The organism is Micromonospora sp. LOL_021, assembly GCF_048060215.1.
Classification (GTDB): Bacteria; Actinomycetota; Actinomycetes; order Mycobacteriales; family Micromonosporaceae; genus Micromonospora_E.
On the sequence record NZ_JBHMIN010000005.1, the window covers coordinates 57,147 to 113,694 of the forward strand.

53 protein-coding genes (2 of these 53 only partly in view) are annotated in these 56,548 nt (G+C 71.5%); 30 read left to right on the plus strand and 23 right to left on the minus strand.

Annotated elements, in window-relative coordinates; genetic code table 11:
• The 3 genes from ACFHWT_RS06030 to ACFHWT_RS06040 all read left to right on the plus strand — a co-directional run.
• On the plus strand, positions 1–349 hold the 3' portion of the coding sequence (locus ACFHWT_RS06030) for a hypothetical protein (RefSeq protein WP_416593567.1). The gene continues 110 nt to the left of window position 1, outside the view; the window shows 349 of its 459 coding nt (coding positions 111–459); its start codon lies beyond the left edge, outside the window; it ends in the stop codon at positions 347–349.
• 285 nt (positions 350–634) lie between these two features.
• Positions 635–1,108 carry a hypothetical protein gene (locus tag ACFHWT_RS06035; protein WP_416593568.1) on the plus strand — a complete coding sequence of 158 codons (474 nt, stop codon included), beginning with the start codon at positions 635–637 and terminating at the stop codon, positions 1,106–1,108.
• Between the two features lie 4 nt (positions 1,109–1,112).
• Entirely contained in the window at positions 1,113–1,406 is a 294-nt protein-coding gene (locus ACFHWT_RS06040) for a DUF1905 domain-containing protein (protein ID WP_416593569.1), read from the plus strand.
• Positions 1,407–1,468: 62 nt separating this feature from the next.
• On the opposite strand, the gene ACFHWT_RS06045 is transcribed toward ACFHWT_RS06040, so the two are convergent.
• Positions 1,469–1,828: a type II toxin-antitoxin system PemK/MazF family toxin gene (locus tag ACFHWT_RS06045; protein ID WP_416593570.1), complete on the minus strand. Its 360-nt coding sequence runs from the start codon at positions 1,826–1,828 to the stop codon at positions 1,469–1,471.
• Positions 1,825–2,094: a hypothetical protein gene (locus tag ACFHWT_RS06050; RefSeq protein ID WP_416593571.1), complete on the minus strand. Its 270-nt coding sequence runs from the start codon at positions 2,092–2,094 to the stop codon at positions 1,825–1,827. The genes ACFHWT_RS06045 and ACFHWT_RS06050 overlap by 4 nt, the downstream gene beginning before the upstream one ends.
• A 269-nt stretch (positions 2,095–2,363) precedes the next feature.
• Here ACFHWT_RS06050 and ACFHWT_RS06055 point away from each other — a divergent pair, with 269 nt between their 5' ends.
• The gene (locus tag ACFHWT_RS06055; RefSeq protein WP_416593572.1) at positions 2,364–2,978 is read left to right on the plus strand and encodes an NUDIX hydrolase; all 615 of its coding nucleotides are present in this window, start codon (positions 2,364–2,366) and stop codon (positions 2,976–2,978) included.
• On the opposite strand, the gene ACFHWT_RS06060 is transcribed toward ACFHWT_RS06055, so the two are convergent.
• Positions 2,975–4,114, minus strand: coding sequence for an XRE family transcriptional regulator (locus ACFHWT_RS06060; RefSeq protein WP_416593573.1), 1,140 nt, complete (start codon positions 4,112–4,114; stop codon positions 2,975–2,977). The genes ACFHWT_RS06055 and ACFHWT_RS06060 overlap by 4 nt on opposite strands.
• A 159-nt stretch (positions 4,115–4,273) precedes the next feature.
• Entirely contained in the window at positions 4,274–4,447 is a 174-nt protein-coding gene (locus tag ACFHWT_RS06065; protein WP_416593574.1) for a hypothetical protein, read from the minus strand.
• A 146-nt stretch (positions 4,448–4,593) separates the two neighbouring features.
• Here ACFHWT_RS06065 and ACFHWT_RS06070 point away from each other — a divergent pair, with 146 nt between their 5' ends.
• From ACFHWT_RS06070 to ACFHWT_RS06085, 4 genes are all read left to right on the plus strand, one after another.
• Positions 4,594–4,803 carry a hypothetical protein gene (locus ACFHWT_RS06070; RefSeq protein WP_416593575.1) on the plus strand — a complete coding sequence of 70 codons (210 nt, stop codon included), beginning with the start codon at positions 4,594–4,596 and terminating at the stop codon, positions 4,801–4,803.
• Positions 4,804–5,105: 302 nt separating this feature from the next.
• Positions 5,106–5,369, plus strand: coding sequence for a DivIVA domain-containing protein (locus ACFHWT_RS06075; protein WP_416593674.1), 264 nt, complete (start codon positions 5,106–5,108; stop codon positions 5,367–5,369).
• Positions 5,366–7,576, plus strand: a complete 2,211-nt coding sequence (locus ACFHWT_RS06080) for a hypothetical protein (RefSeq protein ID WP_416593576.1) — start codon at positions 5,366–5,368, stop codon at positions 7,574–7,576. Before ACFHWT_RS06075 ends, ACFHWT_RS06080 begins: the two co-directional genes overlap by 4 nt.
• A gap of 396 nt (positions 7,577–7,972) precedes the next feature.
• Positions 7,973–8,905: a methylenetetrahydrofolate reductase gene (locus ACFHWT_RS06085; protein ID WP_416593577.1), complete on the plus strand. Its 933-nt coding sequence runs from the start codon at positions 7,973–7,975 to the stop codon at positions 8,903–8,905.
• Positions 8,906–8,930: 25 nt separating this feature from the next.
• Here ACFHWT_RS06085 and ACFHWT_RS06090 read toward each other — a convergent pair whose 3' ends face one another.
• Complete coding sequence (locus ACFHWT_RS06090) at positions 8,931–9,575, minus strand: LysE family transporter (RefSeq protein WP_416593578.1); 645 nt, start codon at positions 9,573–9,575, stop codon at positions 8,931–8,933.
• 194 nt (positions 9,576–9,769) lie between these two features.
• Here ACFHWT_RS06090 and ACFHWT_RS06095 point away from each other — a divergent pair, with 194 nt between their 5' ends.
• From ACFHWT_RS06095 to ACFHWT_RS06105, 3 genes are all read left to right on the plus strand, one after another.
• On the plus strand, positions 9,770–11,044 hold the full coding sequence (locus ACFHWT_RS06095) for an ABC transporter substrate-binding protein (protein WP_416593579.1): 1,275 nt from the start codon (positions 9,770–9,772) through the stop codon (positions 11,042–11,044).
• Between the two features lie 79 nt (positions 11,045–11,123).
• Positions 11,124–12,077, plus strand: coding sequence for a carbohydrate ABC transporter permease (locus ACFHWT_RS06100; RefSeq protein ID WP_416593675.1), 954 nt, complete (start codon positions 11,124–11,126; stop codon positions 12,075–12,077).
• Positions 12,074–12,922, plus strand: a complete 849-nt coding sequence (locus ACFHWT_RS06105; protein ID WP_416593580.1) for a carbohydrate ABC transporter permease — start codon at positions 12,074–12,076, stop codon at positions 12,920–12,922. Before ACFHWT_RS06100 ends, ACFHWT_RS06105 begins: the two co-directional genes overlap by 4 nt.
• A 108-nt stretch (positions 12,923–13,030) precedes the next feature.
• Here ACFHWT_RS06105 and ACFHWT_RS06110 read toward each other — a convergent pair whose 3' ends face one another.
• Positions 13,031–13,660: a winged helix-turn-helix transcriptional regulator gene (locus ACFHWT_RS06110; protein WP_416593581.1), complete on the minus strand. Its 630-nt coding sequence runs from the start codon at positions 13,658–13,660 to the stop codon at positions 13,031–13,033.
• Between the two features lie 62 nt (positions 13,661–13,722).
• Between ACFHWT_RS06110 and ACFHWT_RS06115 the strand changes: the two genes are divergently transcribed.
• Positions 13,723–14,652 (plus strand): SDR family NAD(P)-dependent oxidoreductase, encoded by a 930-nt coding sequence (locus ACFHWT_RS06115; RefSeq protein WP_416593582.1) that lies wholly within the window; start codon positions 13,723–13,725, stop codon positions 14,650–14,652.
• Between the two features lie 2 nt (positions 14,653–14,654).
• Here the strand turns inward: ACFHWT_RS06115 and ACFHWT_RS06120 are convergent, their stop codons facing one another.
• The 6 genes from ACFHWT_RS06120 to ACFHWT_RS06145 form a co-directional block, all read right to left on the minus strand.
• Positions 14,655–14,999 carry an LPXTG cell wall anchor domain-containing protein gene (locus tag ACFHWT_RS06120; RefSeq protein ID WP_416593583.1) on the minus strand — a complete coding sequence of 115 codons (345 nt, stop codon included), beginning with the start codon at positions 14,997–14,999 and terminating at the stop codon, positions 14,655–14,657.
• Positions 15,000–15,034: 35 nt separating this feature from the next.
• Complete coding sequence (locus ACFHWT_RS06125) at positions 15,035–15,724, minus strand: hypothetical protein (protein WP_416593584.1); 690 nt, start codon at positions 15,722–15,724, stop codon at positions 15,035–15,037.
• 44 nt (positions 15,725–15,768) lie between these two features.
• Positions 15,769–16,680, minus strand: coding sequence for an oxidoreductase (locus tag ACFHWT_RS06130; protein ID WP_416593585.1), 912 nt, complete (start codon positions 16,678–16,680; stop codon positions 15,769–15,771).
• A gap of 2 nt (positions 16,681–16,682) precedes the next feature.
• Positions 16,683–17,270 (minus strand): TetR/AcrR family transcriptional regulator, encoded by a 588-nt coding sequence (locus tag ACFHWT_RS06135; protein WP_416593586.1) that lies wholly within the window; start codon positions 17,268–17,270, stop codon positions 16,683–16,685.
• Positions 17,267–18,211, minus strand: a complete 945-nt coding sequence (locus ACFHWT_RS06140; protein ID WP_416593587.1) for an oxidoreductase — start codon at positions 18,209–18,211, stop codon at positions 17,267–17,269. The genes ACFHWT_RS06135 and ACFHWT_RS06140 overlap by 4 nt, the downstream gene beginning before the upstream one ends.
• Before the next feature lie 67 nt (positions 18,212–18,278).
• Positions 18,279–18,866 (minus strand): TetR/AcrR family transcriptional regulator, encoded by a 588-nt coding sequence (locus ACFHWT_RS06145; protein ID WP_416593588.1) that lies wholly within the window; start codon positions 18,864–18,866, stop codon positions 18,279–18,281.
• Positions 18,867–18,960: 94 nt separating this feature from the next.
• On the opposite strand from ACFHWT_RS06145, the gene ACFHWT_RS06150 reads away from it, so the two are divergent.
• The 4 genes from ACFHWT_RS06150 (at position 18,961) to ACFHWT_RS06165 (ending at position 21,890) form a co-directional block, all read left to right on the plus strand.
• Positions 18,961–19,359: a hypothetical protein gene (locus ACFHWT_RS06150; RefSeq protein ID WP_123603506.1), complete on the plus strand. Its 399-nt coding sequence runs from the start codon at positions 18,961–18,963 to the stop codon at positions 19,357–19,359.
• An 80-nt stretch (positions 19,360–19,439) separates the two neighbouring features.
• On the plus strand, positions 19,440–20,054 hold the full coding sequence (locus ACFHWT_RS06155; RefSeq protein WP_416593589.1) for a DM13 domain-containing protein: 615 nt from the start codon (positions 19,440–19,442) through the stop codon (positions 20,052–20,054).
• 5 nt (positions 20,055–20,059) lie between these two features.
• The gene (locus ACFHWT_RS06160) at positions 20,060–20,791 is read left to right on the plus strand and encodes a response regulator transcription factor (protein ID WP_416593590.1); all 732 of its coding nucleotides are present in this window, start codon (positions 20,060–20,062) and stop codon (positions 20,789–20,791) included.
• Positions 20,784–21,890: a sensor histidine kinase gene (locus tag ACFHWT_RS06165; protein WP_416593591.1), complete on the plus strand. Its 1,107-nt coding sequence runs from the start codon at positions 20,784–20,786 to the stop codon at positions 21,888–21,890. The genes ACFHWT_RS06160 and ACFHWT_RS06165 overlap by 8 nt, the downstream gene beginning before the upstream one ends.
• Positions 21,891–21,940: 50 nt before the next feature.
• On the opposite strand, the gene ACFHWT_RS06170 is transcribed toward ACFHWT_RS06165, so the two are convergent.
• On the minus strand, positions 21,941–23,548 hold the full coding sequence (locus tag ACFHWT_RS06170; RefSeq protein ID WP_416593592.1) for an ABC transporter permease: 1,608 nt from the start codon (positions 23,546–23,548) through the stop codon (positions 21,941–21,943).
• A complete protein-coding gene (locus ACFHWT_RS06175; protein ID WP_416593593.1) occupies positions 23,545–24,438 on the minus strand; it encodes an ATP-binding cassette domain-containing protein in 894 nt (297 codons plus the stop codon). Before ACFHWT_RS06175 ends, ACFHWT_RS06170 begins: the two co-directional genes overlap by 4 nt.
• A 170-nt stretch (positions 24,439–24,608) precedes the next feature.
• On the opposite strand from ACFHWT_RS06175, the gene ACFHWT_RS06180 reads away from it, so the two are divergent.
• The 4 genes from ACFHWT_RS06180 (at position 24,609) to ACFHWT_RS06195 (ending at position 34,747) form a co-directional block, all read left to right on the plus strand.
• On the plus strand, positions 24,609–25,409 hold the full coding sequence (locus ACFHWT_RS06180) for a helix-turn-helix domain-containing protein (protein ID WP_416593594.1): 801 nt from the start codon (positions 24,609–24,611) through the stop codon (positions 25,407–25,409).
• On the plus strand, positions 25,406–26,245 hold the full coding sequence (locus ACFHWT_RS06185; RefSeq protein ID WP_416593595.1) for a ThuA domain-containing protein: 840 nt from the start codon (positions 25,406–25,408) through the stop codon (positions 26,243–26,245). Before ACFHWT_RS06180 ends, ACFHWT_RS06185 begins: the two co-directional genes overlap by 4 nt.
• 146 nt (positions 26,246–26,391) lie before the next feature.
• On the plus strand, positions 26,392–31,062 hold the full coding sequence (locus ACFHWT_RS06190) for a hypothetical protein (protein WP_416593596.1): 4,671 nt from the start codon (positions 26,392–26,394) through the stop codon (positions 31,060–31,062).
• Between the two features lie 28 nt (positions 31,063–31,090).
• Positions 31,091–34,747, plus strand: a complete 3,657-nt coding sequence (locus ACFHWT_RS06195) for a hypothetical protein (protein ID WP_416593597.1) — start codon at positions 31,091–31,093, stop codon at positions 34,745–34,747.
• A gap of 135 nt (positions 34,748–34,882) precedes the next feature.
• On the opposite strand, the gene ACFHWT_RS06200 is transcribed toward ACFHWT_RS06195, so the two are convergent.
• The 3 genes from ACFHWT_RS06200 to ACFHWT_RS06210 all read right to left on the minus strand — a co-directional run bounded on the left by ACFHWT_RS06200 (position 34,883) and on the right by ACFHWT_RS06210 (position 38,887).
• Positions 34,883–36,649, minus strand: coding sequence for a family 43 glycosylhydrolase (locus tag ACFHWT_RS06200; RefSeq protein WP_416593598.1), 1,767 nt, complete (start codon positions 36,647–36,649; stop codon positions 34,883–34,885).
• 358 nt (positions 36,650–37,007) lie between these two features.
• Positions 37,008–38,015, minus strand: a complete 1,008-nt coding sequence (locus ACFHWT_RS06205; protein ID WP_416593599.1) for an ADP-ribosylglycohydrolase family protein — start codon at positions 38,013–38,015, stop codon at positions 37,008–37,010.
• Between the two features lie 32 nt (positions 38,016–38,047).
• The gene (locus ACFHWT_RS06210) at positions 38,048–38,887 is read right to left on the minus strand and encodes a class I SAM-dependent methyltransferase (protein WP_416593600.1); all 840 of its coding nucleotides are present in this window, start codon (positions 38,885–38,887) and stop codon (positions 38,048–38,050) included.
• Positions 38,888–39,350: 463 nt separating this feature from the next.
• Between ACFHWT_RS06210 and ACFHWT_RS06215 the strand changes: the two genes are divergently transcribed.
• Complete coding sequence (locus ACFHWT_RS06215) at positions 39,351–40,382, plus strand: glycoside hydrolase family 11 protein (RefSeq protein WP_416593601.1); 1,032 nt, start codon at positions 39,351–39,353, stop codon at positions 40,380–40,382.
• A gap of 112 nt (positions 40,383–40,494) precedes the next feature.
• On the opposite strand, the gene ACFHWT_RS06220 is transcribed toward ACFHWT_RS06215, so the two are convergent.
• The 3 genes from ACFHWT_RS06220 to ACFHWT_RS06230 all read right to left on the minus strand — a co-directional run bounded on the left by ACFHWT_RS06220 (position 40,495) and on the right by ACFHWT_RS06230 (position 42,905).
• Positions 40,495–41,691 (minus strand): RtcB family protein, encoded by a 1,197-nt coding sequence (locus tag ACFHWT_RS06220; RefSeq protein WP_416593602.1) that lies wholly within the window; start codon positions 41,689–41,691, stop codon positions 40,495–40,497.
• A 192-nt stretch (positions 41,692–41,883) separates the two neighbouring features.
• A complete protein-coding gene (locus tag ACFHWT_RS06225; protein ID WP_416593603.1) occupies positions 41,884–42,552 on the minus strand; it encodes a phosphodiesterase in 669 nt (222 codons plus the stop codon).
• 14 nt (positions 42,553–42,566) lie between these two features.
• Entirely contained in the window at positions 42,567–42,905 is a 339-nt protein-coding gene (locus ACFHWT_RS06230; RefSeq protein ID WP_416593604.1) for an SDR family NAD(P)-dependent oxidoreductase, read from the minus strand.
• Positions 42,906–43,237: 332 nt separating this feature from the next.
• On the opposite strand from ACFHWT_RS06230, the gene ACFHWT_RS06235 reads away from it, so the two are divergent.
• Entirely contained in the window at positions 43,238–44,656 is a 1,419-nt protein-coding gene (locus tag ACFHWT_RS06235; RefSeq protein ID WP_416593605.1) for a GH1 family beta-glucosidase, read from the plus strand.
• A gap of 155 nt (positions 44,657–44,811) precedes the next feature.
• Positions 44,812–45,792 carry a sulfite exporter TauE/SafE family protein gene (locus ACFHWT_RS06240; protein WP_416593606.1) on the plus strand — a complete coding sequence of 327 codons (981 nt, stop codon included), beginning with the start codon at positions 44,812–44,814 and terminating at the stop codon, positions 45,790–45,792.
• A 3-nt stretch (positions 45,793–45,795) separates the two neighbouring features.
• On the opposite strand, the gene ACFHWT_RS06245 is transcribed toward ACFHWT_RS06240, so the two are convergent.
• Entirely contained in the window at positions 45,796–46,683 is an 888-nt protein-coding gene (locus tag ACFHWT_RS06245) for a DUF3152 domain-containing protein (RefSeq protein ID WP_416593607.1), read from the minus strand.
• Between the two features lie 160 nt (positions 46,684–46,843).
• Here ACFHWT_RS06245 and ACFHWT_RS06250 point away from each other — a divergent pair, with 160 nt between their 5' ends.
• The 4 genes from ACFHWT_RS06250 (at position 46,844) to ACFHWT_RS06265 (ending at position 52,340) form a co-directional block, all read left to right on the plus strand.
• Positions 46,844–49,072, plus strand: coding sequence for a glycosyl hydrolase family 95 catalytic domain-containing protein (locus ACFHWT_RS06250; RefSeq protein ID WP_416593608.1), 2,229 nt, complete (start codon positions 46,844–46,846; stop codon positions 49,070–49,072).
• 72 nt (positions 49,073–49,144) lie between these two features.
• Positions 49,145–50,146, plus strand: a complete 1,002-nt coding sequence (locus ACFHWT_RS06255) for a FecCD family ABC transporter permease (protein WP_416593609.1) — start codon at positions 49,145–49,147, stop codon at positions 50,144–50,146.
• Positions 50,143–51,228, plus strand: a complete 1,086-nt coding sequence (locus ACFHWT_RS06260) for a FecCD family ABC transporter permease (protein ID WP_416593610.1) — start codon at positions 50,143–50,145, stop codon at positions 51,226–51,228. The genes ACFHWT_RS06255 and ACFHWT_RS06260 overlap by 4 nt, the downstream gene beginning before the upstream one ends.
• 74 nt (positions 51,229–51,302) lie before the next feature.
• Entirely contained in the window at positions 51,303–52,340 is a 1,038-nt protein-coding gene (locus ACFHWT_RS06265) for an iron-siderophore ABC transporter substrate-binding protein (protein ID WP_416593611.1), read from the plus strand.
• A 52-nt stretch (positions 52,341–52,392) separates the two neighbouring features.
• On the opposite strand, the gene ACFHWT_RS06270 is transcribed toward ACFHWT_RS06265, so the two are convergent.
• On the minus strand, positions 52,393–53,775 hold the full coding sequence (locus ACFHWT_RS06270; protein WP_416593676.1) for a PQQ-binding-like beta-propeller repeat protein: 1,383 nt from the start codon (positions 53,773–53,775) through the stop codon (positions 52,393–52,395).
• Between the two features lie 75 nt (positions 53,776–53,850).
• On the opposite strand from ACFHWT_RS06270, the gene ACFHWT_RS06275 reads away from it, so the two are divergent.
• The 3 genes from ACFHWT_RS06275 (at position 53,851) to ACFHWT_RS06285 (ending at position 56,130) form a co-directional block, all read left to right on the plus strand.
• Positions 53,851–54,543 (plus strand): SanA/YdcF family protein, encoded by a 693-nt coding sequence (locus tag ACFHWT_RS06275; protein WP_416593612.1) that lies wholly within the window; start codon positions 53,851–53,853, stop codon positions 54,541–54,543.
• Positions 54,544–54,613: 70 nt separating this feature from the next.
• Positions 54,614–54,766 carry a hypothetical protein gene (locus ACFHWT_RS06280; RefSeq protein ID WP_416593677.1) on the plus strand — a complete coding sequence of 51 codons (153 nt, stop codon included), beginning with the start codon at positions 54,614–54,616 and terminating at the stop codon, positions 54,764–54,766.
• A 263-nt stretch (positions 54,767–55,029) separates the two neighbouring features.
• A complete protein-coding gene (locus tag ACFHWT_RS06285; protein WP_416593613.1) occupies positions 55,030–56,130 on the plus strand; it encodes a GDSL-type esterase/lipase family protein in 1,101 nt (366 codons plus the stop codon).
• Between the two features lie 83 nt (positions 56,131–56,213).
• Here the strand turns inward: ACFHWT_RS06285 and ACFHWT_RS06290 are convergent, their stop codons facing one another.
• A protein-coding gene (locus ACFHWT_RS06290) for a S8 family peptidase (protein WP_416593614.1) crosses the window boundary here: on the minus strand, positions 56,214–56,548 show its 3' end. It continues 1,192 nt past the right edge of the window; the window shows 335 of its 1,527 coding nt (coding positions 1,193–1,527); its start codon lies off the right edge, out of view; its stop codon occupies positions 56,214–56,216.

A 56,548-nucleotide genomic window follows, 5' to 3' on the forward strand; every position in this document is an offset into this window, starting at 1 on the left:
TGCCTACCGCAGTTGGCTGTCCGGAGAGGGCGACCGAGAGACCGAGCAGAGCGTGAAGGGCGAAGGGCTACCGGTGCTTGTCGCTCAGGCGTTGCATGCAGGCTGGTTCGTGCTGGCTGTCGTGTGCGTCGTGGTGATGGTTCAGCTCGACCCCGAGGAGGCGGTTTGGACTGTTCTGCTGGTCGTGCTCACGGCTGGTTTCTCGGTCGGAGTTGCCAACTCGGCGTTCGGTTACATTCCTGAGCAACGGCTGAGCCGTTGGTCGCGTAGCCGGGTGACGGATCTGCTGTGGCTTGTGTTAGTGGTTGTGATCGCTGCCGTCTACTGGTTCGTTATCATTCCGAGGTGAGGCGAGACCGGGTGGCTGTCGTAGATGATCTTCCCATGTGGCTGATCGTGGTGGCGTTTGGTCTCTACTGGGGTGATCGCGACTGGTCTGATGCTCCTGCTGGGAGCGTGCCTCCTTCCTGAAATCGTCAGTGAAGGCACGTGGCGTGCATGGGTTGCGGTGCCGGCGGGAGTGCTGGTGCTATGCCTGCTTCTTCACGAGGTTACGGTCTTGGTACGGGAACGGAGGCGTCCTCCATCGGCCGATTGAGATCGTTCGTGGTGCCAGTGCCTGGCGTAGGGATTGATGTTGGTGCTGGTCCTTCTCGGTCAGGCGGCAAGGCCGAGGAGTTCGGTGGCGCGAGTGGTGAAGTGGCGTACCTCGGGGGTGGCGTACGGCTTCAGGCGATGTTGCAGGGTCTCGGACGGTTCCGATGGTGCGGGACGCGTTGACGGAGGCGGCCAGTTCGACGACGTGTGCGGCGCGGGTGGCGGCGGCTTCGACGTCTGCGCGGTCGAGGTCGGCGGTGGCCAGGGCGGCGTGGCTGAGGGCGGCGCGGCGGGCGCGGCCCTGCTGGCGGGCGCCTTCGGCGGATTCGGTGGCGAATCGTATGGTTTCGTCGGGCTGCCCGAGGTCGCGGAAGCAGTGGGCGGCTTCGCCGTACAGGTATGGGGTGTCGATAAATTTGGCCCAGACGGGTTCGTCGTCGTGGTCGACCCGGGCGAAGGTCTGTTCGGCCTTGGCTACGCTCCGAGGACCACCAGTTGTTGCGTAGCCTGATCTCATGATGGAGTTCGAGGGTGTCGTGTGGGAATGGCGAGGGCCATCCCCATACCACTTCGTGACAATCCCGGACGAGCTCGCCGATGTGGTGCGCGAGTTGGCATCGGCTGTCACGTACGGCTGGGGGATGGTGCCGGTCGAGGTTCGGTCCGGGCGAAGCCGCTGGCGGACCTCGTTGTTCCCCAAGGAAGGAGGCTACGTTCTCCCGCTGCGAGACTCGGTGCGCAAGAAAGAAAAAATCGGCATCGACGACATCGTGTGCGTACACCTGATCGTCCCTGCGGGGCGGCCCTGAGAGTGCCGCTACGCTCTATGTCGCGCTCATCTGCTACGTATGATGTTGCTGCTGTGTCGCAGTCAGGGCGTGAAGGCGACCATTTCCCGAAGCCATTCGGACAGCCGCGCGACTTCGCTGGCTGAGGCGGTTCCCAGGGGCTGCGTGCGGCGGAACCGTTGCGTGGAAACCGCTGTTATGTCCTCGGTGCGCGCCCAGCTGGGGCGGGTCAGCCCGGACTCGGAGGAGTCGATCCGCACATGGTGGTCCAAGCCGCGGTCCCGCGTGGTCAGCGGCACCACGATTGCCATACCGATGGGGAACCGGCAGTGGGTGGTGGAGCCGACGATGACGGCCGGACGTACGCCACCCTCTTCGTGCCCGACCGGGTTCCCGAAGTCCACCAGCCATACCTGCCACGGTGCGAGTTTGGTGTGGCTCACTCGTTGTACTCCGGGTACTCGTCGCGCCCGGGGGGCATGCCGTCACCGGCGGTGTTGTCGGTCAACGACGTCTCGGCCCGGTAGCTGGCCCATTCTTGCTGGTCGGCCTGTAGCTCGGCGTACCGCGTCATGATCTTGTTGACCTGGTGTTCCCTGATGAGCCGCCGAAGCGCTTCGGCGAGGGGGACGCCTGCGAAGTCGCGTCTGGCGATCTCCGCCAGTTCGTCTCGGAGACCGCCGTCGAGCTGCATCGTCGTAGTGGCCATAGCGAACACTATAGCTCGTGGTATGGCGAGCGGTCGCCGAGCGACCGCGATCGCGTACGAGGACATGCCAGCACCCCCCAGCGACAGGCAACCTGAGCGGCTGGTGACGGTCCAGGTGGTTGCCTGGGTCGCCGCCGGAGCGGCTGGGCAGCTCCAGGTGCCTGCGTCAGGCGGCGAGGCCGAGGAGGTCGGTGGCGCGGCTTCGCGGCCCTTGTCTGCGGATTGGGTGCAGGGCTGGTACGAACGGCTGCGCAGATAGGCTGGCCGGCATGGGCGAGGCGACGGGTGACGAACGGCCGTTGCTGGGCCGGACTGGCGGCGGCGGTCCTGAGCAGGCCGGCGCCCACCGCTGGCAGGTGTTCGGAGCGCGGACCGTGTACGAGCGGCGGCCGTGGGTCAGTCTCGACCTGGTCGACATCCAGCCTCCCGGCGGCGAACGGTTCGAGCATCACGTCGTACGGCTGTTTCGCGCGGCCATCGGCGTCGTCGTCAACGATCAGGACCAGGTGTTGATGCTGTGGCGGCACCGGTTCGTGTCGGACCAGTGGGGATGGGAGCTTCCCGGCGGGATCGTCGACGACGGCGAGAGCCCGGAGACGGCCGTGGCACGCGAGGTCGAAGAGGAAACCGGCTGGCGACCGTACGGGATGCGGCCTCTGGTCTCGTACCAGCCGATGGTTGGCATGGTTGACTCGCCGCACGACGTCTACTACGCCAGTGGGGCGACGTTCATCGGCCGGCCCGCCGTGTCCGACGAAGCCGGCGAGGTTGCGTGGGTGCCACTCACCAGCATTCGGCAGCTACTCGACCGGAACGAGATCCTGGGTTCCGGATCGATCGTCGGACTGCTGCACGTGCTGGCGTTCGGCGTGCCGGTGGACTAGATATTTGCCGCGATTCGGGCCAATAACTGATTGAGGCGTCGCTGATTCCTGAGCGATCCCGTCCGGCTGGCCAGCGCCCGAGCACGTCGTGCCTCCTGCTCGGCTTCGCGCAGGTCGCCGCCGGCAAGGTGCGCGTGTGCGAGGCCGATCCGCAGGCCAGCCTCGGCACGGGTGAACGTGCCGTCCATCCCAGCCAGAGCGGCATGTAGCTCATCGACCGCCGAGCGCTCGCCCAGCAGCGCATGCGCGTTGCCGCGCCAGCGCGTCAGGTGGGCTTCGTTGAGGAAGATTCCGGCCACCTCGTCGTCTCGCATCTCCGATCCGGCCGGCAGCGTCGCGGCGGCCTGGTCCAGCGCGGCGTGGGCTGCCGACGCGTCCGACAGAGTGGCGGCGAACTCGGCGTGAGCCGCGTGCAGCCACGCCAGCAACCGGGCAGGGGCCTTCCGCTCGGCCAGCGAAACCGCTTCCAGGATCAGCATGCGGGCAAGCTCCGGCTTGCCGGCATCGACCAGGACGTACGCCTGTTCGCCCATGGCGTGTGCGACCAGGGCCGGACTTGCCGCCTCGACCGCTGCTCGTCGCGCCAACTCGTAGCAGCGCCAGGCTCGGTCGACCGCGCCGACGTCGAGCGCCTGCCAGCCGGCCAGCGTCGCGGCACCGGCGAGCGCCCGCGCAACCGGCCGGCGTGCGGACGGGAGTACGGAGTATGCGAGGGCGTTCTCCAACGTCTCGACGTGGGCGCGCATCTGGTCACCGAGCGCGGGAGCGCCCGCCTGGCGGTCGATGGAGCGGAAGAGTTCGGTCTGCTGCGTCAGCACGCCGACCAACCCGACGTCGACCGACTTGGACGCCTCGATGCGCTTGGCTAACTCGGCGTACGCGCTGTCGAGTGTCTCGCCTTCCGTTGTCGTTGCCCCGAACAGCTCGGCGTCGGTCAGTCCGAAAATCGCCCGCAGGACAGCGCGGTACTCGCCGTTTACTGACCGCCGACCGTTCTCCCACTCGGAGACGTAGACCTTGAGACTTGCCCGAGTGGCGGTAGCCGTGCCAGCGGCAGCACGTCGTCGAGCGATTTCGTGAACGAGTCTCGCCTGTGACCATCCACGTGACTCCCGTGCTGCCTTCAGTGCGTTCATGCCCCGCCTCCGTCCGGGTCATACTAATGATGCCCTACCTGTACTGGGATCGACAGAGGTTAACAGGGGGAAGTTAACCAATGTGGTCTGTCATCTGCGGCACTGAGCCGGTTTAGTCGACGACGGCAAGCGAACGCTAGCCAACAGCAAGAGCGAAGGTCAATCGTCGAGTTGGGAAGGGCGGTGCTCCTTGATCCACTCGGCGACTGCCTCGCGGGACCAGATGCGCCCTGCGGTCAAGGAGTCCAGAGGTGCGGGGAAGGTGGACCGCTTGACGATCTCGGAGGCTCGTTGGCGGGAAATGCCGCCGAGCATCTGCTGAATTTCTGTCATCCCAGCCAACCGCATGCGGAGAAGCTAAGGACTTGACGAGTGTCAACCCCGTCAACTTGACGGCCCTTGCATCTGCCTAGACGAACATCGAATTCTACGCTGAATCCACGAACGAGAACCGCCAACTGATTGGAGGGGAATCGATCATGACGCAGATGGATGACGACCGGTGGCGGTCGTGTGGGTCGGACTGGGACGACCCGGGAACCGGCCCCCGGCAGGTGCCGGTCGACGTACCGCCGGCGGTACTCATGCCCGACGCCCGGCGCGGTGCCGCCGACGTCCGGATCCGTACCGCTGCCCGGAGGGCGACCGGGCCGGTCAGCACCGGCCCCGACCTCGGCGACTGCGCCTGATCCGATTTCCGCAGCTCACGCGACGGAACCAAGGTCTGCCCCGGTCGCCGTACCGCCAAGGAGGGCTGCGGTGATCGGGGCGGGGGTGGCCCCGCCCGAGTCGGCAAGGGGCAGGGCCACCCCCATCCATCACGCACACCACCAAAGCAATCACCGCACCACACAGGGGAGGAGCACTGACCATGCGAAGGATGTGGCAACGGATGCGGGTCCGCTGGGGACGCCGACGGATGGCGTCCACCCCGCCCAGCCGCTGGCCGGCCGGCGGCGACCCCGGCGTCCACCGGGTGCCCGGCACCAACATGCGCTCGGCGGCGTACCGGCCGATCCGGCCCTGGCAGGTGCGCAACCAACGGTTCCGCCCGGTCGGCGTCACGGCCCGCGGCCTCGACCCGGTCGAAGTCGGCGCGTTCCTCGACCGCGTCGCCTACGACCTCGGTGTCCTCTACGCCGAACTCGACCGCACCTGGGAGCAGAACAACCGGATCAAGGACGCGCTGCGCCGCTGGCAGTCCACCCAGGCCGCGATGCACCAGGCCGCGATCAACCAGGCCGCCGTCCGGTGACCGAGCCCGACAACCCCGGCGTCACCGTCGTCGACTGCACCACCTGCGACGGCGGTGGCGTCACCTCCCACCGGTGCAGCTGCACCTGGTACGGCGACCAGCTCATCGTCGACGACGACCAGTTGACCGCCGGCAACCCGGGCGGTACGGCGTACCGCGACTGTCATGTCTGTCTCGGCACCGGCACGAACTGCGTGAGCTGCGACCGCTGCGCCGGGCTCGGCCGCCGCCGCGCCCAACTCGTCTACACCGTCGCCAACGCCGACACCGCCGCCGTCGCCTCCGTCAACATCGTGCCCGGCGCGCTCGACCCGGTGCACCGCGCCGGCCGCTGGTGGCTCGACCTCGACGCCGTCGTCACCGAACTGGCCGACCGGGTCGGCGCCGACCACCTTTACGACCCGGACACCCCCGAGCGGAATCTTCTCGTCGGCGGGCTGGTGCTGCCCCGCGACTGGCGACCCGACCTGCCGCAGGCACGGCGGCACGCCCTGGAAGCGGCGGCGATCGCCAACTACACGTACCACCCGTGGCAGCTCTGGCTCGGCCGGACCGCCCCGCCGGACCGCCCCGACCCGGCCCGCCACCTCGGCCAACTCTGCGCCCTCGCCGAACTGCTCTGCCTCGACCTGGTCGTCGAAACCCGGCCCGATCCGTACGGCGACGACCGCTACGGCTGGCAGCTGCGCTTCGAACTGCCCGACACCGGCGTCGGCGACGCGTTCGCCAGCGGCGTCGGCAGCTACGACAGCCTCTACGCGGCGATCGTCGCCGCCGACGCGACCCGCCTCGCCACCGGGATCGGCGACCGTGGTGTCGACGTACCCGCCCACTACCTGCGCCCCGGCCGACCCGGTCCGCCTATCGGGCCGCCGAAACTCGACCTGGACCAGCTCGAACGCCGCATGCTCGCCGACTGCACCTCACTCGGCACCGGCGTGGCCACCCCCGGCGCGCAGGCCATCTGGCGTGACGGCCGCTGGTGGCACACCAGCCTGCGGGTGGTCGCCGTCGTCGAGGAGCTCACCGAACGCACCACCGGCCAGATCTCCCGGCGTACGGTCGACAAGCTCGCCCGCTCGTGGCAACCGCCGCCGCCCAGCTGGCAGGGGCCGGCGATCCCGTCCGAACCCTGCCCGTACTGCGTACCGGAGCAGGGGTTGCGCCGCTGCGTCTGCACCGTCGTCGCGCCCGCCGCCGACCCGGAGTGCCGCTACTGCGGCGGTGCCGGGCGCAGCGGCCGGTACGCCGCCGGCCTCAGCCGCTGCTTCAGCTGCGGCGACACGCTGCGCATCCGGCACGGTGCCGTCCTCACCGTCACCGATGGACAGCGCTGGGCCCGCCACCTCAACTGGGCACTGCCCGACGAAGCCACCGCCGTGGTGCCGCGGATCGGCAGCCAGCCGGGCGGCAAACCCATCCATCAGGTGCCGCCGCAGTTCCGGCTCCCGTTCCACGTCGGCGATCTGACGGTACGCGGCCAGCCGATCGGCCCGGACCAGCTCGCGCCGCTCGACGAGTACGAGATCCTGCTGGTGCAGGAACTTTGGTACGGCTACGTCACCCTCGACCACCCTGGGCAGGACCCGTTGACCGCGTACCTGGCGAACGTCGCCAACGGGCACCCCGGCGGCCGGGTGCTGCTGCACGCCGTCGAGCCGGACGCGCCACCGCTGGCGCGGGTGCTCGCCCTCGCCCACGGGCTGGGGCTGGCGCTGATCGTCACCGTCGCCGACCACCGCAACGACGCCGGTACGCCGTACCGCATGCAGGGGGTGTCGTGGGGCGCGTACCTCGCCGCGCCCGGTGCAGCGATCGGCCTGCGGGCCTACCCGCACCGGCCCACCCTCGGGCACGCGCTCGCGCAGGCCGTCGAGTACGTGTGCGGCGCCACCCGCTCGGCGGTGCCGGCCGATCCGTCGACCGCGATCGCCGTACCGCAGAACGTGCCGCAATCCGTACCGCAGGATGTGCCGACGCCGGCAGCCGACGGCGACCCCGGCGACTGGGCGGCGCCTGCCGACCTGGTGCCGTTGCTGTCGTTGCTCGCGGGGTACTACGCCGGCGAGACGGTGATCGTCTCGCTCGCCGCGTCCCACTGTGAGGTGCACGTACGTGAAGGTCCCGAGACCACCCGCCGGGTCGCCACCGCCACCGACCTGCCCGCCGCCGTCGCCGCCCTGCGCCTGCACCCGCCCGCCAACTGACGATTCACACCGCCGGGAGTCTGCGCCGATGTGAGGCTGAGATACCCTACGCCGCAATCATGCGGTATCTCAGCCTCACATCGACGAGGTGGTTGAGCCGAGCGCAGCCTCCCAGGCACGGAGAATGCCCAAGTGATCGATGCACAGGTACCCGACCGTGCTGCACTGGCCGCACGGTCGCCAGCGGAGCTTGCCTTTTACCTCCGCACGCAGGGTTGGACGGCGCAGAACCGGTCGGACACCGGCGTTCAATGGATCAAGGTGGTGGACGGCGAGGAGTTCGAAGCACTCCAGCCGGGGAAGTCGATGCTTCGTGATTACCCGGCCCGGGTGCGAGACGTCATCCAGGTGCTCTCCGTCGTTGAGGGCCGATCGCCGGTCGATATTCTCGCCGACATGGCCCACACACCCCACTCGCTGTTCGGCGGAGGGTCGGACGGGCTGCTGCTGTTCGGCATCACCCCGCCGCGTCGCGACGCCGCACCAGAGCGGATGCGCGAGATCGCCCAGGTCACCCTGGATCGGCTCGCGCCGCTTGACCTCGACGGCTTGGTGCTTTACGACATCGACGACGAGGCAGACCGCAACCCGGAGGAGCGGCCGTTCCCGTATTTGCCGACTGCCGATCCAGCGGTGTTCCACGCCGAACACCTCGGTGCCTGGCACCGTCCGGTGATCATCTACCGCTGCGTCGGCAAGTACCGGGAGCCGCAGTTGCGGTCGTGGTTGACGTCGGCGGACACCGACCAGGTCGGCGCGGTCTTCGTCGGCTCGTCGTCGCGCGACAAGCCGGTGCACACCAGCCTGACCCGGGCGCACGAGGTACGCCGTGAGACTCGGCCGGATCTATTCGCCGGCGCGGTGACCATCACCGAGCGGTACACCCGTGGCCGCGACGAGCACCTGCGCATGTTGGCCAAGCAGGAGCAGGGCTGCGCGTTCTTCATCTCCCAGGTCGTCTACGACGTCGATGCGACCAAGAGCATGTTGTCGGATTACTACTACGCGTGCCTCGATCGAGGTGTGGCGCCGCGTACGGTCGTGTTGACCATGTCGGTGTGTGGGTCGCTCAAGACGTTGTCGTTTCTCCAGTGGCTCGGCGTCGACGTTCCCCGCTGGCTGGAGAACGCGCTGCGGCGCGCCGATGACCCACTCGCCGAGTCGTACGCCCAGTGCCTGCGCAACGCGAGTGACCTGCTCGACTTCTGCCGCCGTCTCGGGTTGCCGTTCGGCTTCCACGTGGAGAGCGTGTCGATCCGCAAGGTCGAGATCGAGGCCGCGGTCTCCCTCGCGACTGAACTGCGGGCGATGCTCGACCGGAACCGTTGACGACTCAACTGACCGATTACCGGACCTAGCTGACCGCCTGCCAGGCGAGGCGGATGGCGAGCAGGGCGATGATGCCGTTTCCGACAAGCGCGGTGATCAGCCGGCCGCGCTGGCTGGCGAGCGTGCGGCCGAGGATCGCGCCACCGGTGGCCAGCAGCAGTTGCCAACTCGCCGAGGCGACGAACGCCGCCACGACGAACACCGTGCCGACGAGCACGCGACCATCGGCCGAATCCGCCGTGTGCCCTTGGTAGCCGACCACGAGGGCAGCGAAGTAGACGATGGTCATCGGGTTCAGCAGCGTCAAACCGACGAAGGCGGCGTACGTCCGGGTGATCGACCCGGCCGGTGCCGACCGCGTCGCGGCGGCCGGCGCGCGGTGGGCCCGCGCCGCTACGACGATCCCACGTACGGCGATCGCGACGAGCACCACGGCGGCGGCTGCCTGCAGAACGCCGGTGGCCGGGCTGAGCAGCCGGGCGATCGCCGCACCACCGACGACGGCGGCGGCCGCGTACAGCCCGTCGGCGGTGGCGACGCCGAGCCCGGCGGCCGCACCGTGGCGCAGCGACACCTGTGCGGCAAGGGTGACGATGAGGACCCCGATCGCGCCGATCGGGATCGCGATGCCGTAGCCGGCGAGCAGACCGGATGTCAGTACGTCGATCACGGGTGGACTATGCCGACCCGCCGGATCCGGCGACAACCAGTTTTGGCGCCCTCGTCCGGTTGACGGCACCCATTGCATTGACTACCGTCACTCCCAGTCTGGAGATGTTAACGTTCGTCAATGTCTTGCGCGTAGGGGTGATCCTGACAATCGCTGAAGCCGCGGCAGTCGACGACCACCGTATGGAGGGCCGCTTGAAGCGCGTCATCATCACCACAGCCACCGCCGTCGCTGCGGCGGCCATGATCCTGACCGCCGGCTGTACGCCAGGGTCAGGCGGTTCCGGATCGTCCGACCCGAACACCTTCGAGTTCTGGTCGTTCACCGGGATCAACCAGCAGGCATCCGTCGATGCGTACACCAGTGACCATCCGGACATCGAGGTCAAGCTCACCGAGGTGGGCGACACCAGCGAGACGGCCCAGGCGCTCACGGCGGCACTGGCCGGCGGCAAGGTGCCCGACCTGGTGCTGATCCAGGGCGACGACATGCCGAAGTTCATGCAGGCCCCGGAGAACTTCGTCGACCTGACCACGCTCGGCGCCGACCAGATGACCGGTGACTACCTCGACTGGGTGATCTCCCAGTCGACGACCGAGGACGGCAGGGTCATCGGAATACCGACGGATGTCGGTGGCATGGCGATCGCGTACCGGACCGACCTGTTCGCCGCCGCCGGCCTGCCCACCGACCGGGACGAGGTCTCCGAGCTGTGGCCGACCTGGGACGCGTTCATGGAGGTCGGCGAGCAGTACGTCGCGGCGACCGGCAAGCCGTTCCTGGACAACACCCCGACGAGCATCTTCTTCCAGGCGGTCAACCAGGGATCGGAACGCTACTACGACGCGAACCGCGAACTTTCGTACGACAAGAATCCGCAGGTCAAAGCGGCGTTCGACCTGACGTTGCAGATGTACGAGGCGGGCATTTCCGGCCGTATCGCCTCCTGGACGCCGGGGTGGACCGCCGGCATGAGCAAGGGCGACTTCGCGGTGATGTCGGCACCGTCCTGGATGCTCAACGCAATCAAGACCAATGCCCCGGACAGCGCCGGCAAGTGGGACGTCGCCACCATCCCGGGCGGCTCGGGGAACTGGGGCGGAAGCTACCTCGCCATCCCGGCGCGGGCGAAGAACCCGGCGGCGGCCTGGGACTACATCGCCACGATGCAGTCGCCCGAGGGTCAGCTCGCGCACTTCCTGGAGCACGGGGCGCTGCCGACCACGCCGTCGGTCTACACCGACCCGCAGCTGCTCGCGAAGACCGACCCGTTCTTCTCCGACGCGCCGATCGGCCAGATCTACACCGAGTCCGTGGTCAACATCGAGCCGTTCTACATCGGCCCAGACGACGCCACCATCGGCAGCGAGTTGCTCAACACGCTCACCAGCGTGGAGCAGGGCCAGGTAGCGCCCGACGACGCATGGGAGACCGCGTTGACCAATGTCAGGAACGCCCTGCGCGGCTGAGCGGACGACCCACGTGCGGCGGCCGCCGGAGCATCCGGCCGGCCGCCGCGTGTCACGGAAAGTGAGCGCTGTGACCACGATGCTCAGCCCGGCCACGGCCCGCAAGGACACCGGCCGGCCCACCCGGTCCCGTCAGATCCAGCAGGGCGTACGGGAACGACTGGCGCCGTACGCGTACATCGCGCCGTTTTTTCTGCTTTTCTTCATCTTCGGGCTCTTCCCGCTGCTGTTCACGTTCTACATCGCCCTGTTCGACTGGAATCCGATCGGCGAACGCAGCTACGTAGGGCTGAAGAACTTCTCCGATCTCGTCGACGACCCCCGGTTCTGGGGTGCGCTGCGCAACACGTTCAGCATCTGGGTGCTGTCGACGGTTCCACAGCTGCTGATCGCGCTCGGCATGGCGCACGTGCTCAACCACGTACGACTGCGGGCGGCCACCATGTTCCGGATGTCGATGCTGGTTCCCTACGTCACCTCGGTGGCCGCGACGACCATCGTCTTCGCCCAACTGTTCGACCGCGACTACGGCATGCTCAACTGGCTTCTCGGGCTGCTCGGATTCGAACACATCGACTTCACCGCGTCGCTGTGGGGCAGCCACCTCATGATCGCGGTGATGGTCGCCTGGCGGTGGACCGGCTACAACACCCTGCTGTACCTCGCCTCACTTCAGGCGGTGCCCCGAGACCTGTACGAGGCCGCCGCCGTGGACGGCGCCAACGGCTGGAAGCAGTTCCGGCACATCACTGTTCCCTCGCTGCGGCCGATCATCGTGTTCACCGTCATCACCTCGACGATCGGCGGGCTGCAGATCTTCACCGAGCCACTGCTGGCCAACCCGGTGGGTGGACTCACCTGCGGCGCGGCGCGACAGTGTCAGACCCTCACCCTGTTCCTCTACGAGCAGGCCTTCGGCCGGTTCCACTTCGGCTACGGCGCGGCCATCGGCGTCGCGCTCTTCGTGCTGGTCGTGATCATCTCCGCGATCAACTACTTCCTGGTCACCCGGATCCGCTCGGAGCGCCCATGAATCCCGCACCGCACCGGCGACGCAGCGCCAACCGGATCCACCCGGCCGTGTACGTGGCGCTGGGCGGCATGGTGTTCTTCAGCGTGTTTCCGCTCTACTGGATGTTCGTGGTGGCCACCACCGACTCGGCCACCGCGTACAGCCTGCCGCCGCACGTGTTGCCCGGTGGCAACTTCTTCCACCTGGCCAGCCTGGTCTTCGAGATCGTGCCGTTCGTGCAGGCGCTGATGAACAGTCTGGTCGTGGCCACCTCGATCGGCGTCGGTCAGGCGTTCCTCTGTGCGCTGGCCGGGTTCGCCTTTGCCAAACTGTCCTTCCGGGGCCGCAACACGTTGTTCCTGATCGTCGTGCTGACGATGACGGTGCCGACCCAGCTCTCGGTCGTGCCGCAGTACCTGATCATGTCGCGCTTGAACTGGGTGGACACCCTTCAGGCGTTGATCGTCCCCGGGCTGGTCAGCGCGTTCGGCATCTTCTGGATGCGGCAGCACATCGGCAACGTGGTCAACGACGAGCTGATGAACGCCGCCCGGGTGGACGGCGCGACGACCTGGCAGATCTTCTGGCGGATCGCTTTCCCGGTGGTCCGCCCAGCGGCGTTGATCCTGGGCCTGTTCGGCTTCGTCAACGCCTGGAACGACTTCCTGTGGCCGTTCATCGTGCTGAAGTCCCCGGAGCGGTATACCGTCCAGATCGCTATCAAAGCACTGCAGAACAACCGGGACATCGACCTCGGCCTGGCCATGTCCGGCTCGTTCCTGGCCACCTTGCCCGTGCTGGTGTTGTTCGTCTTCGTCGGCCGGCGCCTGGTGCAGGGGATCATGGAAGGGGCGTTCAAGGGGTGACCAGTTCCAGCGTCGCCCCTAACCCGGTTGTCCGATCCTGACGGTCGTCTGTGTACTACCGTGCTTCGGCTTAGTGTGCCCGGTGTCAACGGCTACGCCGGATAGTGGTCAACTTCCGGGGCCTGGCGCCCTGACCGGCTGGTCGGCGGCGGTGCCCGTGGCGGCCGCCGCCCAGCGGGCGAGGGCTTCGCCGACCCGGTGGAAGCCCTCGCCCGCGGCGCTGAACGCGTAGCTGCCGTCGGCAAGGCGCTGAATCAGCCCGCGCTGCTCCAGGCCGGCGAGGCGCTGGGTAAGGGTGGCCTGGTTGACGCCGGTGTCGCGGGCCAGGTCGGTGAAGCGGCGCGGCCCGACCAGCAGTGCGCAGTGCAGCTCCAACATCCAGCGTTCCTGCATCAGTGCCAGCAGGTCGTCGAGCTGATGGTGGCGGGTGTCCGGGTCACTGGTGTCGCCGGCCCAGGCCGCCATTTCGGCGAGCACCGGGCGCAGTCCGGTGCCGGTCGACGTCAGTGCGTAGCGGGTGCCCGGTGGTGTGGTGTCGATCACCGTACGGCTGACGATGCCGGCGGCCTCCAGCTCGCCGAGCCGGCGGGCGAGAGTGCTCGGCCCGACCGCCGGGACCGCCCGGCGCAGGTCGTTGAAGCCGGCCGATCCGTCGAGCAGCGCGTGCACGATGTGCAGCGTCCAGCGCCCCCGCAGCCGACCCACGGCGGCCAGCAGTACGCCCTGCTCGAGCTGCACGTCGCCACTGTATCCAGCGGCACACTTGTTAAACATCAGTAGCTAGTACTATTTTTTTAGTCATGACTGAGTCAACGAAGCGGGCCCTGGTGACCGGTGGCACCGGCGGGATCGGCCTGGCCACCGCCCGTGCCCTGGCCGGCCACGGCTACGCCGTCACGATCGTCGGGCGCGACCAGCAGCGGGGCGACGCCGCCCGCGACCAGGTAAGCGCCGCCGCCGCGGGCTTCCACTCCGCCGCCGGTCCGGTTCCCGCCCGGTTCATCCGGGCCGACCTCTCCGCACTGTCCGCCGTCCGCGCCCTGGCCGACGACACCCGCGCCGCCGGCCCGCTCGACCTGCTGGTCAACAACGTCGGCGGGATCTACCGGCAGCACTGGCACACCGTCGACGGCATCGAGGCGACCTTCGCCATGAGCCACCTCTCCGGCTATCTGCTCACCGAGCTGCTGGTCGACGACATGATTGCCGCCGGGCACGGCCGGATCGTCAACCTCACCTCGGGCGCTATCCGGCTCGCCGACCGCACCCCGCTGGACCGGGTCGAGGTGGCCGGGCGCTACTACGGCTTTCCTGCGTACGGGCGGGCGAAGCTCGCCAACCTCGCGTACACGATGGGTCTGGCCGACCGACTCGCCGGCACCGGCGTCACGGTGCTCGCCGCCGACCCAGGGGCCAGCGCCACCGACATGGGCCGGTCGATGCGCGCGGACCTGTTCCCGATGCCAGCCCGGCTGGCCTTCCCGCTGATCTACCTCAACCTGTTTCGGACCAGCGCGACTGACGCCGCCCGCAGCTCCATCGCCGCCGCCACCGCCGACCTGCCCAGCGGTACGGTGCTCGGCCCGAAGGGCACCCCGGTGCGCCCGGACGCGCGGGCCACCGACCCGACGGTCATCCAGACTGTCACCGCGCTCAGTCAGGCGACCTGCGCCTCCTCCCGCACCGACAGCCGGTCAGCGACTGCGGGACAGGATGCGCTGCCCGAGTAGCGTCACATCGACCAGATCGGCGGTCTGTCCGTAGTCCGGACCATCGACTGTGGTGCCTGCGGCGGGCGTCGCGGCCGCTGCGGAACCAGCCGATGCCCACGGCGCATCCCCACCGGCTCCCGGGCCGGCCGGGTCGCCGCCGCATGCCGCGAGCGCCGCGAGCGTGTGACGAACCGGATGCGCCGCCGACGTACCCCGGCGAGCAGGGTCAAACCGGCGGCAACCAGGGCGACACCGCCGACCGCGTACGCGATGCCGGCGGCCCCGGTCACCGGTAATTCGCCACCCGTGCTCCCGCCGCCACCCGGCGTCGCAGCCACGGTCGGCGTTCCCGGCGTGGCTGGCATGGTCGCCCCCGGGCGTCTGGGTCGGGCTCGGCGCGTCACACTCCGCCGGTGGGGCGTACGTTCCGGTCATCCAGGTCGGGGCGTCGAGGGCGAACGGCCCGGTGATCAACTGGTACGCGGTGCCTTCCGGCAGCGCGAAGGCAAGCTCGGTGGTGCCGGGCGGGACCGGTGCCAGTGTCTCCCGGCCGGGACGGTGTCGGCCGTGACCAGCAGCAGACCTCGGCCGTGACCAGCAGCAGACCGTCGACGGCCGCGGTGCCCCGGTTGGTCAGCGTCAGCTCCAGCCCGGCGCAGCCGTTGTCGGCGCTCACCCGGAGCACGGGGGTGCCGGTGCAGCCGTCCGGAGTCCGGAACGCCGCTTCCCGCGCGGCGGCCAACATCAGGTCGACGTCGATGTCACCACCGCCGTCGAGACGCCACAACGCGACCCTCATCACGTCTGCGCCATGCAATTGCCCGGCAGCTTCGAGCGTGTCGGCGAGTCGGCGGCTGTGCCGCAGCCGGGCCAGCACCGGCGTGGCAGCCCGCAGCATCTCGGCGTACAGCCGGTGGCTGAGCTGGACAAACTGTTGCCCATCCACGGTGACGACGGTGACCAGGCCGCGCCGCTCCAGCGCTTCCAGCGTCGCCGACCCGGCTACGGCGACTGCGGCCGGCAGCGGCAGACGCTGACTGAGGGCGAGTAGTTCCAGGGCGTCGCGTTCGGCCGGGTCGGCGGCCGTCAACCGGCTGCTGCCCGACCCGGCGGCCCGGCCGCAATCGGCCGCGGCTATTCGGCGACCGGGAACTCGACACCGGTCAGCTTCTCGCTCTCCGTCCACAGCCGGCCAGCGGTGGCGGCGTTGTCGGCCGCCGGGCTGCGTCGCGCTTCGACCGGCGGGCCGACCATGTCGAACAGCCGGCCCGGCCCCCAGTAGCTGCCACCGTCGACCGCCGGGTCGGTGGCGGCGCGCAGCGTCGGCAACGCTCCGTCGCGCGGCGTCATCGCGATCAGCCGGCTGACGGCGGTGACGAAGCCACCGGTGTGCCGGGCCAGGTCGGTGGCGGTCCACCCGGGATGGGCGGCGGTCGCCAGTACGGGCGACCCGGATCCGGTCAGCCGGCGTTGCAGTTCCAGGGTGAACAGCAGGTTGGCGAGTTTGCTCTGCCCGTACGCGGCCCACCGCCGGTAGCGACGCCGCTGCCAGTTCAGGTCGGCGAAGTCGATTCGGCCGGCGCGGTGGGCGTTGCTGGCGACGGTGACCACCCGGGCGCCGACGCCGGTGGACAGCAGCAGTGGCAGCAGCCGGCCGGTGAGCGCGAAGTGGCCGAGATGGTTGGTGCCGAACTGCAGCTCGAAGCCTTGCCGGGTGCGCCGCAACGGGGTCAGCATCACCCCGGCGTTGTTGATCAGCAGGTGGAGCCGGCCGTGGTCGGCGTGCAACGCCTCGGCGAACTCGGCCACCGAGTCGAGGTCGGCCAGGTCGAGCCGGGCGCAGCTTACCGTGCCAGTCGGCCGTTCGGCGCGGATCCGGTCGGCCGCCGTGCCGGCCCGTCCGGCATCCCGGCAGGCGAGCACCACGTGGGCGCCCTTGGCAGCGAGCATCCGGGCGGTCTCGAAACCGATGCCGGAGTTCGCGCCGGTGACGACGGCGGTCCGGCCGCTCTGGTCCGGCAGGTCGCCGAAGGTCCACGGTGTCATCGTCACTCCCGGGCTAGGGCCTCGCCGCCGGCGAACACGATCGTCACGGCGGTCTGCATTCCGCTCCGGTACTCGTCGACCGAGGAGAGTTTGTGTTTCAAACCGAACGAGGCGGCGTGCAGATGCTCGGCCAGGTCCCGGGCGGACAGGCCGGCGGCCCGCCACCGGTCGGCGACCCCGCTGTCGGCGAGCACCTGCTCCACCCCGTCGACCAGCCCGCGCTCGATCCGCTCGGCCAGCGAGCAGCGCAGCGTGGCCGCGGTGTTCAGCAACTCCTCGAAGTTGCCGTGCACCGCGGCCCCGACCGATGGGCCCTGGCACGCTTCGAACGCGGCGAGGATCCGCCCCGGCGGGTCGAGGTCGTCGCGGGCGAAGGCAGCCCCGGTCGCCGCGCACACGCCGGTCACCATCCGGTCCACGGCGGCGACGAACAGCTCGTCCTTGGTCTTGAAGTGCAGGTAGAGCCCTTGCCGGGAGATGTCGGCCGCGCGGGCCAGGTCGTCCATCGAGGTTTTCCGGAACCCGTACCGGATGAACACGTCGATCGCGGCGTCGGCGATGGTGTCCCGTCGGGTACTGCCCGACGTCACGCCGGGCGCTCCGTACGTCCCAGTGCCGAGAACGGGTACGCCACCCCGGTCAGCTGTCCGCTCTCGGTCCACAGTCGGCTTGCCATGACGGCGTCCTTGGCCCGGGCGGAGCTGCGGGCCGGCGCGGGTGGCCCGTAGGTGCCGAACCGGCGGGCCGGTCCCCAGTAGCTGCCGGCGGCGGCCTGCGGATCGGTGGCGGCGCGCAGGCTGGGCAGCGCCCCGGCCGATGGCTGCATCCGGATCATCCGGTCGATCCGCGACCGGTTCTCGCCGGTGGACCGGCCCTGGTGGCGGCCGATCTCGGTCGAGGTCAGGCCGGGATGGGCGGCTACCGCCCGCACGGTCGACCCGGCCTCGGTCAGCCGGCGCTGCAGTTCCAGGGTGAACAGCAGGTTGGCGAGTTTGCTCTGCCCGTACGCGGCCCACGGCCGGTAGCGGCGTTGCCGCCAGTTGAGATCGTCGATGTCGACGCTGCCGGTCCAGTGGGCCAGGCTGGAGACGGTCACCACCCGGGCCGCCGGTGCCGCGTCGAGCAGCGGCAGCAGTTCGCCGGTGAGCGCGAAGTGCCCCAGATGGTTGGTGCCGAACTGCAGCTCGAAGCCCTGCCGGGTGCGCCCCAGCGGCGGTGCCATCACGCCGGCGTTGTTGATCAGCAGGTCGAGCCGGTCGTGGTCGGCGCGGTAGGCGTCGACGAACGCGGTGACCGAGTCGAGGTCGGCCAGGTCCAGCTCGGCCCCGGTCACCGTGCCGGCTGGCTGACCGGCCCGAATCCGGTCCAGCGCCGCCTCACCCTTGCCCTTGTCCCGGTAGGTCAGCACCACGTGTGCGCCCTTGCCGGCGAGCATCCGGGCGGTCTCGAAGCCGATGCCGGTGTTCGCCCCGGTCACCACCGCGACCCGGCCGGTCTGGTCGGGAATGTCATCGAATGACCATGCGGCCATGTTGACCCTCGCTCCTCTGTCGCTTGCTTGACAACTGAGACAAGCTTTACGCGGTGTGCTTAGTCTGTCAAGTTGACGGTTTCCTGGTGGGCTCGAAGAGCAGTCGGATCACCGGGCCGGCGAGCGCCGCCGGGTCGTCGTCCGCGTCGTGCGGCAGCGCCCCGGACAGCCACAGGGTCGCGAAGCCGTGCACGATCGACCAGGCCGCCAGGCGGGCGTTGTCCCGGTCGCCGGCCGGCACCCGGGCGTCGTCCAGGCTGGCCCGTAGCGCGCGGCCGGCCCGTTGTCGCGCGGTGACCAGCTCCGGCGCGTCGAAGTTCAGCAGGCTCGGTTGGAACATCACCTCGAAGTGCGCCCGGTGGGACGCGGCGAACCGCACGTACGCCTGGCCGGCGGCGAGGATGTCACCGCCGGCCGCCGCCAACTGGGTCGCCAGCAGGTCGAGGCCCTCGGTGGCGATCGCGGTGAGCAGGCCGGTCTTGTCGCCGAAGTGGTGCGTCGGGGCGGCGTGCGAGACCCCCACCCGTCGAGCCAGGTCGCGCAGGCTCAGCGCCGCTACCCCGGATTCGGCGATCGCCTCGGCGGCGGCGGTCAGCAGGGCTCTACGCAGGTCGCCGTGGTGGTACGGCTGTTGCCGCATCGCGCCTCCCGTCATCTTTGCGTTGACAAGATGCTACCCGGAGCGGCAATCTTGTCAGTGACAAGATGGCGGGCGCGCGGAGCCCCCGACACCCGAGGAGCACCCCCTGATGAGTACGGCGGACCGATGGCTGACCGTGATCGCGCTGGTCAGCGTCCCGACGGTGATGTTCGGCGGCTACTCGCTGATGCGGCTGGCCGCCGCCCGAAAACTGACCGACTTCCAGCTGTCGCTGTTCCGGGCCGGCCACGCCCACGCCGGCGTGCTGCTGGTGCTGACCCTGACCGCACTGAGCATCGCCGCCCGGGCCGGACTGTCCGACCCGTACACCTGGGTGGTCGGCGCGCTGCTGGCCGCCGGCACGATCAGCCAGTCCGGCGGCTTCTTCCTGCACGCCGGGATCGGACGTCCCGGACAGTGGTCGGTCGGCAACACCCTGACCGTGCTCGGCGCGGGGCAGCTCACCGTCGCGCTGCTGCTGCTCGCGTACGCCGTCGCAACCAGCTGACCTGCCGGTACGCCGACCGTAAGACTTTCGCAAGAGATCAACTACGGTCGGCCGGGCGCTGCCGCCGTAGGCTGATCCGCGTGTGGAAACGACTCCTTGCCAACCCGTTGAGCTGGCTGCTCGCCGTCGTCGTAGCCGCCGGACTCGCGTTCGGCGGCTACTGGTACCAGCCGTGGAAACTGTTCACCGACGACGTGGTCGACGAGGCGCTGCCGCAGGTGCAGACAGCGGCGACCGGCACCCCGGCAACGGACCCACCCGCGTCCGGGACCGACTCACCCGGGTCCACCGCGTCCGGTTCCGCATCGCCCAGCCCCGCACCGGCCAGCCCGTCACCGGCCGGCAACCAGCTGCTGGCCTCCGGCGAGTTCGTCACCCACGAGCACGAGACCAGCGGCACCGCCGAGGTCGTCCAGTTGGCCGACGGCCGCCGTCAGCTCGTATTCCGCGACTTCGCCACCTCCAACGGCCCGGACCTGCGGGTCTGGCTCTCCGACCAGCCGGTGCTGGACGGCCGCGACGGCTGGTTCGTCTTCGACGACGGGCAGTGGGCCGAGCTGGACCGACTCAAGGGCAACCGGGGAGACCAGGTGTACGAGATTCCTGCCGACGTCGACCTGACCAGCCTGACCAGCGTCTCCATCTGGTGCAAACGCTTCTCGGTGTCGTTCGGGGCAGCCGAGTTGGTCGCCTGACAGCCATGGCCGTGCCCACCACCGGCGGACCGTCCCTACGGGTGCTCGTCGTCGACGACGATCCCACCGTGTCCGATGTGGTCCGCCGGTACCTGGAACGAGCCGGCTACCAGGTCACCCGGGCCGCCGACGGGGTCGCCGCGCTGGCCGCGGTCGACCAGTGCCGGCCCGACCTGGTGGTACTGGACCTGATGCTGCCCGGGTTGGACGGGCTGGAGGTGTGCCGGCGGCTGCAGCGGCAGGCCAGCGGCGTACCTGTGATCATGCTGACCGCACTCGGCGAGGAGGCCGACCGGGTGATCGGCCTGCAGCTCGGTGCCGACGACTACGTCACCAAACCGTTCTCGCCCCGGGAGCTGGTGCTGCGGGTGCAGTCGGTGCTCCGCCGCTCCGGGCCGCCCCCCGGCCCGGTCGGCGGTGAACCTCCGGTGGTCCGCGACGGCGAGCTCGCGCTGGACACCAGCCGGCGGTCGGCCCGGCTCGGCGACACCGAACTCGCGCTCACCACCCGCGAGTTCGACCTGCTGCTGCACCTGGTCCGCCACCCGGCGAAGGCGTTCCGTCGGGAGGAACTGCTCGCCCAGGTGTGGGGCTGGAACTTCGGTGACCAGTCCACCGTAACCGTCCATGTGCGACGACTGCGGGAGAAGGTCGAACGGGATCCGGCCCGACCCCGACGGATCGTCACCGTCTGGGGCGTCGGCTACCGCTACGAACCGGCGGCCGGCAATGCCTGACCTGCCCACCGGCGACGTCCTCGCCGTGCTCGCCATCGGGCTGGGCGCGTCGCTGCTGATCGGTGTGCCGGGCGCGGTCGCGCTGCGGCTGCTGCGCCGGCACAGCATCGTCGTGCACCTGACCGTCCTGCTCACCGTCACCGTACTGGCGGTCCTCGCCGGCGTCGTCGGCGCGGCCCAGGCGATGTTCCTGTCCGTCCACGACCGGGACGTGGTGCTGCTGGTGCTCGCCGCATCCGGAGCGGTCAGCCTGGCTGTCGGCTGGTGGCTGGGTGCCCGGCTGGCCCGGCAGGCAGTCTGGGCCGACCAGCTGCGTCAGCGGGAACGCCAGGCCGAGGCGAACCGGCGGGAACTGGTCGCCTGGGTGTCGCACGACCTGCGGACGCCGTTGGCGGGGCTGCGGGCCATGGCCGAGGCGTTGGAGGACGGCGTCGTCGCCGACCGGGCCACCGTCGCCGACTACCACCGGCGGATCCGGGCCGAGACCGACCGGATGACCCAACTCGTCGACGACCTGTTCGAACTGTCCCGGATCAACGCCGGCGCGTTGCGGCTGTCGCTGCGCCGGGTGCCCCTCGCCGAGGTGGTCTCCGACGCCCTCGCCTCGGCCGAGCCGCTGGCCCGGGCGCGAGGCATCCGGCTGGTCGCCGCCGAACGCGGCTGGCCGTCGGTCACCGCCAGCGAGCCGGAACTGGCCCGGATCATCGGCAACCTGCTTCGCAACGCGATCCGGTTCACCCCGTACGACGGGGTGGTACAGGTCAGTGCGGGCCGCGATGGCGGTGCCGCCTGGCTGGCGGTGCACGACACCTGCGGCGGCATTCCCGAGGCGGACCTGCCGAGGGTGTTCGACGTGGCGTTCCGGGGCGAAACGGCGCGCAGCCCCGCTCCCGCCGGCCCGCCCCGAGCGGGGTCGCCGATCGGGCCGGCGTACCTGCCCGCCTGGGCCGGACCGCCCCGTCCCGAGCCGCCACCGGCCGGCGGCGGCCTCGGCCTGGCGATCGTGCGCGGCCTGGTCGAGGCGCACGGCGGTCGGGTCGAGGTGGCCAACACCGGCCCCGGCTGCCGGTTCCTCGTCCACCTGCCCGCCGCCGGTTGACCCAGCACGCCGGGCCGCTGGTCAACCTCCGGTGCGCCTTTCCCGCCCGGTCAGCCGACCGGCAGGTCCCGCCGCCGCAGCCCGATCATTCCGGCGGCGGCGGAGCCGGCCGCCAGCAGCGCCAGGACGACCAGCGGTACGGCCGACACCTGCCCGCCCGGCAGGCTCGGCAGATGTGTGAACGGGGAGAGATTGCGCAGCGGCTGCGGCAGCTGCAGCAGCGCACCGAACAGGTCGAGCCCCACCGTCGCCGCCAGCACCGCCCACCCGGCCGTCGCCAGCCGGGGCACCAGTCCGACCAGGGCGAGCGCGACCGCCCCGAGCAGCCACACCGCCGGCAGCGTCGCGACCGCACCGACCAGCACCCGGGCCGTCGTCGGGCCGACGTCACCGCCGGACAGCCCGTACGCCACACCCATCGTCGACCCGGCACCGGCCATCAGCACGACCGGGCCGACCAGGGCGAACAGCAGATGACTGGCCGCCCAGCGGGATCGGGACACCGGTGCGGCGAGCACCGGCTCGATCCGACCACTGGCCTCCTCGACCCGTAGCCGGCCCACGGCGGCGATCGCGTACCCGGTCGCCCCGACAGCGAACAGGCCGAGCATCGCGGCCAGGAACAGATCAACCAGGCCGGCGGCCCCGCCGAGCCGGGCGAACAGGTCACGCAGCGTAGGATTGTCGGTCAGCATGTCGCCGACACCGCCGGCCACCGCGCCCAGCAGCGCACCGGTGAGGGCGAACCCGGCCGTCCAGCCGGCCAGCGGCCCCCGGTGCAGCCGCCAGGCCAGCGCGACCGGGCCGGCCAGCCGGGGTCCGCCGGTCGCCGGCCCGGTGCCGGCTGCCAGCAGCCCGGACCCCAGGTCCCGGCGGCCGTGCAGCCCGGCCGCGACGGCGACCAGCCCGGCGGTCACGACGGCGAGCGGTCCGAGCGCCCACCAGGCGTCGTCGGCGTACGGCCGCAGCCGCATCACCCAGCCGAACGGCGACACTCCGCTCAGCCAGCCCAGCGGCCCGCCGGTGTGGGCGCTGAGGTCACCGACGACCCGGCCGGTCACGGCGGCGCCGAGCCCGACGGCGGCGATCCCCCGGGCCGCCGCGGCGGTGGTGGCGAGCTGGGCGGCGACCGCCCCGACGGCGGCGAACAGCCAACCGGCCGCGGCGAACTGGGCGCCCAGCGCGACCGACCCGGCGACCGGAAGACCTTGGCCGGCCAGCCCGGCGGCGACCGCCGTGGCGAGCAGCAGGTTGGCGGCGAAGACGACGACGAGGGCGGCGGTCAGGCCGGCGTACCGGCCGATCGGGGCGGTACCGAGCAGCTCCCGCCGGCCGGCTTCCTCCTCGGTACGGGTGTGCCGTACGACGGTGAGCAGGCTGATCAGCGCCACGATGACCGTGACGATGCTGATCCGCCAGGCGACCAGTCCGCCGAGGTCGGCGGTGTGCACCGGACCGTACAACGCGACCAGCGCGGCGTTGGCGTTGCTGGTCTGCGCGAACGCCGACCGTTCGGCGGCGGTGGGGTAGAGGGCGGGGAAGGCGGCGGCGAAGTTCGCCGGCATCACCGACAGCCAGATGATCCACAGCGGCATGACCAGCCGGTCGCGGCGCAGGATCAGCCGGACCAGGTGCCCGGTGCCGGCCAGCGGGTTCACCGCCGGGCTCCGGTGCCGCGGTAGTGCCGCAGGAAGAGTTCCTCCAGCGTCGGCGGCTGGCTGACCAACCCGCGTACGTCGGCCTCGGCCAGCCGGCGCAGCACCTCGGGCAGCACGGCCGGGTCGACCTCGCAGCGCAACCGGACCCCGTCGACCCTGAGCCCGTGCACCCCGGCCAGGTCGGTCAGGTCGGCCGCAGCGGCCAGGTCGGCGACGATGGTGGTACGGCTGAGATGCCGCAGCTCGGCGAGGGTGCCGCTTTCCACGGTCCGTCCGTCGCGGACGATGGTGACCCGGTCGCACAGCGCCTCGACCTCGGCGAGGATGTGGCTGGACAGCAGGACGGTCCGACCCTGTCGGGCGGCGTCGGCGACCCGGTCGCGGAACACCGCCTCCATCAGCGGGTCCAGCCCGGAGGTCGGCTCGTCGAGTAGCAGCAGCTCCACGTCGGCGGCGAGGGCGGCGACCAGCGCCACCTTCTGCCGGTTGCCCTTGGAGTAGCTGCGGCACTTCTTCGTCGGGTCCAGCGCGAAGCGCTCCAGCAGGTCGGCGCGGCGACGCCGGTCGAGGCCGCCGCGCAGTCGACCGAGCAGATCGATCACCTCGCCGCCGGTCAGGTTCGGCCAGAGGCTGACGTCGCCCGGCACGTACGCGAGGCGACGGTGCAGGGCGACCGCGTCCCGCCACGGGTCGCCACCGAGCAGCGACACCTGCCCGCCGTCGGGCCGCAGCAGGCCGAGCAGTACCCGGATGGTGCTGGTCTTGCCGGCACCGTTGGGGCCGAGGAAGCCGTGCACCTCGCCGGCCGCCACGGTCAGGTCGAGCCCGTCCAGCGCGGTGCTGCGGCCGTACCGCTTGGTCAGGCCCCGGACCTGGATCATTGTTTCCATATCTAGAAAGCTACGTTGCGTTCGCAAGGTGGTCAATGAAAAGCCCGCCACCAGCGGGCACGATTGCGAGGAACAGGGTCCGGCGTTGCAATGGCGCTTGCGGTTAATGCAACGATCGGCCAGGATGTGTTGCAATGAATTGAGGCTGAATGCAGCGGAGGGCGGGGCGGATGCCCGGCGGACGGTTGACCTATCAGGACCGGCAGCGCATCGAGCAGGCGCTCGCCGACGGCGCCGGCTACGCCGAGATCGCCCGCCGGCTCGACCGCCCGACCTCCACGATCAGCCGGGAGGTCGGGCGCAACGGCGGGTCGGGCGGCTACCGGGCCACCGCCGCGCACCGGGCCACCGCGCACCGGGCCCGCCGGACCGGACCGGTCACCCGGCCACCGGCCGGCCAGAGCACCGGCAACGGCCGGGACGCGGCCGCCGTGCAGGCCTTCGAGCAGCAGTTCGCCGCCCTGATGATCCAGTCGGGCTTCCCCCGGATGACCGCCCGGGTGCTGGTCAGCCTCTTCGTCAGCGACGGCGGCTCACTCACCGCCGCCGAGCTGGTCGACCGGCTGCGGGTCAGCCCGGCGTCGATCTCGAAGTCGATCGCCTTTCTGGAGCGGATCGGCTTCGTCTCCCGGCGGCGCGAGCCGGGGCAGCGGCGCGACCGGTACGCCGTCGACGACGGCCTGTGGTACCGGGCCTGGTCGCTGCGGGTGCACGTCTTCCGGACCTGGGCGGACGCGGCGACCCACGGCGCCGCTGTACTCGGGCCGGACACACCAGCCGGCGACCGGCTGCAGTTGATGGGCGAGTTCTTCGGGCTGGTCTGCCGGGACGTCGAGCGGATCACCGCCGAGTGGCAGGCGTTCCTGTCCACCCGTGGTCTGCCGCCGCAGCCCGACCCCGGTGCCGCCGCCGACCTCGGCAGGCCCACCGACGCTGACGCGCCTACCGTCGTCGCGGAGCCGGTCCGGTGACCGGCGTGCCGACCCGGCCGGGTGCCGGTCTCACCCGACGCACGGTCGGCACCGGCCTGCTCGGCGGTATCGTGGCGCTGGTGACCACCGGCTGTACCGAGTCGAGCACCGAGACGAGCACCGAGACCGGGTACCGGGTGCTGGTCTACAGCCGCACCACCGGGTACCGGCACGATTCCATCCCGGCCGGTGTCGAGGCCGTCGGCGAACTTGGCGCGGAGCACGGCTTCGCCGTCGACGCCACCGAGGACCCGGCCGTCTTCACCCCGGAGGACCTGCGCCGGTACGCCGCCGTCATCTTCCTCAACACCACCGGCGACGTGCTCGACGACGCCGGCCGAGCCGCGTTCGAGGGTTACATCAACGGCGGCGGCGGATTCGTCGGGGTGCACGCGGCCGCCGACACCGAGCACAACTGGCCGTTCTACGGCGAACTGGTCGGTGCGTACTTCGCCCAGCACCCGCCGGTGCAGCCGGCCACCGTCGAGGTCGTCGACCGGACCCACCCGGCCACCGCACACCTGCCGACCCGCTGGACGCGTACCGACGAGTGGTACGACTACCGGACCCGGCCGACCGACGCCAGGATCCTCGCGGTGCTCGACGAGACCAGCTACACCGGCGGGCAGATGGGGCAGCCGCACCCGCATGCCTGGTGTCGGACGTACGCCGGCGGCCGCACCTTCTACACCGGCGGCGGCCACACCATCGAGGCGTACGCCGAACCGGCGTTCCGCACCCACCTGCTCGGCGCGATCCGCTGGGCCGCCGACCAGTCGCCCGCCGCTGACGAGAGCCGGTCGCCCGCCCCCGCCGACCGGGATGCCACAGGGTGACGGCCGGGCCCCGGGCTCATCCGGACGGTCAGCGCTGACCTCCGAAGGTCGGTAACTATCCAATATCTGATTGAACACGGAGTGTGACGTGGCGCACGCTGCAGACCGGTCCGAGTCCGGCTGCAGCAGCCTCCGAGGAGGAGCGCGTGTCAGAGCCAGTCCGTGGAGATCTCCCCGCCGTCCGTACCGTCCTGGCCAGTCTCGCCGCGTCGGCCGCTCAACGCGCCGCAGCCGAACTGCCCCGCGACGCCCGGCTGGTGCACCGCCGTGACGAACGCGACGAACTCCTCGGCGGCCGGTTCGTCGACAGCCGCACCGGGCTGACCCCGACCCGCAGAGTCGGCCCGTTCCGCACCCCCGGCGGAGTCGACGTCTGGTACGAGACGTTCGTCGCCGCCCGCCGGCTCCAGGTCCGCGAGGTCGGCGCCACCGCACCCGCGTTCGTGGTCACCCAGGCCCGGCCGCCGGCCGTGCAACGTACCGGCACCGTTGTCCACATCGCAGCCGGCACCGTCTGGATCCGCGGCGACCTGTTCGGTGGGCTGCCCGCCGACGCGTACGCCGGGCTGCTCGTCACCGGCGGGACGCTGACGCTGGGCACCGCGACGGTGCACGGCGACGTCGTCGAGGTACCCGCCCCGCTGAGCGCCGTACTGCGGCTCGACCCGGCACCCGACCCGCCGCCAACCGGCGGCGTCGGCGGCTGCCACAGCGCCGGGACGACCACCACCCTGCCCGCGTCGGTGACCTTCCGGTTCAAGTCCGGCGCGGTCGAGATCGTCGGCGACCCCGGCGCGGCCACGGCCTGGGGGCAGCAGTTCCGGTTCGGCCCGGCCACCGGGGACTGGACGTTCGTCGAACAACTCTGGACGCTGATGCTCGGCTACACCATCGAGCCGGCCACGGTGGACGCCACTGCGGTCGGTGCCGACCCGGCCGGCAACCCGTTGGTCGGCTTCACCGGCACCGGCACCGTCCGCGACGCCGGGCTCGGCCTGCCGGTGGTCGTCGTCACCGACCCGGCGATCCTCGGCGAGGCGTCGACTGCGGCGACCTGGCTGCTGCGGGTCACCGGCCTGGCCGCCCGCTGGTACGCCCCGGACCTGCGGGAACACCCGCTGGACAGCGCATGGATGGTGATCGGCGCGTCCGCCGCGACGGTACTCGCCGACCCGGTCACCCCGCTGGCGCCGCCGGTCGCCCATGACATCCAGTTATGGGCGATCGCCGGCGGCGGCGGGCACCGGCTGCCCTGGCGGCAGACCTACAACGGACCGTTCCGGCTGTTCTACCGGTGCCACGCCGTTGACGGTGAGCACCTGATGGTCACCGGCCGCAGCGAGGTGGCCCTCGACCGGCCGGTGACCACCGCCGGGCAGCCGGTGCCCACCCCGGGCGGTGCCGGCACCCTACTGCTGCACCGCCGCGACGGCGAGATCACCGTGCTGCTCGGTGTGGCGGTCCCGGCCGACGCCCGCAGCCACCACCAGTTCGCGCTGCGCAACGCGCTGTTGTGGACCACCGTCCCGGCGTTCGTCTACGTCCGGGGCACCCTCGCCGGACCGGCCGGGCTGCCCGGGTCGACCGCCGACGGCCCGCTGCTGGTCGACAACGGCACCGCCCAACTGGCGTTCGGACTGCACGCCTGGGCGCCGACACTGCCCGACCCGTACGTGTCCAACGGTGCCCTCGACCGGCCCCGGATCGGCCGGGAACCGCCACCGGCGGCGCTGGTCTGCCGGATCGTCTGGACCGCGCCGGCCGACGTGCGGGTCGAGTTCGACGGCCAGCTCGGGCCGGCGGTGGCGGTCACCGGCCGTCCGGCGTCACCGGGCACCCCGCAGCCGCCGCCGAAGTCGTCCGGACCCGACATCGGGTTCAGCCAGGTCGAGCAGGGCCGCCTGGGGCTGGACAAGAAGGCCGACGCGCAGTGGGACTCCGCCCGTCGGCTGGAGCTGGAACTGCGCGGCCAGCGGATCCAGGCGGCCGTCCGGTCCGACGCCACGTCCACCTCGATGGTCGACGGCTACCTGTCCGAGGTGGTCGGCCGGTCGCCGAACCTGCTGCTGCTGGACGTCTCCACCAACCAGGACCTGCTCGGCGTCGGGCTCGGCATCGGCCCGAACCACCCGGACACCGAGTACGCCGTTGCCGGGCTGGCCACCCGGGCCGAGGTCGGCGCGCTGCGGGTGACGGCGCTGCCGCAGGTGCAGTGGGAACCGGTGCGCACCCTCGACACCGACCAGGACATCATCACCCTCGGCTGGTTTCCCACCCCGCTCGCCTCGGCCACCGACGGCGGCGCCACCTCCCTCGGTGCCCGGTCCCAGCGGCTCGTCCCGGTGGTGCCGGCCGACGCCGTGGCCGGCACCCTCGACGCGTTCGGCGACGGCACCGCGGTCGGGGTGCGCACCACGTTCCCGTTCGGCCTGATCGCGGCGGTGCTGGTCCAGCCGTACGACGACGGGCCGCGCCCGGCGGACCTGCTCGCGCTGACCCGCCCCGAGTTCGGTGACACCCGGGGCGGCATCCAGATCACCGCGCAGGCCGAAGGCGGCCGGCCCGACGACGGCGGCGTGTCGGCCACCTTCGCCGGCCGGATGCGACAACTGATCAACGGGGTGGACCTGGCCAGCGGGGGCCCGCTCGGGCTGTCGGTGCTCGGCTCCACCGCCGACCCGAGCGGCAGTGTGGAGACCGTCTTCAACACCGACATGGCCACCGACCCCCGGGTGCCGGTCACCCGGATCGACCTGTCCGGCTACGGCGGCTCCAGCTTCAGCGACTGGAACAACCCGTTCGCCGCGTTCGCCGAGGCGGCCAAGGTGCAGTTCCGGGTGACGATCGGCCGGACCGCGCTGGAGGTCGTCAAGGTCAACAGCGTGCTGCACCCGTGGGGCATCCGGGTGACCCGTTCGGTCACCGTGGAGCGTCGCCCCGGCGGCGGGGTGATCCGCCGCGACAGCGGCTGGCAGCCGGTCACCCCCGGCCTGTTCGACTACCGCTACCTCGACGCGGGGGCGATCACCGTCGCCCCGTACGTCTTCGACGCCGGGGTGTTCCGGGGCCTGTTCGACGTGCGCAACATCCGGCCGGCACCAGGTGCCGAGTTCGGCCACGGTGGCGCGCGGCTGGTGCCGTACCACTTCGACGCCGACCTTGCCCTCGACGGCGCCGCCGGGACGACACCGGCGGTCGGGGTGCTCGGCTGGCTGCAGGTCGAGCCGAGCGGCGCGCCGGCCGCCCCGGCCGCGCTGCGGGCGTTGATCGAGGCGCAGGGGCCGGTCGGCGGGCCGCTCGACACCGTCGTCGACGTCGGCGGCAGCGGCCTGCCGATGCGGGCCCAACGGATCGAGGTCGGCCTCGCCGACGACGCCGGCACCCCGGTGTTCGTGGCGACCGTCCGCGGCACCCCGCAGCTGCCCCGCACCGGCTCCTGGTCCATGGTGGTGCGCCCGGTCGTCGGCGCACCGGCCGGTGGCGGCGAGGCGACCGCCGTCGCCGACACCCGTGGTACGCCGCTGATCCGCCGCTACCCGGTCGGCTACCCGGCCAACGAGCTGCCGATCGGCGAGCCGCCGCTGGTTGGTACGCCGGGGGAGTACCGGTTCGCCGACGCCGCCGACCTGCTGCGCCCGACCGACCCGGCCACCGAGTACGCCTTCGTGCAGACCACCGCGACCCACGCGTTCCTGTTTCCCCGGCCGGTGGTGCCGGCACCCGGCGTGCCGCGCATCGAGTCGCGGGATCGGCCCGCGCTGGCCGACGTCCTGGCCCGGTCGACGTCCAAAGGGGCGTTCCCGCCGCCGCCGAACACCCTGGAGACCGCGCCCGGCGCGCTGCACCTGGACGTCGGGGCGGGCGGCACGCTGGCGTTCAGCGCTGCGGTGACGTTCACCAACCCGCCGACCGCGCTGCAGTTGGGCGGTGCCCCCGGACACGGGTCGGCGTTGCGCTACGACACTGCGACGCTGCGCCTGGAGGTCACCGAGGACCGCTGGTCGGCCGACTTCGCCGGACTGCGGGTCTGGACCGACGTGGCCGGCCTGGCCGAGCTGACCGGGTCCGAGCTGCACATCGTCGGCGGCACCGACCAGCGGCCGCAGGTCGCCCAGCTGCGGTCGTTGCTGCTCGCCGAGATCGAGCAGATCCTGCAGTACCTGCCGTTCGTCGGCGACCGGGGGGTGCAGGGTCCGATCGACCTGGCGGCGGCGAACGCCAAGCACGAGCTGAAGTTCGAGACGAAGCTGAAGTTCGACCTGCCGGACACGGTCGTGCCGCTCGGCGACTACGTCAAGCTGAGCCTGGCGGTGGCGGTCAGCGCCGGGGTGAGCCTCACCGACGGCAAGGCCAAGGGAGGGGCCAGCCTCGGGATCGCCCTCGAAGGCAAGATCCCGGTGCTGTCGGTCGGCGTGGCGAAGGTCTTCATCATCGTCTCCGGCAGCGTCACCTTCTCCATCGCCCTCGTCTCCGGCACGGTCACCAGCGAAAAGCTGGAACTGGTCGCGTTCGCCGGCGTCGGGGTGCAGGGCCAGATCGGCCCGTTCAAGGCGTACGCGTTCCTGGGTATCGGTTTCGTGCTCGTCTACGACGCCATCGCCGGCCAGACCAAGTACGGCGGACTGGTTGCGCTGGAAGCCGGGGTGGACCTCAAGGTCGTCAAGGTCAAGATCCGGGCCGAGCTGAGAGGCCTGGTGTACGACGACGCCGGCACCACCAAGTGCGACTACTCCGGATCGGTGAAGATCCAGGTCGATCTCTTCCTGATCCTTTCGATCAGCGCGTCCTACCAGGTCACCGAGACCGCTGCCCTGTGACGACCAGGGCGGCGAAGAAGGCGGACAGATGGCAACCTCGCACAAACTCACCCTGGTGCCGTACCTGCAGCGGTGGGACCACACCGGGCGGACGCTGACCGTACGGCTGCTGGTCGCCCCGGCCACCGACCCGCTCGCGCCGCTGCTCGCCTCCCCGGCGGGCGTGCCGGCCTTCGCCGACGCACACCTCGCGTTCGCGGTGTCCATCTCGGACACCGTCGCGGCGCTGCCGCAGCGCGACCGGGTCGACCAGACCGTCGCGTTGCCCGCCGCCCCGGCGACACTGCACGCCCCACACGCCCGGAGTATCTTCACCGCGATCGGCGCGGCACTGGAGATCCCGCCCGGCCCGGCCGGCGACACGTTCGCCCCGCAACACCGCGACACCACCCGGCAACTGCGCAAGTACCTGCCGGGCAGCTACCGCCGGTCGTTCGGGTTCGTCCGCCCGCGTACCTCGCTCGCCGTCACCGACGCCAGCTACCACTGCCTGATGACCTGCCCACCGGACCCGGCACCAGCGGTGCCGCCGACGGTGATCGGCTGGGGCGAGGCGATCGCGTACGCGCTGCGCCGCCCCCGACTCGCCGAAGCCCTCGGCCTGGTCGCCACCCTCGACGTGCCGGTCGACGCCGACCCGCGGCTGGCCGCCGGCGGCTGGCTCTGGGCCGACCTGGCCGCCCACAGCGACTACGCCGACGCCGTCGGCGCCGACCCGGGGCTGGTCCGTGCCTTCGCCACCCGGGTGCCGCCGCTGCCCGCAGCCGACACCCGGCCGGTCTTCACGCCGGTGGCGTTCCCGGTCAGCGCCGACGCCACCGAGGCCGGCGCCCTCGGCAACTACGACAAGGTCTTCGCCGAGACGCTGCGCTTCGACGACGGCTTCGCCAAGATCGTGCATGCCCGGCAGCCGGTCAGTGCCGACCTGCTCGACGAGACCGGCGCCGGCGCGCCGATCGCCCGCGACGAAGGTGTCCAACTCGGCTGGGACGACGAGGACATCCTCGAAGGGCAGAACCGGGCGCTCGGTGCCCCACCCGACGGTGAGGATCCGGTGCTCGCCCCCCGCGGCGTGCTCGGCTACCGGGTCGACGTCCGCCCGGCCGGCGGCACCGACTGGACCTCGCTGTCGTTGGTGGACGCCCCGCTGGCCGTCGGCGTCGACCTGGGTACGGCCCGCGAGGAACGGTGGACCGAGGTCGCCCCGGCCGAACACAGCGGCCAGCTCTGGCTACCCGCCTGGTTCGTCCGCTGGCGCGGCGGGTCACTCGTCGTCGACACCGACGACGAGCAACGGCTGATGGAGGTGCCGCCCGGCGCACCGGAGCAGGCGGTGCCGGTCGACGCCGACACGGTGCCGCCCCGCTACGGCCAGTCGTACGAGTTCCGGGTCCGGCTCGCCGACCCCACCGGCGGCGGCCCGCCGGTCGACGCCGCACCGGTCGACGCCGCGCCGGGCCAAATCGGCGAGGCGCCGGTCGCGCTGCTGCACCTGCGTCGGCACCGGCCGCCGGCCCGGGTCGGGCTGGACCCGTTCAACCCGGAACCGGACGGCACCGTGGCGGCGCTGCGGGTGCACCGGCCGCGCCTGGGCTATCCGGAAGCGGTGTACGCCGCCGGCCCGGCCGCCCGCACCGACCTGCTCGCCCAGATCGCCGCCAACGACGCCGGGCCGCCGGAAGCGGTGACCGTGCCGGGCGTCGCCGACCCGGACGCCGTACTGCTGCAGGTCCGGGTGCTGCTGAAGGCCCCGGCCTTCGACCCGGCCGCCGACGTCGACGGGTACGTCGAGTGGTACACCACCACCCGGCTGTTCCCCGACGACGCCACCGGCGCGCTCGACCTCGACCTGACCTGGGTCGAGGCCGGCGACTACCGGTCGGTTGACGTCACCGATCAGCTCGGCCCGGACGGGCTGGTCAGCGGCCCGGTCACCGTGGTCACCGGGCGGGACCTGCGGCTGGAGGTACGGGCGATGGGCCGCGAGGATCTCGGCTACTTCGGCAGCGAGGCCGCCCGGCGTGGCCCGGCCGAGATCATCGACCTGCACGGAACGGCCGATCCGGCGAGCGAAGCCGACCTGCTGCGCCCGCTGCCGCCGGCCGACGGCCTGCGGTCGGTGTTCCTGCGCCCGGACCCGGCCGGCCCGCCGCCGGCCGCGACGGCCGTCGCCGCCCAGGCCGCACCCACCCCGGCGCTGCTCGGCCGGCTGGCCGGCGCGCTCGACCTGGTCGCCGGCGGCCCGACCCTGCTCGGCGTACCGGGGGAGCGGGTGGTGTTCGGCTGCGCCGGGCTCGGCCACCACCTCGCCCCGGACGGCGGCAGCGTCGAGTTCACCGATCCGACCGAACTCGCCGGGCGGTGGCTGCACGCCGTACAGGCGGTGGTGGACCGGGACTGGACGTGGCGCGGCGCCGGCTCACCGACGCTGACGCTGCGGCGCACCGTACGACTGCCGGACGCCCCCGGTGCACCGCAGACCGTCACCGACGTCGGCGTGATCGAACTGGTCGACTCGGTCAACGTGCAGGCCGGCACCGGCGACCCCGACCGCGGCTTGGTCCGGATGATCTTCCTCGACGCGGTGGCGGCACCGCTGGGTCCCGACGGGCTGCCGTACGAGCCGCAGGTCGACTACGACCTGGAGTTCCGCCTCGAGACCGGCGACGTGGTGCGACAGACAATCTCCTCGACGCTGCCGATCGTCACTGCGCCGAGGCAGGTGCCCCGGGTGGTCGCCGCCGGCATCGCGCTCACCCCGTACGGCACCGACGCGTCGTACGCGGCGACCACACCCCGGATCCGGCGGCTGTGGCTGGAGTTCGCCGAGCCGTTGGCCGACCCGCGTGACGCGTACTTCGTCCGGCCGTTGACCGTCACCCCGGACCCGATGCTGCTGCCCGGCACCGAACCGGTCGCCGATCCGGCCACCGTGCCGACCCTGCCGCTGGACCCAGAACCGGTCCGGGTGATCACCCCGGGCCAGGTGCAGGACCTGGCCGGATACGCCACCATGCAGCGCCTCGAACCGGCGGCCGACAGCGACCGGCACTTCCTGGTGCCGCTGCCGCCGAACACCGACCCCGGCTCGCCGGAGCTGTTCTCGTTCTACACCTACGAGATCCGGGTCGGCCACGACCGCGGCCCGCTCGACGATCCGCTCTGGTCCACCGCCCAGGGCCGGTACGGCGAGCCGCTGACGTTGGACGGGGTGGCGCATCCGGCACCGGAGCTGGCCGCCACGGTGCTCGCCGAACCGGACGGTGCGGTGCGGGTCCGGGCCCCGTACGCCATCCCGTACCTCGGGCTGCGCCGGGCGTTGCCGGACCCGCCGAACACCCAGCTGTGGGCGGTGCTCTACGCCCGGGTGACGCAGGCCGACGCGAGCACCCGGCGCAACGTGCAGGTCGGCCTGCGCCCGTTGTGGATACCCCGACGACAGCCCGGTCCGCGTTCGGTGCCGTTGCCGGTGGAGGGGGAGACGACCTGGTCGGGGACAGAGGTGCGGGCGGCGTTGGAGACGGCCGGGTTGCCGCCCGGGCTACCGGTCAGCGTGCTCGTCGTCGAGGTGCTGCCGGAGCCGAACGGAAGCTTCGCCGACCCGCTCGGCGGTGACCTGGGTCAGGTCCGGATCCTGCGGACGTCGCCACTGTCCGCCGTCGACCACGACTGCTGCGTACCGTGACGCCGGTCCGCCGGAACGGGCGGCGGGGCGGCGCCGGACTGGTAGCGGGCGGTGTTGGCGGTAGGAGCGGAGTCCCCGGGCCCGGACAGCCGTCGGCGTCGACTGCCCGGGCCCGGGAACTCCGCTGGTTCGTGGTCAGCTCGCCGTGCAGCTGACGTCGCCGGGCGGCTGACTACTCCCGCTCGTCGACGCGATGAAGCCTGCGGTGGTCGACGATCCGGCGGAAAGCTGGCCGTTGTAGCTGGCGTTGGTCACCGTCACCTGGCTGCTCTGCTGGCTGAACGTGCCGCTCCAGCCCTGGGCCACGGTCTGCCCGGCGGGCAGGGTGAAGGTCACCCGCCAGCCGTCGATGGCGGTGGAGGCGCTGTTGGTGACCGTCAGCCGCCCCTCGTAGCCGCCCGGCCAGGACGCCGGTGCCGAGACGGTGGCCGTGCAGGACGACCCAGGTGTGGTCGGCGGGGCGGTGGTCGGTGGCGCCGTTGTCGTCGGTGGCGCCGTCGTGGGCGGCGGGCTGGTCGGCGGCGGGGTGGTGCCGGTGGTGAACTGCCACCAGTCGACGTTGAACAGGTAGCCGCTGCCACCGGTGAACACCAGGTACAGGTCGTGGGTGCCGGAGGCGCCGGTGACCGGGCAGGAGACACTGGTCCAGCTCTGCCAGCCGCCGGTGCCGGGCACGTAGCAGGTGCCGACCCGGGTGCCGGTCGGGCCACCGAGTCGCAGCTCGATGTTTCCGCCACTGGAGTCAGCGGCCACCCGCGCCGTGAACGAGGCCGCCCCGGCGCCGAAGGCAACGCCCTTCACCTTGATGTAGTCGCCGTTCTCGATCCAGCCGACGTTCATGGTGCCCTCGCTGGACGGCTCTGTTTCGATCCCGGCCGACCAGGCGATCGTCTCGGCCTCCTGACGGACGTACGGGTTCAGGGTGCCGATCTGCGGCGCGCCCGCCGTGGTCATGTTCATCGTCGGGATCGTGCCGTCGGCGCGGTAGCTGAACTTCTCCACCGCGACGGAGCGGGTGAATCCACCGCCGCCGGGCAGCGCGCCGTTGTGGTAGAAGAAGTACGAGCCACCGGCGAAGTCGATGACGCCGGGGTGGTTGGTGAAGCTGCCGCCCTGTCGCGGCATCACCGTACCCCGGTAGGTCCACGGGCCGGTCGGTCCGGGAGCCGTCGAGTAGCCGATGAACTCGGAGCAGCATTCGGCGGCGAAGACGTTGTAGTAGATCCCGTTGCGCTGGTAGACCCAGGGCCCCTCTTCGTACAGCGTGGGCCGGTCCGGATCGCCGGTGCGGGTGCCGAACCCGGCGGTGGTCAGCGGGATCCGGGTCGGGCTCGCCGAGTACGAGATCATGTCGGGGTTGAGCCGGACGTACCACAGGTTGGGGTTACCCCAGTACAGGTACGCCTGCCCGTCGTCGTCGATGAACGCGTGCGGGTCGATTTCGCCGTTGGCCACCAGCGGGTGGCCGAGCGCGTCGCGGAACGGACCGGTCGGGCTGCCGGCCACCGCGACCCCGATCGCCATCGAGTTGGTCGCCCTGGCCTTCACCGGTACGTACCAGTAGAACTTGCCGTTGCGTTCGATGACGTGGCCGGCCCAGGCGTCGGCGCTGGCCCAGCTGAACGTGGTCAGGCTCAACGGTGAGCCGTGGTGTGTCCAGTTGACCATGTCGGCGGAGGAGAACAGGTGCCAGTCGTTCATGGTGAAGTACGTGGAGCCGTCCTCGTCGTGGCTGGTGTACAGGTACACCCGTCCGTCGTGGACCATCGGCGCCGGATCGGCGGTGTAGATATGTTGCACAATCGGATTGTCGGCCCGGGCCGGGGCGGCGAAAAGGAACGTCGCCACGCACAGCAGGCTCGCGACGAAACCGATGGCGCGGTTGCGTCTCGTTCTGGTCAAGGTGACTCCTCGTCGGAGCTGTACCGGGTGCGCGGAGATCGGCCAGGCCGACTGCCGGCGGCCGGTGCCGGCAGTCGGGACGATCACCTGGTCATGATTCGAGGGTGCCCGGACGCCATGCAGCGATGCTGTCGACGCGTCCGTGCCACCTGCCACGCGTGGTGCGGGGTGGTGCGTCGAAGCCTGCCCTTCGCTCCCGCAGCCGAGGATAACTGTTATCGATAACATCAGCAATCCATCGACGTGCGTCAAGTCGTGCCGGGCGGCTCTGCGTCGTTCGCGCTGCGGGAGCCGGGCGATGGAGGGTTGACTTGGGTCGGCGCTGTTGTTCTCGCTCACAGGCCGCCCGGTGGCCCGGTCAGTCCCAGGCCCGGCCGAGGGCGTGCAGTTGGTCGGCGTACTCGATACGGTTTGGCCACGTCGTCGGCCAGGCCGCCGTTCCGTACGCCGCGCCGAGGAACGCCCCGGCCAGACACGCGATCGAGTCCGAGTCACCGGAGGTGGCCGCCCCGCGGGCCAACCCGCCCACCGGGTCGTCGGCGTGCCACAGTGCACAGAGCAGCCCGGTGGCCAGGGCCTCCTCCGCGATCCAGCCCTCCCCGGTGAGCCGGCAGGCGTCGCCGCCGTCGTCTCCGGCGGCCAACGCCGCGTCGAGCCGGTCCAGTACGTCGAGACACTCGTCCCAGCCCCGCGAGATGAACCCCGCCGGACTGTCCATCCCCGGCCGCTGCCACAGCGGGCCGAGCCAGTCGTCGCGGTACACCTCCCGCTGCCCGCGACAGTGCTCACGCAGCAGGCCCGGCAGCGCAGGCAGGGGTGTACCCGCGCGCAGCAGCCGGACCGCGACGGCGGTCAACTCGCTCGCGGCCAGCGCGGTCGGGTGGCCGTGGGTCAGCCCGGCCTGCAGCTGCGCGACGCCGGCCACGGTGTCGTCGTCGTAGGCGTCGACCAGACCGACCGGGGCGACCCGCATGTTCGCCCCGCAGCCCTTCGACCCGGCGACGGTGGCCTGTTGCCAGGCGACTCCGGTGGCCAGTTCGCCGCAGGCCTGCAGACAGGTCATTCCCGGGGCCCGGTTGTTGTCCGGACTGGCCGCCCAGGCCAGGAACCGGGCCCGGAGCAGCGGCTCCAGCCCGTCCGGGGTGGCGGCTGGGGCGTCGTGCAGCGCCCAGCCGACCGCGAGGGCCATCTGGGTGTCGTCGGTGACCAGTGCCGGCTCGCCGACCAGCTCACGCGGCCCGGCCAGGCCGTACCGGTGGTGGATCTCGGCGACCGTCAGGAACTCGGTCGGCTTGCCAAGAGCGTCACCGTACGCCAGCCCGAACAGGCACCCGGACGCCCGGCCACCCACCGCCGTACCACCCACCGCGACCTCCCCGTCTCGTCCCGGTCGGCAGGTTAGTCGGGCCGGTCAACCGGCGCGCGTCCCACCTTCGGCGCCGGTACGACACCGGACGCCAGCAGGTGCGCGCTCGCGGCGAGCAGCGCCGGCTCCCGGCCGAAGACCCGGGCGATTCCGAGCGCGTGGTCGAGCACGACGTCCGCGTCCGGCGCGTCGGCCGCCGCCTCGGCCGCCGTCCACCCCGGACCTTCGATTCCCTGTACGGCGACCCGCGTCAGGCCCGCCGCCTCGAACTCGTCTGTTAGCTCCTCGACGCGATGGAAGTAGGCCACGGTGAAGCCGATCCCGGGGTTGTTGCGCCCCTCGGTGAGCAGCGTGCGCGCCTCCCGGGCGATCGACTCGGCCCACCGGCGGGTCGCGGCGAAGTGGAGCGGGCCGGCGAAGCGGGAGATCGCGGCGGCGACGACGAGACCGCCCGGTCGGGTCACCCGGACCGCCTCGGCCAGCGCGGTGATCCGGTCGTCGCGGTGCACCAGGTGGTAGAGCGGCCCGAGCAGCAGCGTCGCGTCGTACCTGTCGTCGGTCTCCGGCAACGCGCGGGCGTCGGCGACGTCGGCGTCGATCGCCGGCCGACCGGACCGGGCCTGAGCGACGTGCGCCGGGACCAGGTCCAGCAGCCGGATCCGGTGGCCGGCGGCGGCGAGGTGCCGGGCGTACGCGCCGTCGGCCCCGCCGACGTCGAGGATCCGGGCCGGGGGTACCGGCAGCAGATCGTCGAGCAGTTCGAGAGTACGCAGCCACTCCAGCCGGCCGGACGGACGGGCCCGCAGCCGGTCCGCCTCCCGGTAACGGGAGGTGTAGTAGTCGACGATGATCGCGGACGACGGGTCGGCCATGCCGTCATCATCGGCGACCGCCGTCCGGCCCGGCCAGGCATTTTCGGGGCGCGGCCCGGGTCTGCCGCCGACAGTCCTCAGCCGGGTTCGGCTGCCCGGCCCTGCTCCGAAATACTTCCGGAAGCTTGGGGTGGCTGCTGGGTGGCCGGATGGCTCAAGCGGCGGGAGTATCCGACGACGCGCCGACCTGCTGATCGGCCAGGCAGGACCGCTGGCCAGCTTGAACGCCTGCCCCGCCGACGGTGGGCCGGCCGGCACGGTGTTTCCGTAATGTTTCCGAAAGTCGTTGACAAGCGGCGGACTGCCTCATACCGTCGTCCCATCGACTTATCTCTATGAGCGTCGATCCCCACCACCGCGCGGTACGGCACCGATCCCCGACGGCGGTCACCGTCCACGACAGGCCGTCGGGTCGTACCGCACCGCTGGCTCCCGCCAGCCTTCAAAAGGAGGAAGCACCTACATGAAGGACACTCCCGTCAAGTCGAGAGGGCGCGGCCGCATGCGGCTGCTGCTCGGCACCGCGTGCGCCGCGGCGCTGGTCGTCAGCGGCATGGTGATCGCCCCCAGCGCGCACGCCGAGGCCGACCGAACCCTCAACCAGAACACCACCGGCACCCACAACGGGTACTACTTCTCGTTCTGGAAGGACAGCGGCAACGCCAGCATGACGCTGCGCGAGAACGGCCGGTACTCCAGCCGGTGGGACGGCAGCACCAACAACTGGGTCGGTGGCAAGGGCTGGGCTACCGGCACCCGGCGCACGATCAGCTACTCGGGCAGCTACAACCCGAACGGCAACAGCTACCTCGCGCTGTACGGATGGACGCGCAACCAGCTCATCGAGTACTACGTGGTGGAGAACTTCGGCACCTACAACCCGAGCAGCGGCGCGCAGCGGATGGGCTCCGTCACCACCGACGGCAGCGTCTACGACATCTACCGCAGCCAGCGGGTCAACGCGCCGTCGATCGACGGCACCGCCACGTTCTACCAGTACTGGAGCGTTCGGCAGCAGAAGCGCACCGGCGGCACCATCACCACCGCCAACCACTTCGACGCCTGGTCGCGGGCCGGCATGCAGCTCGGCAGCAACCACAGCTACCAGGTCGTCGCCACCGAGGGCTACCAGAGCAGCGGCAGCTCCGACATCAACGTCTGGGAAGGCGGCGGCGGCGACCCCGGACCGGGCGACCCTGGACCGGGCGACCCCGGACCGGGCGACCCGGGCCAGAGCAACTGCACCGCGGTGCTGTCGGCCGGCCAGCAGTTCGGTGACCGGTTCAACCTCAACGTCTCGGTGCAGAACGTCAGCAACTGGACCGTCACCCTCAGCCTGCACGGCGGACAGAGCCTGCAGAACAGCTGGAACGCCTCGGTCAGCGGCACGACCGGGAACATCACCGCCAGGCCGAACGGCAGCGGTAACAACTTCGGAGTGACGATCATGCACGGGGGCAACTGGACCTGGCCGACCGTCACCTGTCGAACATGACCCCGACCGATCGTCGATAGCAACCACTGTCGACAGGGCACATCGTGGGCGGGTCGACCCTGCTTTGAGGGTCGACCCGCCCCGGTGCGCACCCCGGTCGCCCATCCGGTGGTCAACCCTTGACGCAGACCACCTGCCGCAGGTGCGCCACCACCTCGACCAGGTCGGCCTGCTCGGCGAGCACCTGGTCCAGGTCCTTGTACGCCGCTGGGATTTCGTCGACCACACCGGCGTCCTTGCGGCACTCCACCCCGGCGGTCTGCTCGGCCAGGTCGTCGACGGTGTAAGTCTTCTTCGCCTTCGACCGTGACATCCGCCGGCCCGCGCCGTGTGACGCCGAGCAGTACGCCGCCTCGCTGCCCCGACCCCGCACGATGTAGGACCCGGTCCCCATCGATCCGGGGATGATGCCCAGCTCGCCCCGCCCGGCCCGGATCGCCCCCTTGCGGGTCACCAGCAGCGGCACCCCGTCGTAGACCTCCTCGGCCACGTAGTTGTGGTGGCAGGAGATCGGCTCGTCGAAGCGGACCGCCGGCACCGCCGTGCGCAGCACCCGGCAGAGCAGCGCCAGCATGACCGAGCGGTTGCGGGCCGCGTACTCCTGCGCCCAGGCCAGGTCCCGCCGGTACGCCGCCATCTCCGGGGTGTCGGCGAGGAAGACCGCCAGGTCGCGGTCGGGCAGGTCGGCGTTGTGCGGCAGCTTCCGGGCCGCCACGATGTGCCGCTCGGCCAGCTCCTTGCCGATGTTGCGGGAGCCGGAGTGCAGCATCAGCCAGACCCGTCCGGCGTCCGGACCGCCCTGCTCGACGCACACCTCGATGAAGTGGTTGCCGCCGCCGAGCGTGCCGAGCTGACGCTGCGCCCGGGCCTGCAGCGCGGCGACCCCGGGGTGCAGGTCGGCGAAGCCGGACCAGAACCGGTCCCAGCCGGCGGTCGGCAGGCCGTGCACCCGACGCGGGTCGACCGGGGTGTCGCGGGCCTGGAAGCCGACCGGGACCGCGGCCTCGATCGCGGTACGCAGCGCGCCCAGGTCGTCCGGCAGCTGCGCGTCGGTCAGGCTGGTCCGCACCGCCGACATGCCGCAGCCGATGTCGACGCCGACCGCGGCCGGGGCCAGCGCCTGGCGCATCGCGATCACCGAGCCGACGGTGGCACCCTTGCCGTAGTGCACGTCGGGCATCACCGCGACGCCGTGCACCCACGGCAGCGTGCCGATGTTGCGCAACTGCTGGCTGGCCTGCGGCTCGATGGCCGCCGGATCGGTCCAGACCTTGACCGCGCGGGTCCCGGGCAGCAGCGTGTGACTCATCGGGAGACTCCTCGGTACGGGGGCGTGACGGTGATCCGGCGCCGGCTGCGGGCACCGGGAAAGACCGGTGAGGATCAGCGCAAGCTCGGTGAAGATCAGTGGGACTGCTGGTGGGCGCGGCTCAGCCGCGTCGGGCGGTGGCAGGTCTCGCCAGCGGTCGCATCGGTGGCTCCTCGGTCGTCACGGTGCCGTTCACGCTAGAGGCCGCTGGCCGGTGGCGGCAATCGGATTGTCGTCGGTGCGGGCGCCCCGGGCGCGCCGGGAGGCGGCGTAGGTGACGGTACGGAGCCGTTGGATCAGCCCACCCGTTCGCAGCCGCAGCGGAGGGTGCCCGGTCGGATCGAAGGCGAGCGCGGCGTCGACGGCCGGCGGCAGCGGCTCGCCGACGTCGATCCGACCGAACGTCCGCCAGTGGCTGGTGGCGGTGGCCGCCGCCAGCCGCAGCACGATCGGGCGACGGGCGGCGATCTCGGCGAGTCGCTCGACGGCGCCGCCGAGGCGGCCCGGGGTGGCCGGGAACGCGGCCAGGTAGATCCGGTGTCGGTCGTGCCGCAACGACAGGATGCTGCCGTACGTGGTGGCGAAGTCGCGCCGGGGTAGCGGCAGGTGGCGCAGTACCGGCGCTCGGCCGGCACTGGACACCAGCAGGTCGACCGGGCGGTCCGGGGCCTGGATCCGGACCGCCAGACCGAGGACGTCCGGCCAGCCGGGCGGGGTCGGGGTGCCCCGGGAGAACCGGATGACGGCCGGCCACCGTCCCGCCGGCAGGAACCAGTCGGCGAGTGGCCCCCAGAGCTGGACCTCGCCGGTGAACGAGCGGCCGCGCGGGTGCAGCAGCCGGCCGCCTCGTACGCGCGCCATCCAGGCTCCGAAGGTCACGGGCAAGCCATACCCAGGTTCGGCGCGATGTACCGCCGACGGTCGGCGTCCGGCGATCTACCGCTGACGGCCGGTGTCGGGTTCACCAGGATGTCCAGTCCATCGAGCTGCTCGCCGGCGACGGCGAAGACGTGGTCGAGCTCGGCCGGCACCGCCACGTCGGCACGGACCGCCCGGGCGGCACCGCCGCAGTCGCGGACCACCTCGGTCGCCGCCGCCTCGTCCGCCCGGTAGGTGAACAGCACGGTCGCGCCGTCGGCGACCAGTCGTCTGACGATCGCCCGACCGATGCCCCGGGACCCGCTGGTGACTACCGCGCCACGTCCGCCCAGCACCTGCGTAAGACCTCCGGCACCAGGAACCCGCCATCGTCGCGCACCGATCGATGATAGTCGGCCGCGTCCGTCCGCCGGCCGCGCCGCTCACGGGTCGGCCGCGTCCGTCCGCCGGCCGCGCCGCTCACGGGTCGGCCGGGTCGGTGCTGGGTCCGGCCGCGTCGGGTCGGCGAGCAGCAGGCATGCTGGAACCTGTTGATCGTCGCAGTGTCGGCGGCGCGGGTGTCCGGTGCGGCCCCGCCCCGAGGCCACCGAGGCGGGCGCCCGGGTCACCGCCGACCCTGGCACCGATCAGATCGAGCTCGTGCTCAGCACGTAAGGAGAATCCCAATATGTCGGTATCGTCACCATCCGGCCACGCCTTCCCCGGCAACTTCCTCTGGGGTACGGCGACCGCGTCGTACCAGGTCGAGGGGGCCGCCGCGGTGGACGGCCGGACACCATCCATCTGGGACACCTTCGCGCACACCCCCGGTCTGGTCACCAACGGCGACACCGGCGACGTGGCCTGCGACCACTACCACCGGCTGGAGGAGGACCTGGACATCCTCGCCGAACTCGGTGTCGGCGCATACCGGTTCTCGATCTCCTGGTCCCGGGTGCTGCCGGGCGGCGGCAGCCAGCTCAACCAGCGGGGTGTGGACTTCTACTCGGCGCTGGTCGACGGGCTGCGGGCTCGGGGTATCGCACCGGTCGCCACCCTCTACCACTGGGACCTGCCGCAGGAGCTGGAGGACGCCGGCGGCTGGCCGCACCGGGACACCGCCGAGCGGTTCGCCGAGTACGCCGGCCGGATGGGTGAGGTGTTCGGCGACCGGGTGCACACCTGGATCACCCTGAACGAGCCGTGGTGCTCGGCGTACCTGGGCTACGGCTCCGGGGTGCACGCCCCGGCGCGCACCGAGCCGGCCGCCGCGCTCGCCGCCGTGCACCACCTGAACCTCGGTCACGGTCTGGCGGTACGGGCGCTGCGGGCGAGCATCGACCCGGCGGCCCGGGTCAGCGTCACGTTGAACCTGCACCACGTGCGGGGCGAGTCGCCCGGTGACGCCGAGGCGGTACGCCGGATCGACGCGCTGGCAAACCGGGCCTTCCTCGGGCCGATGCTGGACGGGGCGTACCCACGGGACCTGATCGACGACACCGCGGCGGTGACCGACTGGTCGTTCGTGCGCGACGGCGACGAGGCGGCCGCGCACGCCCCGCTGGACCTGCTCGGGGTGAACTACTACAACCCGGTGCTGGTCCGCCAGTGGGACGGGGTGTCGCCCCGGTCGACCGCCGACGGGCACGCCGACGGGGCGGCCTCGCCGTGGATCGGTGTCACCGACGTCGAGTTCGTCACCCAGCCCGGCCCGTACACCCAGATGGGCTGGAACATCGACGAGACCGGGTTGACCGAGCTGCTGCTGCGGCTGCACCGCGACTACCCGGGGCTGCCGATGATGATCACCGAGAACGGGGCGGCGTTCGACGACGTGCTCGACGACGACGGCCGGGTCCGTGACCCGCGACGGGTCGACTACCTGCACCGGCACCTGACCGCGGTGGCCGAGGCGATCGACGGCGGCGCCGACGTACGCGGGTACTTCGTGTGGTCGCTGATGGACAACTTCGAGTGGGCGCACGGGTACGGCAAGACGTTCGGCATCGTGCACGTCGACCGGCAGACGATGCGGCGTACGTGGAAGGAGAGCGCGCACTGGTACCGGCGGGTGGTGGCCGCGAACACGCTGCCGGCCGCCCACTGACCGGGCCGGTCGGCCCGGTGCCGCTGGTCGGCCCCGCCGCCGCCGGGTGGCGGTCGCCGCTGACCGCGAACTGCCCGGATTCGGTTCACCTATCGACCTGATAATTCCGATCGACATGCTAGACATTGCCGGTCCGGTCCGGCACCCTCGACAGGGTGGACTGGGTATTGGTGCTGGCCGGTTGCGGCATCGGAATCATCGTCGGGCTGACCGGCATGGGCGGCGGGGCGCTGATGACCCCGATGCTGGTGATCTTCTTCGGCGTACCGCCGCTCGCCGCCGTCTCCAGCGACCTGGTGGTCAGCGCGGTGATGAAACCGGTCGGCGGGCTGGTGCACATCCGGCGGCGGACCGTGCACTGGTCGCTGGTCGGCTGGCTCTGCCTGGGCAGCGTGCCGAGCGCGTTCGCCGGCGTCCTGCTACTGCGCTCGCTCGGCGACGGCGAGCGACTGCAGCAGGGCATCAAGGTGGCGCTCGGGGTGGCGCTGGTGCTGGCCGCCGCCGGCCTGGTCTTCCGCACCTACACCCGGATGGCCGAGCACGCCGCCCGCCGCCGGACCGGCACCGCCGGCCTGCCCGGCAGCGACACCGCGCCGGCCGAGCCTGCGCTGCGGGCCCGGCCGGCACCGACCGTGCTGATCGGTGCCGTCGGCGGTCTGATCGTCGGGATGACCAGCGTCGGTTCCGGTTCGCTGATCATCATCGCGTTGCTGATGCTCTACCCGCTGCTGCGGCCCGCCTTCCTGGTCGGCACCGACCTGGTGCAGGCGGTGCCGCTGGTGATCGCGGCAGCGGTCGGGCACCTGCTGTTCGGCGACTTCCGCCTCGACCTGACCGCCTCGTTGCTGCTCGGCGCGGTGCCCGGGACGTGGCTCGGCGCACAGCTGTCGTCGCGGGCACCCGGTGGCCTGGTCCGTCGGGCGTTGACCCTGGTCCTGCTGGCCAGCGCCATGAAACTGCTGGGCGTGCCGGACATCCCGCTGCTGGTGGCGCTCGCCGCCGTCGTGGTCGCCGGGTCGTTCGGCTGGATGGCCGCCCGCCGCCGGCACGGCCTGCCCGCGCTGGCCCGTACCGAGCTGCGTGAGCCGGACCGGCCGGCCGACCGGGCCGAACCGCTGCGGGTCGGCGGCCGGTGACCGTCAGGACGGCTGCCACGGGCCGCTGACGAACCGGCCGTCCTCGTCGAACGGGTACGGGTTCGGCAGGCAGCCGCCCAGGTCGGTGGTCTGCAGGCCCATCACCGGAGCCAACCGGCCCTGGCCAGCGCAGCCCATGTGGTCGAAGCCCAGGTAGTGGCCGATCTCGTGGTTGATCACGCTGGTCTGGTACTCGTCGATGGTCACCGGGTAGCCGTCCGCGCCCTGCAGCCAGCGGCGCAGGTTGATCATGATCGTGGTGCCGAACCGGCAGGAAAAGACCCCGGCCGTGGTCAGCCCGACCTGACCGCACAGCCGGTCGACGGTCTGCGGGGTGGCCAGCCGGATCCGCACGTCGTAGCTGTTTCCACCGACCCGCCGGAACGACCACGACGCCCGGTTCAACCCGACACTACGGTCGGTCACCGGGTGGAACCCCGACTCGGTCCAGCCACGGGAGGCGGCCAGGATGCCGTCCACCCGGTCGGCGAACCGCCGGACCGTCCATGGCTCCAGACCGCCCCAGTCGATGCCCTGTTCGACCTCGACGCGGTAGGTGACGATCCGGGCACCGATGCCGATCCGGCCCGCCGCCCCATCGGCGGCGGCGAAGCTGCCGCTGGCCGAGTCGGGGATCGCCGAATCCGGCGGCACGGTCGGCGTGGGGCTCGGTGTCGGGCTCGGGCTGGCGCTCGGCGTCGGGCTGGACCCGGCGGCGTCCGTCGTCGCGTTCGGTCCGGTCGGATCGGCCGTCGCCGGCTGTCCGCCGGCCGCACCCGGTGCCGGCAGCCACTGCGGTTGCGCCGGGGCGGTGCCACAACCGACCAGTACGCCGGCAGCCAGCACCGCTGTCAGCAGCGCTGCCGGGACCGGATATCGCCCGATATGCACCTTCAGCCAACTCCCCTCGGCGATGTCAAGCCACCCAACCACAGCGACGGTGTCCGACCCGCACCAGGTGACCCGTGGTGACCTAAATCGCCGACGACCGGAGAGCTTCGCGCCACCGGGTGACTGCCGTCCGGCGAGGACGTTGGCTAGGGTCGATCCGATGCACCGGATCGACGACACGGCACCCGCGACGCGCTGGGAAGACGCCTTCCTCACCGGCAACGGCGAGTACGGGCTGATGGTGCACGGCGACCCGACGGCCGAGCGGATCGTGATCGACCACCACCGGTTCGTGCTGCCCAACGGCACTCGCGACCGGCGGCCACCGGAGCTCGCCGGGGTCATCGAGCGGGTCCGGGACCTGATCCTGGCTGGCCGACGGGCCGAGGCCGGCCGGCTGCTCGCCAACGGCCGGCAGCTGGAGTGGACCCAGTCGTTCCACCCCGGCTACGCGCTGACCGTCGACGAACCGACCCTCGACGCGCCGGCCGGCCTGCCCGCCGAGCCGGCGCCACTGCCCGCCGGCTACCTGCGTACCACCGACTTCACCACCGGCGAGATCACCGTACGGTGGGCCGGCGACCGCACCCGGCGGGCCTTCGTCTCCCGCGCGGACCGGGTCGCCGTGATCCGGCTCGCCGCCGGCGAATGTCTGCTCGGCGCCACCGGCGAGCTGCCCGGCCGACCGGCCGACGTCACCTACGACACCACCGCCTACCGGCGCGACGGGTACGCGTTCCTGCGGGTCCGGGGCAGCTATCCGGCCGGCCTCGGGGCGTACGGCTTCGAAGGGCTGACCCTGGTGACCGGCGACACCGAGATCGTCGGCGACCGGGTCCTGATCGGCGGGGACGCGTTGGCGCTGACCGTGCTCGACCGCTACGACGTGCCGGGCTGGGGCACCGGTGCGCTGCACGCCCGACTCGCCGGGCTGGCCGAGGCCGACTACGGGCAGCTGCTGGCCCGGCACGTCGCCCAGCACCGGCCGATGTACCAGCGGGTCGAGCTGCGGTTGCGGGTCGACGAGGCCGACCGGCGCCGCCCGGTCGGTGAGCTGCTCGACGCCCAGCGCGCCGACGGCCAGCGGCTGCTCCCCGCGTTGCTGGAACGGTTGTTCCACGCCGGCCGTTACCTGCTGATCAGCTCCAGCGGGGTGCTGCCGCCCCGGCTGACCGGGCTCTGGCTCGGCTCCTGGGACGCCGCCTGGGCCGGCGACTTCACCACTGACGCCAACCTGAACCTGCAGGTGGCCGGGGCGAACATCGGCGCGCTGCCGGAGGTGACCGCGGCGCACCGGCGGTTGATCGCCGGGCAGGTCGACGACTGGCGACGCAACGCACGGGCAGTGTACGGCTGCCGCGGCCTGCTCGCGCCGGGGCGCACCGACGGCGAGCACGGGCATCTGTTCCACTTCTGCGACGAGTGGCCCTGGCCGGCCTGGCTGCCCGGCGCGCACTGGCTGCTGTACCCGCTGTGGGAGCACCACCTGGTCACCGGGGAACCGTTGGGGGAGGTGGCCGGTTGGCTGGTCGAGGCGGCCGAGTTCTTCGAGGACTTTCTCACCCGGGTCGGCGACGACGGCCGGTACGTGATCGTGCCGTCGTTCTCCGCTGAAACCGGGCCGCCCGACGAGCACGACGAGCCGGTCTACCCGGCGGTGAACGCCACCATGGACATCGCCGCCGCCCGGCACGCGATGGGGGTCGCGGGCGGGTTGACCGGTGCGTCCCGGTGGGCCGACCTGGCCGCGCGGTTGCCCGGGTACCTGGTGGACGAGCGGGGCGCGCTGGCCGAGTGGGCCTGGCCCGGCTACCGCGCCGCCGACGACCACCGGCACGTCAGCCACCTCTACCCGGTCTGGCCGCTGCACGAGATCACCCCGGACGGCACCCCGGAGCTGGCCCGCGCGGCCCACCGGGCCCTGGCGGTACGCGGCGACGAGAACCTGTCCGCGCACGGCAGCCTGCACCGGGCGCTGGTCGCCGCCCGGCTGCGCGACGCCGACCTGGCCGCCGACAACCTGCGGAAGATGCTCTGCGCGGACATGTTCTTCCGGTCGTTGATGAGCGCCCACAACCCGGGTCTGCAGACCTACAACGCCGACGCCGTGCACACGCTGCCCGGCGTCCTGATCGAGATGCTGGTCGATTCGCGCCCCGGGTCGCTGCACCTGCTACCGGCCTGGCCGGGTGAGCTGCCCGGCGGCACCCTGCGCGGGGTGACCTGCCGGGGCCGGATCACCGTCGAGGAACTGACCTGGGACGCCACGACGCTGCGGGTCCGGCTCCGCTCGGCGCTCACCCAACAGGTGGCGGTACGCAGCCCGTACGGTGCGAGGGCGGTGGACCTGCCCGCCGATGAACCGGTGGAGCTTTCCCTGCATACTTAGGCGATGCTTACCTCACTCCGGGCCGGTCGGGGTGAGCGCGTTGGACCAGGAGTGACCCAAAGTGATGGGGGAGTGACTGTTGGTCGGCGGCTTGGTGGGCTGCTGGTCGCCGTACTGCTGCTGGCCCTGACCGTCTTCGCCAGCCTCGCCCTCGGATCCCGCGACATCGCGCTGCCGGTGGTGGTCGAGGCGCTGGTCGACCGCGACTCGGCGGTCAACGACCACGTCGTCATCTGGGACCTGCGGCTGCCCCGGACCGTGATCGGGCTGCTCGCCGGTCTCGCGCTCGGCCTGTCCGGCGGGCTCATGCAGGGACTGACCCGTAACCCGATCGCCGATCCCGGCCTGCTCGGCATCAACGCCGGCGCGTCGCTCGCCGTCGTCGTCGCGATCACCTGGCTCGGCATCGGTACCACCGCCGGCTACATCTGGTTCGCGTTCGGCGGGGCGACCCTCGCCGCGCTGCTCGTCTACGGCATCGGGTCGATGGGCGGCGACGGTGCGACCCCGGTGAAACTCGCCATCGCCGGCTCGGCGCTCACAGCCGTGCTCACCTCGCTGATCACCCTGGTGCTGCTGACCAACCTGCAGACCCTGGAACGCTACCGGTTCTGGCAGGTCGGCTCGCTGGTCGGGCGGGACCTCGACACCGCCCGTACGGTGCTGCTGTTCATCGCCGTCGGCACTCTGCTGGCGCTGGTCTCCGGCCGCGTGCTCAACGCGCTCAGCCTCGGCGACGACGTCGCCCACGGGCTCGGCCAGCACGTGGTCCGGGACCGGGCGGTCATCATGACCGCGACCGTGCTGCTCTGCGGGTCGGCGACGGCGCTCACCGGACCGATCGTCTTCGTCGGGCTGGTCGTGCCGCACGCCGCCCGCTGGGTGACCGGTCCGGACTACCGGTGGATTCTCGCCTACAGCGCGGTGCTCGGTGCCGCCCTGCTGGTCGCGGCCGACGTGCTCGGCCGACTGGTCGCCCCGCCCGGTGAGGTCGAGGCCGGCCTGGTCGTCGCGTTCCTCGGCGCACCGGTGCTGATCGCGCTGGTCCGCCGCTCCCGATTGGCCAGCGTGTGACCGGCACAGACACCCGCGACCCCGACCGTACCGTCGGTCTCGAGCTTCCCGCGCTGGGCCGGCTGCGGCATCGCCGCCGCAGCCGGGCCACCGTCGTGCTGGCCGGGTTGGTCGGGGTCGTCGCGATTTTCGCCCTGCTCAGTCTCAGTCTCGGTGCCTACCAGATCTCGGTGGACGGGGTGCTGCGCACCCTGATCGGGCAGGGCAGTGGCCGCGACGACTTCATCATCCTCAGCCTGCGGCTGCCCCGACTGGTCGCCGGGATTCTGGCCGGCGCCGCGTTCGGCCTGGCCGGCGGCATCTTCCAGACCCTGTTGCGCAACCCGCTGGCCAGCCCGGACATCATCGGCGTCACCGGCGGGGCCAGCGCCGCCGCAGTGTTCGCGCTGGTCACGCTCGGTGCCGGCAGCTTCGGCGTGTCGGTCGCCGCGTTCGTCGGCGCGGCCGGTACGGCGACCGCCGTGTACCTGCTCTCCTGGCGGGGCGGGCTGACCGGGTATCGGTTCGTGCTGGTCGGCATCGCCGCCGCGTTCATGGCGCACGGTGTCCTCGGCTACCTGCTGACCCGGGGCGAGGTACGCGAGGCGCAGACGGCGTTGTCGTGGATGGTCGGCAGCCTGGGCAGCGCCCGTTGGCCGGAGATCGCCGTCCTGGCGACGCTGCTCAGCGTGCTGACCCCGGTGCTGCTGGCGTTGCGTCCGGCGCTCGGGCTGCTGCAGTTCGGCGACGACACCGCGACCGGCCTGGGGGTGCGGCTGGAACTCAGCCGGATCAGTCTGCTGGCGATCGCGGTGGCCCTCGCGGCAGTGGCGACCGCGGTGACCGGACCGATCGCGTTCGTGGCGTTCGTCGCCATGCCGATCGCCCGGCGGATGATGCGCTCCGGGGCCCCGGTGCTGCTGCCCGCAGCCCTGGTCGGTGTGCTGGTGGTGACCGGGGCGGACCTGGTCGCCCAGCACCTGCTGCCCGGCAACGTCAAGACCCCGGTCGGCATCGTCACCGCGGTGATCGGTGGGCCGTATCTGCTGTGGTTGCTCGCCACCGCCGGCCGGAATCACGGCTCGGTAACCAGGATTACATAGGCTAGCCAAACCTAACTTAGTCGTGGTTGCATGTGCTGACCTTCGCGGACGACCCCGCGCTCGTAGGAGAGACAGTGATCAGCAGAAGACTCAGCCGCGTCCTTTTCGCCGCACCACTCGCCCTCACCATCGGCCTGGCCGCCTGTGGTTCCGGTGACGATTCCAGCACCGACGACGCCGCGACCGGTGGCGGTAGCTCGGCCGGCTTCCCAGTGACCATCGAGCACGCCCTCGGCGAGACCACCATCGAAGACACCCCGACCCGGGTGGTCGCCTGGGGCTGGGGCAGCGCCGACGCCGCCATCGCCCTCGACGTGGTGCCGGTGGCCATCCCGTTCCAGAGCTACGGCGGTGACGCCAACGGCGTACTGCCGTGGATCGCCGAGAAGCTCGACGAGACCGGCGCCGAGGTGCCCACCGTCCTGCCGGACGCCCAGGAACCGCCGTTCGACGAGATCGCCGCCGCCGACCCGGACCTGATCCTCGCCGTCTACTCCGGCATCGACCAGGAACAGTACGACCTGCTCAGTCAGATCGCGCCGACGGTCGCCTACCCGGGTGAGGCGTGGGCCACCCCGTGGCGGGACCTGATCACCACCGTCGGCACCGCGCTCGGCAAGAGCGACGAGGCCCAGGCGCTGCTGGACGACATCGCCGCGCGGATCGCCACCAAGGCCGAGGAGAACCCACAACTGGCCGGCAAGAGCGTCGCCATGGTCTGGGACTCCGCCGGCACCTTCTACGTCTACAAGGAAGCCGACCCGCGGGTCGAGTTCGCCCTCGACCTCGGGATGACCGGTGCGCCCAGCGTCAACGACCTCGGCACCGACGAATCGACGTTCTACTTCACCATCAGTTACGAGCAGCTCGACCAGCTCACCTCGGACGTGCTGGTGTCGTTCGCCACCACTCAGGAGGAACAAAACGCGTTCCTGTCCTCGCAGGCCGCGCAGACCATGCCGCAGATCCAGTCCGGGGCGGTCGCCTCTCTGGTCGGTGCCGAGTTCATCGCCTCGGTGTCGCCGCCCACCGCGCTGTCGGTCACCTGGGGCCTCGACGAGTACGTCGCCGCACTCGCCGAAGCCGCCGACAAGGTCGACGCCGCTTCCTGAGCGACCACCCGGCTCGACCCGACCCGGCTCGACCGAGCCGGTTCGGGCCGGGTCAGAGCTCGTAGTGCCAGATGCTGATCGCGTCGGCACCCAGCCGGCAGACGATCGTGCTGCGGTCGCCGACACAGCCGCCGACCGGTCCGGGAACGCTACCGACCATGCGTACCGTTTCCGGGCCGGCCGGCGCCAGCACCGCGAGCCAGGCCGGTCCGGTCTCGGTCGGCTGCCGGTAGCCGACGAACGTGGCGTCGCCGCGCCCCTCCAACTCGGTCTCCCAGGCGCTCAACGGCAGCAGGGTCCGCCCGGTCCCCGGGTCGATGATCCGCCCGCTGCCCGAACCCGCCTCGGCGCTGGCACCCGCCACCGCCACCGACGCGGGATATCCGCGACCGTCGCCGTCCGCCGCGGCACCGGACCCGCCGTCGGCCGACACGCTGTACGCCACCAGGTAGCTGTCGAAGTCGACCACCAGGTCGGCCGGCACCCGCCACACCGTCCGGCCGGTCAACGGGTCGACCGCCTCGATCCGGGTGTCGTCCGGGAAGCAGATTAGCTCGCCGCACCCGGTGATCCGGCCCGGTCCGTACCGCACCGGCCGGTGCCACAGCTGCCGCAACGTCGCCGGGTCGTAGCCGGTGACTCCCAGCTCACCGTCGCGCCACTGGCGCAGCAGCAGCGTGCCGGCCATGCTGTCCGGCCGGGACACCTCACCCAGATCGGCGGTACGCAGCACCGTGCCGTCGCGCCCGTCGCGTACCTCCGCCCGGCCGTCGGTGCCGACCAGCAGCGCCTGCCCGGCGGACCCGGCCAGCACCTCGGTCGGCACGGCCAGATCGGCCCGCCACAGCTCGTCGCCGGTCGCCACGTCGACCGCGCGCAGCGTCGACGAGGTGGCGCCGGCGCCGTCCGGCTCGTCGATCAGCGCGGTACGCCCGTCGTCGGTCAGCACCAGCCCGTCCGGTGCCACCCACCGGGTCTGCCCGGTCTGTGCGTCCAGGATGACCGTCGAGCCGGTGCCGGGACCGGACCTCGGGTCGACCAGCACCACGTCACCGATCCGTCGCACCTGGCGCAGCCGCCAACTCGCCGCGTCGAACGGCACCGTCCACCGCAACGCGCCGTCCGGTACGCCGTACGCGGACAGTTGCCAGGTGGTCGCCGTGCCCTGCGCTGCGGCCGAGGTGACCAGCAGCCGGTCCCCGGCGAGCACGATGTCCCGGGCCTTCACCTGATGGCTGGCGACCTGGATGAGCAGCGGACCGCTGGGCGGGGCCGCGCCGGCCAGGCCGGCGAGCAGCGCCAGGCCGACGACGGCGGCGAGCGGGCGGATCCGGTCGGCGGACAGCCGTACCCGCCGCGGTGACCGCCACCACCGCCCAGCCGGTGGCGACGGCGGTGCCTCGGAGTGGCTGGCCAGACCCAGCTCGATGACCATGTGCTCCACACTCTTTCCTGTCGCGGCCGGTGTCCAGCGGCCGGGCGCGAGGTGCCCGTCGACCATAATTACGGTATGGACGACGCCCTGGCTCATCCGTCCCGTCGAACCCGGTGGCTGCGCCGCAAACTGGCCCTCTGCGCCGCGGCGGCGGTCGCGGTCGCGCTGCTGGTCACCGGCAGCGGCTACTGGGTGCGGGCCTCGGCGGCCGAGCACGTCTACGAGCTGGCCAGCGTGCCGGCCGCGCCGGTCGCCCTGGTCCTCGGTGCGCAGGTCCGGCCGGACGGTACGCCGTCGGAGTTCCTGGCCGGTCGGCTGGAGGTGGCCCGGCGGCTGGTCGAAGCCGACCTGGTCCGGGCGGTGCTGGTCTCCGGCGACCACCGGGAGTGGGACTACGACGAGCCGGGCGCGATGCGGCGCTGGCTGATCGACCGGGGCGTGCCGGCGGACCGGATCGTGCAGGACCACGCCGGTCTGGACACCTACGACTCGTGCCTGCGGGCGCGCCGCGTCTTCGGTGTGGACCAGGCGATCGTGGTGACGCAGAGCTTCCACATCGAGCGGGCGGTCACGGTCTGCCGGCGGGTCGGCGTGGACGCGGTCGGTGTCGGCGACGACTCGGTACGCCGCTTCGAGCGGGCCTGGCGCTGGGGCGCGTTCCGGGAGCGGTTCGCTGCGGTCAAGGCCGCGTACGACGTGCTGGTGGGCCGGGATCCGGCGCTGCCCGGCCCACCCGAGACCAGCCTCGACGACGCCCTGCGCGACTAACGGGATATATGTCGGTTTTTGGTTGCACTTCTTGCGCTTTCGCGCGACGCTGATGGTCTGAGCGGCTGAGCTGCTCGGTGTGTCCCGGCCGACTCTCATCAAGCTGCTGGACGATGGGGAGATCCCCTATTCCAGACCCAACTCCTCCCGGCGGATTCCGCCGGCCCTGACGACTTTCTGCTCGGTTGGTGGGAGCGCGAGCCGCAGCTGGTGGCGCGGGTGATCGGTCAACAGGCGTGTCCGTTCCGTCCGCATCTACCGAAAGCCGATGAGCCGGTTTAGACACTGGGGTACGGCTCGGCCAGGATCCGGAGTTGCGACACTTTCCGGGCTACCAGCGTCGTCGCCTGACGTCGGCCCTGGCGGTCGTGCCGTTCGGCGCAGCGTGCCGTCCGTTCGCCGCCGGGGCTCCGGTCCGTGCCGGACTGGTCCTCCGATGGGCATATACATTGATGTTCGTAGATGTTCGCTGGAGGGAGTCTTTCCATGACCTCGACCGTCCGTCGATGTACGGCAGCGCTGGCGGCCGCGCTGCTGGTCGCCGTCGCGCTCGCGATCGGCAACGGCGCCAACGCCCAGGCGTCCGCCGTGCGGATCATGCCGCTCGGCGACTCGATCACCGACGGCTTCAACGTGCCCGGCGGCTACCGCATCGACCTGTGGCAGAAGTTCCAGGCCGGTGGGTACACCGTGGACTTTGTCGGATCCCAGTCCAACGGGCCGGCCAGCCTGCCCGACCGGAACCACCAGGGCCACTCGGGCTGGCGGATCGACCAAATCGACGCCAACATCGTCAACTGGCTGAACGCCTCCGACCCGCAGACGATCCTGCTGCACATCGGCACCAACGACATCACCCAGAACCGGGACTTGCCGAACGCGCCGAACCGGCTCGCCGCGCTGATCGACAAGATCACCAACACCGCACCGGACGCCCACCTGTTCGTCGCCACGATCATCCCGGCCAGCTTCAGCGACGCCCAGTTCCGCGCGTACAACTCGGCGATCCCGCAGATCGTGCAGAGCCGGGCGAACGCCGGCCGCCGGGTGCACCTCGTCGACATGTACTCGGCGCTCACCACCGCCGACCTGGCCGACGGCGTGCATCCGAACGCCACCGGGTACAGCAAGATGGCCACCGAGTGGTACGACGCCCTGCTGTCCGTACCCGGAAGCCTGAACCCGGGCGGCGGACCGAGCCCGAGCCCGACCACCACGCCGGACACGTCACCGACGCCGACCACGCCGCCACCGGCCACCACTCCACCGCCGGCTACCACCCCGCCGCCGGCTGGTGGTGGATGCACCGCCACCGTCTCGCTCAACCAGTGGCCCGGCGGTTTCGTGGCGACCGTCCGGGTCACCGCCGGCTCGGCCGGTCTCACCGGCTGGACCGTCGGAATGACCCTGCCCGGCGGTGCCACCGTCACCAACGCCTGGAACGCCGACCGCAGCGGCAACAGCGGCCCGGTGCAGTTCCGCAACGTCAGCTACAACGGCCGGGTCGGTGCCGGACAGTCGACCGAGTTCGGCTTCCAGGGCACCGGCAGCGGCTCCGGCATGACCCCGTCCTGCGCCGCGAGCTGAGCCACCCGTCGCGGCCCCGTCCTGCGGCCGCGACCGGCGGGTGCCACAGCCGTACGACGGCCGTGGCACCCGCCGTGTCGGGGTCAACTGGTCAGGTAGCCGAGGCGGCCTTCGACAATCTGGCCCTCGCAGTTGCTGGCGATGGAGTCGAAATGGTCGCCGCTGGACATCCGGCACCGGTAGAGCGTCCGGTACGACCCGGACGGCGGTGAGGTGTAGGCGTAGCCGATCCGCCCGATCACCTGCTGCCCTTCGCAGTTGGCGTCGAGCGACGTCATGTAGTCCCAGCCGCCGACCCGGCACTGGTAGAGCGCCCGAGTGCCGGAAACCGGGCTGGTCCGTACCGTGCCCAGCGCACCCTCCCGCTGGTAGCCGGAGAACGACGTGTCGGTGGAGCTGACGTGGTCTCGGCCGTTCC

Excerpts from the sequence above, each read along its gene's own strand:
- ACFHWT_RS06225 (WP_416593603.1), bottom strand. The coding sequence starts at position 42,552 with ATGGCGCGCGTACGAGGCGGCCGGCTGCTGCACCCGCGCGGCCGCTCG.
- ACFHWT_RS06250 (WP_416593608.1), top strand. The coding sequence starts at position 46,844 with ATGCACCGGATCGACGACACGGCACCCGCGACGCGCTGGGAAGACGCC.
- ACFHWT_RS06195 (WP_416593597.1), top strand. The coding sequence starts at position 31,091 with ATGGCAACCTCGCACAAACTCACCCTGGTGCCGTACCTGCAGCGGTGG.
- ACFHWT_RS06150 (WP_123603506.1), top strand. The coding sequence starts at position 18,961 with ATGAGTACGGCGGACCGATGGCTGACCGTGATCGCGCTGGTCAGCGTC.
- ACFHWT_RS06070 (WP_416593575.1), top strand. The coding sequence starts at position 4,594 with ATGACGCAGATGGATGACGACCGGTGGCGGTCGTGTGGGTCGGACTGG.
- ACFHWT_RS06275 (WP_416593612.1), top strand. The coding sequence starts at position 53,851 with ATGGACGACGCCCTGGCTCATCCGTCCCGTCGAACCCGGTGGCTGCGC.
- ACFHWT_RS06270 (WP_416593676.1), bottom strand. The coding sequence starts at position 53,775 with ATGGTCATCGAGCTGGGTCTGGCCAGCCACTCCGAGGCACCGCCGTCG.
- ACFHWT_RS06215 (WP_416593601.1), top strand. The coding sequence starts at position 39,351 with ATGAAGGACACTCCCGTCAAGTCGAGAGGGCGCGGCCGCATGCGGCTG.
- ACFHWT_RS06115 (WP_416593582.1), top strand. The coding sequence starts at position 13,723 with ATGACTGAGTCAACGAAGCGGGCCCTGGTGACCGGTGGCACCGGCGGG.
- ACFHWT_RS06165 (WP_416593591.1), top strand. The coding sequence starts at position 20,784 with ATGCCTGACCTGCCCACCGGCGACGTCCTCGCCGTGCTCGCCATCGGG.
- ACFHWT_RS06055 (WP_416593572.1), top strand. The coding sequence starts at position 2,364 with ATGGGCGAGGCGACGGGTGACGAACGGCCGTTGCTGGGCCGGACTGGC.
- ACFHWT_RS06035 (WP_416593568.1), top strand. The coding sequence starts at position 635 with ATGTTGGTGCTGGTCCTTCTCGGTCAGGCGGCAAGGCCGAGGAGTTCG.
- ACFHWT_RS06085 (WP_416593577.1), top strand. The coding sequence starts at position 7,973 with ATGGCCCACACACCCCACTCGCTGTTCGGCGGAGGGTCGGACGGGCTG.
- ACFHWT_RS06145 (WP_416593588.1), bottom strand. The coding sequence starts at position 18,866 with ATGACGGGAGGCGCGATGCGGCAACAGCCGTACCACCACGGCGACCTG.
- ACFHWT_RS06220 (WP_416593602.1), bottom strand. The coding sequence starts at position 41,691 with ATGAGTCACACGCTGCTGCCCGGGACCCGCGCGGTCAAGGTCTGGACC.
- ACFHWT_RS06120 (WP_416593583.1), bottom strand. The coding sequence starts at position 14,999 with ATGCCAGCCACGCCGGGAACGCCGACCGTGGCTGCGACGCCGGGTGGC.
- ACFHWT_RS06235 (WP_416593605.1), top strand. The coding sequence starts at position 43,238 with ATGTCGGTATCGTCACCATCCGGCCACGCCTTCCCCGGCAACTTCCTC.
- ACFHWT_RS06180 (WP_416593594.1), top strand. The coding sequence starts at position 24,609 with ATGCCCGGCGGACGGTTGACCTATCAGGACCGGCAGCGCATCGAGCAG.
- ACFHWT_RS06060 (WP_416593573.1), bottom strand. The coding sequence starts at position 4,114 with ATGAACGCACTGAAGGCAGCACGGGAGTCACGTGGATGGTCACAGGCG.
- ACFHWT_RS06175 (WP_416593593.1), bottom strand. The coding sequence starts at position 24,438 with ATGGAAACAATGATCCAGGTCCGGGGCCTGACCAAGCGGTACGGCCGC.
- ACFHWT_RS06050 (WP_416593571.1), bottom strand. The coding sequence starts at position 2,094 with ATGGCCACTACGACGATGCAGCTCGACGGCGGTCTCCGAGACGAACTG.
- ACFHWT_RS06075 (WP_416593674.1), top strand. The coding sequence starts at position 5,106 with ATGCGCTCGGCGGCGTACCGGCCGATCCGGCCCTGGCAGGTGCGCAAC.
- ACFHWT_RS06140 (WP_416593587.1), bottom strand. The coding sequence starts at position 18,211 with ATGGCCGCATGGTCATTCGATGACATTCCCGACCAGACCGGCCGGGTC.
- ACFHWT_RS06130 (WP_416593585.1), bottom strand. The coding sequence starts at position 16,680 with ATGACACCGTGGACCTTCGGCGACCTGCCGGACCAGAGCGGCCGGACC.
- ACFHWT_RS06285 (WP_416593613.1), top strand. The coding sequence starts at position 55,030 with ATGACCTCGACCGTCCGTCGATGTACGGCAGCGCTGGCGGCCGCGCTG.
- ACFHWT_RS06100 (WP_416593675.1), top strand. The coding sequence starts at position 11,124 with ATGCTCAGCCCGGCCACGGCCCGCAAGGACACCGGCCGGCCCACCCGG.
- ACFHWT_RS06210 (WP_416593600.1), bottom strand. The coding sequence starts at position 38,887 with ATGGCCGACCCGTCGTCCGCGATCATCGTCGACTACTACACCTCCCGT.
- ACFHWT_RS06065 (WP_416593574.1), bottom strand. The coding sequence starts at position 4,447 with ATGACAGAAATTCAGCAGATGCTCGGCGGCATTTCCCGCCAACGAGCC.
- ACFHWT_RS06040 (WP_416593569.1), top strand. The coding sequence starts at position 1,113 with ATGATGGAGTTCGAGGGTGTCGTGTGGGAATGGCGAGGGCCATCCCCA.
- ACFHWT_RS06160 (WP_416593590.1), top strand. The coding sequence starts at position 20,060 with ATGGCCGTGCCCACCACCGGCGGACCGTCCCTACGGGTGCTCGTCGTC.
- ACFHWT_RS06105 (WP_416593580.1), top strand. The coding sequence starts at position 12,074 with ATGAATCCCGCACCGCACCGGCGACGCAGCGCCAACCGGATCCACCCG.